The organism is Gottfriedia solisilvae (genome assembly GCF_002128405.1).
Classification (GTDB): Bacteria; Bacillota; Bacilli; order Bacillales; family Bacillaceae_G; genus Gottfriedia; species Gottfriedia solisilvae.
Genome location: NZ_NETJ01000003.1, coordinates 173,015 through 230,685, shown reverse-complemented (window position 1 = coordinate 230,685; position 57,671 = coordinate 173,015). Strand labels below are relative to the sequence as shown.

Sequence of the window (57,671 nt, the reverse complement as noted above, 5' to 3'; positions counted from 1 at the left end):
ATGCAACACACTTAATTCATGTATTCTGACATTTTTTTCTTTTTCTTCTATTTCAACTAATAAATTCTTAATTTCTAAAACCATCTTGTGAAAATGTTTTGATAAACTAAAGACTTCAATACTTCCATTTGTACTTTCAGTGAAATCTATATTAAAATCACCTTTTTCTACAACCTTCATCAAATGTTCAAGTCGATAAATTGGTTTAGTAATTCGATTGGCGAGTAATGTAGAGCTGATAATAATAATTAAAAGCATTAGAATTCCGACTAAAATTATCGTAATAATTAACTGGTTTCTAAATTTGGATAACTCATCTAAGAAACTTATTCCTATAATTAACCAATCAGCATTTTTTACCTTATAATGCTCAGTTAAAACGTTTTTGCTCCTTGTGTAGCCTTCTTTCATATCTTTTATTTTAACTAGGTATTCTCTTTTTTTTTTGTTCCCAAAATAAGTTGGATCTTTATGATAAACAACTTCTTCTTTTGAATTTAAGATAAATGCAAACCCTTTTTTACCTAAATATATTTCATTTAAATAATCTTCAATGACCTTGTATTCAATATCAATTAATAATACTCCTAAATGTTTATTATTTACCCCTTTTACTTCACGACTCATTGAAATTACCCAATTATTTTTTTTCATTGGAAATTTCTGCAAGCGTAGTGATGAATGGAATGGCGTATTATTACTCTTTATAGCCGAAACATACCAAGATTCTTCCATCATATTGGAATTCATATCCTTTGATAAATCCCGTTCATTTGAAAGGACTTTTCCATCTTTACTTACTATTAGAATCGATTTTATGTATGAATCGGAGGATTTAACAACATTTAGAAAACGCATAGCATTTATTTCACTTTTCTTATTTCCATTCTTAATAAAGTCTTTTACTTCATTGTTCTCAATGATTAAATCAGAAACATTCTTTAGTTTATCTAAGTACATTTCTATATATGTCCCACTTTTTTTAACCGATGATTTTGTAGATTGAATTGACTCTTTTAATATTAAATTTGAGACAAGATAATACAATAAACTACCAATAATCAATAATGTAAGTAGACTAATGATTATATAGGTATAAGCAATTTGTACTTTCAATCTTTTTCTTTTCATTGATCCTTTATTCTTTCTTTAAATTGATTTGGAGAAACTCCATATCTCTTTTTGAATGAAGTACTAAAATAATTTGGCTCATCAAATCCGACTTTTTCGCTAATTTCATATATTTTTAAATCAGAACTTAATAATAATATCTTTGCTTTTTCTAATCGATTTCTTATAACAAATTCTTTAAAAGAAATTCCAAATAATTCTTTAAATAAACTACTACAATACCCCGTACTTATATTTAATTCATTAGCTAAAAATGGTAATGAAAATGAAGGATTTGATTCATTTTCTTCTATTATTTTAATAATTTTATCTTTGTAATTATATTCTCCAGTTATCGTATTTTTTTCTATTATTCCTTCTACAAGTAGATTCACTTCTTCCTTTTTCAATCTTACTTTTAACTTGTTCACTAATTTAGATAAAAGTTCTTGAATATCATTTTTTGAAACAGGCTTTAAAATATAATCATCAATTCCAATTTTTAATGCAGTTACCGCATACTCATAGTAATCATAACCTGTAATAACTGCTATCAATACATTTTCATTGATACTTTTTATTTTTCTTGCAAACTCTAAGCCATTCAGTTTAGGCATATTAATATCCAGTAGCACTATATCAGGCGTATATTCATAAAATCTCTTTAATGCTTCATTTCCATTTGAAGCTTCATATACTTCCGTTATAGTTAACTCTTCAAAGTTAACAAACTTTCGAATACCTTGTCGTATGATTGGCTCATCGTCTACAATTAGCAATTTATACATGCTTTCCTCCTTTTTATGAAATAGGATTAATGCATTTAAAATCATTCAGATCATCATATGATCTAACTTTTATTAGTTTTTAACAAAATCTATTAAATATCCATAACCTTCTTCTTGTAATTTTGTAATTGTAAATACTGACATTTTAATTAGTTAGTAATTTTTTGTGGACAACTAAAAGAGGCTATGATTAAAATTCATAGCCTCTTTTTAACAATTGTTTATTCAAATACTACACAGCTTAGATTCTTCCATCATACCGATACTCCAAACTCTGCCAATAAGACTTATTTAGCCTATCGATTTGGGCAAGTTGTTCTCGTCATGCTAAAACGGTATACCCATGTTTGATTGAACGTGAACTACTATGCGTTTGGAGACGATACTAACACAGATACGCGCCGATCAAGCGGGGGGAATCGCACAAACGGATGTGCTCACTACTAATCGATCGTGACCGTTTGTTCTGTTACTAGTACGCCGCCAAACGATTAGTATCATATCGAGCAGCTATCTTGGTAGCTCTTTTAGCCTATTTCTACAATCCAAATTGTTTGTCGGGTATCGACGTTAGATCTCCAATAATGCAGTCAAGGGCGTTGGACTACGAGTTTCTTTAATGCATAATCCACTGACTCCGATTAGCGTAGTGACTTAAATGCCGTGCGAAGTTCAGAAGTGATGTACTCCGGCTGCTCCCATGCTGCGAAGTGTCCGCCCTTAGGAAGCTTGTTGAAGTGGATAAGATTAGGGTACGCTTTTTCTACCCAGCTCTTCGGTGCTTCATAAAGCTCATCTGGAAAGACGCTGACAGCAACCGGGAGTTTGACGCCTTTGACGGCGAAGAAGGAATGTCCAGCTTTGCTGTTCTCCCAGTATAGACGAGACGCGGAAACACCAGAATTCGTAAACCAGAAAAGCGAAATGTTGTCAAGAACGTCGTCTCTAGTTAGGCCCTCTTTCACTCCAGCAAAAGATCTCGAAATCAAGTCAAGACTCTTCCAGTCGTGGTCAAGCATAAAGGCTGCCAAACCGACAGGCGAATCCACCAGTCCAGTCAGCGTTTGCGGGCGCGTTCCCATCATGCCTGCGTAGGCGAATTTATTTTCGCCAACTTGCTCGCACGCTTTCTTCTCATCTTCTGAGAGACCGTGTGGCAGCGGGTTACCGGACCAGATCGCCGCATCAACTTCTGGCGGAATCACGCCTGCCATGTTAGTATGCAGGCCGATCAGACCTTCAGGTTCCTGAACGCCCATAAAGTCAACGACAATCGCACCCCAATCGCCACCCTGCGCCACATATTTCGTGTATCCTAGTCGATTCATTAACTCTCCATAAGCACGTGCGATACGAGTAGGATCCCAGCCTGTCGTAGTCGGCTTACCCGAGAATCCGTAGCCAGGCATCGATGGAATCACCACATGGAAAGCATCCGATGCATCTCCACCATGTTCCGTAGGATTAGTAAGTGGTTCGACAAGTTTCATCTGCTCAATGATAGAGCCTGGCCATCCGTGCGCAATAATGATTGGCATAGCATCTTCATGTTTTGAACGAACGTGGATAAAATGAATGTCTAAACCATCAATCTCGGTAATGAAATGAGGCAGGGCGTTTATCTTCGCCTCGATCTTACGCCAGTCATATTCATTCGCCCAATAACGAGCAAGTTCCTGAATCGTTGCTAGCTGCGTGCCTTGTGATTGATCCGATACCGTTTCCTTCTCAGGCCATCTAGTAGCGTTAATACGTCTGCGTAATTCTATCAGTTCTTCTTCCGGAACATTGACATGAAATGGACGAATAGCGTTTTTTTCTGTAGTTGTTGTCATGTTGTTAAACTCCTTTTGATTGTATTTTTAGGTTTGTCATTGATCTAGCTAACTAGTGCGGGACTTTGAAAGCCGTGCGGAGTTATGCAGCGAAAAGTTCTGTTGGTTTTCCATAATAAGTTCACGCATTACTATTCATTAAAGGTTCAATCCAGATGAATTTAAAATATCGTTCCAAGATCATGTTTTGCCAACGAATCATGGTATTTGCAAGGTAACTGACCTCAGGAAACATTCATCTCCGTTGAATGTCCATTTCAATCTACAATTGAAGGTCATCCTAAAGCAGTATGAGTATTAGACAAACGACGTTTAACTGATTGCTCGCAAATATTTCACTAAATCGTTGAATTACATGAAACTTTAACCAAAAGATATTCCCTTTAAACTAAAGTAAATTCTCGTGTTGTTTATCATGTAGTACCAACTGATTTCTTTCAGAAGTATAAGCTCGATGTTATTCTATTAGAAATAGTCAATATGAACCATTGAATTTTAATAGGTAAAACTATAATAAAATCATGTGTTTTGTAATGAATATCAAATGTATCCCAATGATCACACAGATAAATGTTTGGATTGTTCTGTTCTCGTGATAATAAATTATCAATCAATAGCCCTAGAATTAAGTAATGATAAGATTACGATTATTTTAAGATTATTTTTTTAGGGCATAGAAATAACCTCGCATATTTTTACTTCTTTATAAGTGTAAAAATTTTGGGACAACAAAGAAGAGGCTATGGATAGTTTCATAGCCTCTATTCATTAAGCTTGCATTTACAAATTAGCAAGAGAATTATTTTAGACATTATTTAGAATAACTTTTAAGTTGTAGATTTGATAATTAATTAAAGATTCTTCATCATCAAGTTATTAATTCATTTATCTCAAAAGCTACTCGAATACCAGATTCAATTGCACCTTGCATCCACCCAGGGGTTGATGATGTATGCTCTCCTGAAAAATGTACTCTGCCTTCTGGTGTAGCTAGATAAGGTCCTAGTTCCTTCAATTGATCTGGTTTTAACATTGAAACTGCCCCAGCTGCATATGGATCAAGTGTCCAACTATAAGTGAATCCTGAAATAAATTCTGTATATACTTGATTACCAAATAAGTATGATAAATTTTTTAAAGCTTGCTGTATCTGTTCATTTTCAGACAAACTGTCCCAGTATAAAGCATCATCTTCCCAGGTGTAGCTGGCTACAATGATTCCAGGCCCTTCGGAACCTAAACCACTACTAGGATAATAAGAAAATCTTATAGGGAGATCAGTAATTGACATCCCTCCATATATCCCTTCTTTTTCCCAAAATCTCGAATTAAATTGCAATCCAACCTTTGTAGAAGCCATATAGTGAATTGTTCTAATCGCCCTCCATTTGTTATATGAAAATGAATGATGAGGTAAGATTTCTACAAAGTTAAGTACTGAGAATGGTACAGTAATAATTGCATAATCTGATGAGGTTTGAAATGTTTCATTACTATTTTCGTTTATGGTATGAATGATGACTTGATTTTTTTCTTGCACTATTTTTGTCATCTTCTGCCTAAAAAAAATATGATTCTTTAATTGAGAAAGAAAAGACTTTGGTAGCTGATCATTTCCTCCTGTAATTTCATAAAAAGTAGGGTTGGAGAAAAAAATCATAAATTCTCTAAAAATCGCTGTAAATGCCAATTCCGGAAAACCTCTTGTTCCCACATTCGCTTTAATTGATTCAACTGCACCTTGTGACAATGAAACACCAATCGGGTTATATTTTAAAAATTGGTCCATAGAATATTGATCATAGTTATTTATAATATTTTCCCAGTTCACCTTAGGGTTTTGATTAATATAATCAATAATCGGGTTAATAACTAAATTTAAAAGTTGATCAGAATTTAAGCCTTTTTCAGAAGTTGATACCGGAAAACCTAAAATATCTGGGTTTTGATCATATTTCTCTTTTGTCGTTTTAACACCATTCACATAAAACAAATCATTAGCTGTAGTATTAATAAATTTATTTATCGGTAAATTAAATTTATTGATATATTCGATAACAAGTTGATGTGTTTCAGGGATACGCATTGCACCAAAATCCATGTATTGATCATGAGTAAATGCTTTACGCTCTGTATATACTCTCCCACCTACTCGATTATTTGCCTCTAATACGATTACTTGATGACCTGAATCCTTTAATAAAGAAGCCGCTACTAATCCAGACAATCCTGCACCAACAATTGAAATACGTTTTGGAGTAGTGGTTTTCGGTAATCCATTACGTATGATTGAAATCAACTGTTCATTGGATAGACTACTGATTGATCTCATAAGAACCCACTCTCTCTGTTAATTTGGTTTATTAAATTTTATTCGCTTCTAACCATATTTAGAATTTTAAGGGCCCTAGGTACTAATGCATGACTCCCATGGATTTGCCGAATCATCATTTCATATTTGATTAACAAAAAATTAACTTACATCCACTTATTTTTGAAAAGGTAAAGCTATATTAAAAACATGCGTTTTCTAGTCACTCCCCACGGAAAAGGACTATCCTGAAGTTGAAATCAGAACTGATTCACCCCCGCAAGCCTACAAGTCACAGCCTTCCCGATCCTCCCATTGGAGTCTCTCGCACCTTATAAATCATTCGTAATAAAGCAACACTAAAGGCTATTAATCGAAGAACTAGTGCTTTCTCCGTAATTTAGCAAGTACCTCAATCATACTTAGTTCAAAAATCACGGTTTTTTCTCTATCAATCTACGAATATCATTATCATTTAATTTATCAATAATATTAATTGAAAATTCTGTATTGTTAAAAATTCTGAACGCTAATAACATTAAGCCAAGTCTTGCAATATTTTAAAAGGAGGTATTAGCGTTTCGCAATTGTTTACACCATTTGGTATGTGGTGTAAAAAAAATATTGTATTTGAAAGGAGATTTTTTTTTGAGAAAAAATGTAAAAGTCAGTCAGTTAATTTTAAGCATCCTACTATCTATGATTCTCTTTTTCAACCTATTCCTTCCGAATTATGCACTTGCCCTAGATAGTAACGAATCAAGTAAACCCATTTTAACTAGCCAAGTTACTGCTGAAAGTAAAGTAGCTAAAAAATTATTTCAGCAATTTAAAGATAATGAAAAAGTTACCTTTTTACTAAAATTAAAGGATCAAGTAGATTCAAAAAAAGTAGCTTTCAATGCAGAAAATACTGCGAAAATGCAAAAGCAAACAGCAGCTAAAACAGAATTACTAGTCCGTTCAGCGATTGTTTCTAGCTTACGAAATACAGCATTAGAAACTCAGAGTGGATTATTAGAGTATTTAGAAAAAGCTAAACAAAATAAAGAGGTTACTAGCTTTCAATCTTTCTATATTGTCAATTCGATTGCAGTTACAGGATCGAAAAAAGTAATGGAGGAGCTTTCTACATATTCAGAAGTTGCTAAAATTCTTCCAAATGAGACTAGACAATTAATTACACCTCAAAAAACTATGAAAATTTCAACTAATAGAAATGTAAATTCTAATACAGTTGAATGGGGTGTGGAACGAGTTGGAGCACCTCAAGTTTGGAAAATGGGAATTGATGGAACTGGTATTGTGGTAGCAAGTATCGATACTGGTGTGCAATGGGATCATCCTGCATTAAAAGAGAAGTATCGTGGCTTTGATGCAAATTCACCAGAACAGGTGAATCATTCAACAAACTGGTTTGATGCTGTAAATGGAAAAGACGCTCCATATGATGATATAAAGCATGGTACTCACACTGTTGGCACAATGGTCGGATCAGAGCCTAATGGTAGCAACCAAATTGGTGTTGCTCCTGGTGCAAAATGGATTGCAGTTAAAGCCTTTGCTCCAAATGGTGGAACAGATGTTGATTTAATTGAAGCAGGTGAATGGGTGTTAGCACCAAAAGACAATGAAGGAAATCCCCATCCGGAACTTGCGCCAGACATTGTTAATAATTCTTGGGGCGGTGGAGCTGGACTAGATGAATGGTATCGTCCAATGGTACAAAGCTGGCGAGCTGCAGACATTTTCCCGGTATTTGCTGCAGGTAATAGTGGTTATTATGGTGAAGGTACCATTTCAGCTCCTGCAAATTACCCTGAATCATTCGCAGTCGGAGCAACTGATTTCGAAAACGCTTTAGCTCCTTTCTCTTCTCGTGGTCCGGGACCATATGAAGAGACAAAACCAAATGTGTCTGCACCAGGAGCGAATATTCGCTCTGCCGTTCCTACAGGTGATTATGAAGATGGTTGGAGTGGAACATCAATGGCTACACCTCATATATCTGGTGTAATTGCTTTAGTAAAGCAAGCTAATGCATCACTTTCAATTGAACAAATTGAAAATTTATTGATGGATACCGCTATACCATTATCAAATACAGAATATCCTAACACGCCTAACTCTGGATTCGGACACGGATTTGTCAACGTATATAACGCAATTAAGTCTTCTCATACTGGAAGCGGAATCATTAAGGGTGTAGTTCATGGTGAGGGAATCGATAAAACGACACCAACATTTGAACATACGTCACCTCAATTTATTTATGACAGAGAGAATACTGCTTTCAATGTAAATGTACAGGATAATATTAGTATCAATACGGTGACAATTTCCTATTTAACAGAAAATAACCAATGGAAATCAATTACTGCTACAAAGAGTTCTGGTGACCATAAAAATGCAACCTATGAAGCTATCATTCCTGGTTCTGATATTAAAAAAGGTCAACTAAGTTATTATTGGAAAATTACAGATTATAACCAAAATCAAACTACTTCTTCAACTTACAATGTCGAAGTTAAATCGGCTATTACGCTTGGTTATTTCAATAATCTTGAAAGTACTCCTGAGGGCTGGTATTCAGAAGGAAAAAATAATGATTGGGAATATGGTGTTTCTCTTTCCGAACCTGATAAAGCTTATTCGGGTGAAAAAGTTTTTGGGACGAATTTAGAAGGAGCGCATGCATTCGAGACATATTCTTATCTGTACATGCCTCCTATCGATCTTCCTGAAAATAAAAATGCATATTTACAGTTTAAGCATTGGTATGATTTTAATCCTTCAGGAATTGATGGACCTGATGATTATGGTGCAGTATTAATTTCAACAGATCGAAAAAATTGGGTATCCTTAAGTAAAACGGAACCAGTTAGAGATGAACATTTAAATGAAGATTATTCATCCCATGGGTGGATTGATCGAGAAGTAAATTTATCTGCCTACGCAGGAAAACGAATCTACATTTCATTTTATATGCAAGGATTGCAAACTGGATTTGATTATACAGATAAGTCCGGATGGTCAATTGATGATATTTCATTAAATGAAAGTCCACTTTTCTCAACACAAAAGCAAGCTCCATATAAAACAGAGATTCATATCAAAAAGAATGTTAATCATAATCAAGAGAATGTTTCCATCAATCAACACCAAACTAAACAATTAATACCATTAGGGGCACAAGTATCAGTTTTAGATTCAGGGTATTCTGTTTCAACGAACCCAGCCGATGGATCATATATCATGAATCATAATGCGGGTGAATTTACACTACGTGCCGAGGCATATGGTTTCCAGCCTAAAGATCAGCTTGTTTCTATACCGGAAGATGGAGTGATTGAATCCAATTTCACCCTTAACCCGTTGGGTAAAGGTGAAGTTCGAGGCGTTGTAAAGGATCAAGAAACAGGGAAACCAATTGCTAATGCAACCCTTTCACTAGTTGAAGATGCTGCTATTTTCCCTGTTAAAACAGACAGCAAAGGTCGTTTTACGATTTCAGCATTTGAAGGGAACTATACTTTGCACGTATTTAATTCCAATTATGTAATCGAGGATATAGTAATTACAATTAAACCTAATAAAGAAACGAATGAGAAAATCGAGCTTAGAAAGTATATTGGCTATACGGGTGAAATTGGATACGATGATGGAACTGAAGAAAATTCAATATTCTACCCTGGTGCAATAAATGATGCGTTTGCAGTAAAAATGTCATTAAATCCAGGTGTCAAAAAAGCATGGTTATCGGCGGGATTATTTAAAATAAATACTGAACGTCCTACACCAGGTGCAACAAAATTCCAAGTAACAGTCTATGATTCTAGCGGACCAAATGGTAGTCCAGGTAAGAAAATCACAGGACCAATTAACGCAAACGCTAGGACAGATGGAGAATGGACCTATGTTGATTTAGCAGATAAGAACATTATTGTTAATGGGGATTTCTATTTAACCTATATTCAATCCGAATTTCCTCCACCAGGTTTAGCGGTTGATAAAAGTAGTACTTTCCATGAACGTAATTGGTTCTTATATAGAGGTGTATGGACCCAAAATACAGATCCATATTTTGGGAATTTGATGATTAGAGCGATCACAAATAATTCAATTCCCTTCCCTGTAATTGACAAACCGTTAAATAATACTTTTACGAATCAATCTCAAACTGAAGTAAAAGGAACAGCAATACCATCTAGTCCTGTAATCATTCAAAATAATGGAAAAGACATAGCAACTGGAACTTCAAAAGCTGATGGTACTTTTTCTATCCCTATTAAGTTAAAAGATGGATCAAATAATATCACTGCTGTATCTGTAACAAAAGATGGTAAAACAGAACCTTCAGAATCTGTTAAAGTGACCCTAGATCAAAAGAATCCAACTATTTCTATTAAGGATATAGATTCTGTAAAGGGCTTTGATTATATTATACATGGATCAGCCAAAGACGATTATCTAGACAGTGTGTATGTGAACGGTCAGCAAATTGATGTCGATTCAAAAGGCATATTCAAACATACAATTACTTTAGTGAAAGGTAAAAATTCAGTTGATATTCAAGCTAAAGATAAGGCAGGAAACATTGAAAAAAAATCTATTGAAATAAAGGTAAATAAATTCAACTAAACTATAAAACTCTCCTGTATTTAATAGAGGCTTATAAGATATGTTCACCTTATAATTTGGTAAGGTGAACTGTCTTGTTTTATGAAGAGTATGATAAGTGTTGTTTTCTGTACAAGAGAAATTCATAAGCTTTATTTAATGAAGTAACTTTCCATTCTAAATAAATAGAAATAAAATAATTGGTGCGATATTACATTATTAATAATGTATGTATTCGACTTTAACTACACAATGAAACCACCTCTAAAAAGGTGGTTTTTAAAGTATTTATCCTTCTACCTCAACTTTCATCAAACTCTCTCTTTCTTTTTTCTTTAAAATTCCCATTGGTAAATAAGTTACATAAAGCGAGATTACTGCAACGATTTCAATATTAACATAATACATGATCCCATTTCCGAAATAGTTTAATAAGGTTTTGCTTTCTAGTGCCGGACTCATCAAGAAAAAGAAGTTTGTATCAATAACCATGTTCAACATATAAATTGGCACAGCAAGTATATTCAAAAAGATAAAGGTAGACCAAATGGCTTTTTTTGAAACTCTATACCCTTCAAAGAGGATAAAGTATAAGACCGATAAAGGAATTGCTGAATGTTGAAGATAATATCTAATAAATCGAAAATGAGGAAACTTGTATACCAAATCAGGTGTTAGCATACTTAGAATCGGAGGTAGTATGCCAATAAAAAATAAGATATTAAATATATTTTTATCTTTTTTCAAGAATAAGTACAATGCAAAGTACGCACTGAATGAACACAGTTGTAAAGGAAGATATTTCGGTTTCCAACCATCAATTAAAACAAGGTATATTTGAAAACCGATCAAGCATGAAAGTAAAGTAATAAAAAGGATCCACTTGATTGCTTTCTTATAAGGCTCAATTTTATTTCTGTAAATGATTCCAACAAAACATAAAGTAAAAAATACAATTAGTGTAACGATATGGGAAATAGAGAAAAGATCATAAAATCCCATCTCAGCAACATTTAGGATCATGTCACCCTCCTTACTATTCGTTCGTGTTCATACTTATTAGATAAATTAACTTAAGTATTAGTTCACACGAATCTAATGTTCTTCTTAGTTGTTTTGAAAGGAAGTTTTTTTCATTTTAAAGAGTTTATTAACCTTGTATATCATAAGACCCAAATAGATATAGCTAGAGAAAAACCACCTACTCTAAGGTGGTTTCAGTTTGTTTACAAAGTGCAAAAACTAAGAGATTCAGACAGTCTGGTTGGTTTAAATATATTTTCGATGAATATTCTTTCCATCGTAACTAAACAACACTGACTTCCCTTCGATATTTGTCTCTAAGTGTACACCTCTACCCCAAAGTTGATGAATATATGGCATAACTTTTTCTACATATTTAATGTCGAGTTCCATCGTTTCATAAGAATGTTTCAAGTAAAGCTCACCATTTTTTAAGTAATCTCCATCTTGAACCACTATATAAGGGAACCCGCCATTTACTCTGCTGACGACTAACTGATCTCGAACTGCTTCCCACGCTTTGTCGATGACTTTATATTCTTTTCCTTGGCGTTGGAATAAGTACATGTCTTCTCTCATCACAAGTTCTTTCGTTAAGTAGTTTCGTAGGAAAGAGCTATCAGATTCTAATTCTCTTACTTCAAACATTTTTTCTCGACCACTTCCTGGTTTTATCCCTAGTTCTCTCATTTCTCTTGTTGGGTTATTATAACGTTCTTCTATGTCTTCAAACATTCGAAGACCTAAGTAGTATGGATTGATGCTTGTTTTTGATGGTTGGACTACACCTGCGTTAAGTTTTGCATATTCAATAGCTTCATTTGAATCAAGATTCAACTCACGCATGATTCGAATGTGCCAGAAACTTGCCCAGCCTTCATTCATAATTTTCGTTTCCAGCTGGGGCCAGAAATAAAGCATTTCTTCACGGAGCATCGTCAAAATATCTCGTTGCCATTCTTCTAATTCTCTTGAATATTCTTCTATAAATAAGAGGATATCTTTTTCGGGTTGAGGTGGGAACTGTTTACGTTTAATTGGAATAAGATTTGAATCGTTTCTCTTTTCTTTACTTGCATCCATATTCCATAAATCATCATAAGGGGTAACTCGCTTTTTCTCTTTTAATGGAAAGTCAGTTTCTAAATCATAAGCTAATTTGGGACGTATTAGTGATGGGTCAATATGTTCTTGTATAGATAGAACCGCATCTAAGAACGTTTCGACTTCTTGTTTTCCATATAAATGTTCATATTGTTTGATCCGCTCAGCTGTTGCTGCCATACTTTCAACCATGTCTCTTTTCGTATTAGAGAATCGAACATTGTTTTTAAAGAAATCACAGTGGGCTAATACATGTGCAACAATAAGCTTATTTTGAACCAGGGAATTTGTATCTAAAAGGAATGCATAGCAAGGGTCTGAGTTAATGACCAATTCATAAATTTTACTTAATCCAAGGTCATAGTGAAGCTTCATTTTATAAAATTGCTTACCAAAGCTCCAGTGAGAGAATCGTGTTGGCATGCCATATGCGCCAAAAGTATAGATGATATCTGCAGGGCAAATTTCGTATCTCATTGGATAGTAATCGAGCCCAAATCCTTTCGCAATCTCCGTAATTTCATCAATCGCATATTCCAAGGCTTTATATTCGCTTGCTTTCATCACACTCTCCTCCTGTCTCTTCTATCATCATTCTATGAACAGAAATGTCATTTCATGAAACGAATAGTTAGTTCACTACTTAATACATATGCGTTTCACTAATAAAATTCGTCTTTTTTCGAAAACAAAAAACACATGAAGATCTCTCTTCATGCGTTATATGCAAGTTCCATCTTAATAATGTGTCCGACAAATTGGTCAAAATCCCCAACAAATTTACTGATTCCATCTATATGATAGAATGTTGTTGTTTTTTCTGGATTAAATGGTTCATTTGACGCTGAGTATATATAGATTCTTTTCCCACTTCCAATAGCCATTCCAAGTTCAGTATGACTGCCAAACCCACCAGGTAATACTAAAATGAAGAAATTTGCATCCATTACAGCTGCCTTCTCTGCTTCACCGATTGCTGCTAATTTTTCAAGCGTATTTACATTTTCGTTTTTAGTCCAATCATATGTATGTAAAAATCCTTTTTCTTCTAAACGAGACGCTAAATACCTAACCTGTTCTTTATTACTTAAACTCGAAGCGATATAAAATTTCATTTTTTCGCACCTATTTATGACAAGAAAAAAGCTAAACGGTTAGTCAATGTTAAAATATTGGCTGTTCGTAGTTACATTTATTATTCCTAATACATTTTTTTTCATTCGTAACTTTACCCTTTACCGTTTTTCTCCATTACTTTTGGCTTTTTCAGTCATTCCTTCCTTTCCTTCTCCCTAAACTTATATTCCTAACAATATTTATAAACGCCATTTAAATGAGATTTTATCGCATTGTTAAATTCTCTCAAGGCTATTTGAGACATTTCTTCATAAACTATTTGTACCCTCTAAGAAGGAGGTTCACAATGCAAGCACAATCCGATTATGATTTAGCATTGTATTACACATATTGCTGTCAATGGGACAAACTGATCGTCCTAATGGTGAATACAAAAGATGAGCTATTCTCAAAACGAATTGAACATTTCTTACACGCCTTTAAGTACGAGCGAGACCTTGCCGTCATTGACGAAAAATTAAAAGGTATGTTTCAACATATTGAACATGCAACTAAAGATGACAGTTATGAAGAAGAATCTTTTGTTTCATCTTTAGAGCATTAGCACATAAGCTTCAGACTTTATGGTCTCGAGTATCATTTCATTTTCTAAATACTAAGAGCGACTAAATTAGTCGCTCTTTTTTTAAACTAATATTTGAATTTTCTCCATAAAAGACTGTTCTAAACTGTTTAATTTTTGGATACTATCTTGATGATTTTCTCCTACAATACCAAAGTAAAATTTAATTTTTGGCTCTGTTCCAGATGGTCTTAGACATACCCATGAACCGTCTTCAAGATGATACTTTAATACATTAGACTTTGGTAAAAGAATTTCTTCTTTTTCACCTGTCTTAAGTATTGTTCTTTCTTGAAGTTTATAATCTTCAACTGATACTACTTGTAGACCATTAATTTGCTTAGGAGGATTTTGACGATAATTAGTTAAAATTTCTTGGATTTTCTCCGTACCCTCTATGCCTTTTAATGTTAATGATTTTAGCCCCTCTAAGTAAAATCCATACTTTTCGTATAAGCTATGTAATCCTTCAAACAATGTCATACCTTTTGATTTATAATAAGTTGCAATTTCAGCTGCAAGAATAGTCGCTTGAATAGCATCTTTGTCACGAACAAATGGTTTGATTAAGTAGCCATAACTTTCCTCATAACCAAATAAGAAAGAGTACTCGTTTGTTTGTTCGTATTCTTTAATCTTCTCACCAATAAATTTAAATCCTGTCAAAGTATCAATCGTTTTAGTACCAAATGATGAAGCAATGACTTGGCCAAATTCTGATGTAACTATTGTTTTAAGTAAAAGAGCATTTGAAGGAATATTTTCACTTTGACTTAGTAAGTAATGAAGCATTAAAGCTCCTGTTTGATTTCCAGTCAAAATTACATATTCTCCATTTTCGTCTTTCGTTGCAATGCCTAGTCGATCCGCATCAGGGTCAGTTGCAATTAATACGTCTGCATCAATTTCTTTACCATATCGAATTGCATATTCAAATGCAGCATGTTCTTCAGGATTAGGCGATTTAACTGTTGTGAAATTAGGGTCTGCTTTTGCTTGCTCCTCAACAATCGTGACATTTTCAAAGCCAACTGCTTTTAATGACATTGTTGCTGGTATTAAAGCTGTCCCGTGTAATGGCGTGAATACGATTTTTAAATCTTTACCTTCTTTTCGAACAAGTTCATTATTAACAATAACGGTTTTTAATTGTTCTACATATAATTTATCCATTTTTTCATCTAATGTATGTATCAAACCATTTTCGATTAATTCTTTTTCATCTTTCACTTCGATTTCAAGTTCATTTTCAAATGAATTAACAAGGTCGATTACTTGATCTGCGGCAGCAGGAGGTAATTGCCCACCATCATCCCCATAAACTTTAAAACCATTATATTCAGGTGGATTATGACTTGCCGTAATAACGATTCCACCAAAACAGTTTAATTCACGAACTGCAAATGATAATTCCGGTGTCGGACGTAATTCTTTAAATACATATGCTTTAATCCCAAAAGTAGCTAATGTTTTTGCTGCTTCCATTGCAAATTCAGGACTTTTAAAGCGTGAATCAAATGCAATCGCAACTCCACGATTTTTTGCATCTTCTCCAAAGCTTGCAATGTATTTAGCGAAACCAGCAGAAGCTTTGCGGATTGTATAAATGTTCATACGATTCGTTCCAGGACCAATCTCTCCACGCATACCACCAGTTCCAAATTCTAAGTTTCGGTAAAAACTTTCCTTAAGTATAAGGTGATTACTCTTTAGTTCATTTAATTGCTCTTTTAACTCTTTATCAAGTGATGGTGTTTGAATCCATTTTTCATATGTTGTTTCCCAATTCATTCTGCTTCTCCTCCTATACTTAATCAGAGTTATTCGTTATAAATAGTAATTCTCCTTCTACATTACAAAACCTTACAAAAGTTTACAATATGTTTTATTTACTATTCAGAAATTTTATATGAACTAAAATTAAAACCTCCTTAAAAGTACTAAATTTTAGCTTGAATGAGATTGTAAAGTATGAAGAAAATAACTTTAAAGGAGGGAGTTATTATGCCTGAAATTAGATGTAGCGTTGCAAACTGTTCGTATTGGGGACAAGGAAACTTTTGTCAAGCAAGCTCTATCATTGTACAAACCGAAGCTTATGAATATTCAAATGACTATGATCAAAAAATCGAAAACGCAGTATTAGATGGTGATTTAACAAGCTCTGCTGCTCATAGTGGTGAAACTTGTTGTCACACATTCCTGCCTAAGTATTAACAATCAAGAGCCATGTACAAGATGAATGTACATGGCTCTTTTAGATTATCCGTTTACAATAACCCCACCATTAACATGAATGATTTGCCCCGTAACATAAGAAGATTCATTACTAGCTAAATACAAATATGCAGGCGCAACCTCTACTGGTTGACCAGCACGCTTCAAAGGTGTATCTACTCCAAATTTTCCAACCTTTTGTTCATCAAAACTTGCAGGAATTAAAGGAGTCCAAATAGGGCCAGGTGCAACCCCGTTTACCCTAATTCCTTTTTGAGCAAGATTTGTTGAAAGTGACCGAGTAAATGTCACAATGGCTCCTTTCGTTGAAGAATAATCGAGTAATTGATCGTGACCTGCATATGCAGTAACTGAAGCAGTATTGATCACTGAGTCACCTTGCTTCATATGTGGTAAACATGCTTTTGTTAAGAAGAATAACGGATATATGTTGGTTTCAAATGTTCTTTTTAATTGTTCCTCAGTAATGTCTTCTAAGTTTTTTTGAGGAAATTGTACAGCTGCATTGTTCACTAAAATATTGACTTGTCCAAATGACTCAATCGTTTTTTGTACAATTTGTTTACATATAGCTTCTGTTCGAATGTCGCATTTTAAAATTTCACATTTGCCGCCTAAGCTTTCGATCTTTTGCTTGGTTTCATTCGCATCAGTATCTTCATCATAATAAGGAATAAAAACAGATGCCCCTTCCTTTGCGAATAATATTGCAACGGCCTTTCCTATTCCACTATCTCCACCTGTAATAATGGCAACCTTATCTTTTAATTTCCCACTTGGTTGATAATCTGGATCATCTGAAATAGGGATTGGAGTCATTTCCTTTTCTATGCCAGGTTGCTTATTTTGGTGTTGTGGCGAAAATTTCGTAGGATACTGTTTCTGATTCATTTTCCCTTCCTCCTTTTAAATAATTCGAGATTAGCATACCCAAATGGTACTTTTGGGAATACTCTTCTTAAGCCATTTATATATTTTCATAAAAAAAGTATTGCGTAACGACGAAAAAACGAATATTATTAATAACTGTTGAGTAAATCATTCGTTTTTATAAGGAGAACACTTATGTTTAAATTAAATGAAGCAAATACATCTGTTAAAACAGAAGTTGTAGCTGGTTTTACAACGTTTTTAACAATGGCTTACATTATCATCGTAAATCCAATTATCCTTTCTGATGCTGGTGTACCATTTCAACAAGCGTTCACAGCAACAATCATCGCAACATTAGTCGGGACATTATTCATGGCTTTGTTCGGAAATTATCCAATAGCAATTGCACCTGGTATGGGGATGAATGCATATTTCGCATATTCAGTTGTTTCTAAAGCTCATGGAATTTCATATCAATTAGCATTCTCTGCAGTTTTTATTACTGGATTACTGTTTGTCATTTTATCATTGACTAAATTTAGAACTCATTTAATAGATGCAATACCAAATACACTAAAGCATGCAATTAGTGTTGGTATTGGGTTATTTATCGCTTTTATCGGTTTACGTCTTTCTCACATTATCGTAGCTAACCCAAGTAATCTTGTTGGCTTAGGTGATCTACATTCTCAAGAAGTTGTTCTAACTTTAATTGGACTAGCCATTACAGTTATATTATTTGCCTTAAATGTAAATGGCGCATTATTCTTTGGAATGGTATCAACTGCCATTGTTGCAGCGTTTATGGGTCAGCTTCACTTAAAAGGAAGTATTTTTTCTTTACCAAAATTACCTGATGGGATTATTATCGCAAATCCGATCACTGCAGCTTCAGATGTAGTTCAATATGGATTATATTCAGTTGTATTCTCATTCTTATTAGTTACCATTTTCGATACAACTGGTACATTCCTTGGCGTAGCATCTCAAGCTGGTTTATTAAAAAATAAAGATGAGAAACGTACTGGTCGTGCAATGTTATCAGATTCATTTGGTACAACAATTGGTGCGATGTTTGGTACATCACCAACAACTGCTTACATTGAATCAACTGCCGGCGTTGCAGCTGGAGGTAGAACCGGTCTAACTGCTTTAGTCGTAGCTATACTTTTCGTTTTTGCAGCATTTTTCAGTCCGCTTGTTAACTCAATTTCAGAAGTTGCAGCAATTACATCTCCATCTCTAATCGTAGTAGGTTGTTTAATGATGGGAAATGTACGTCATATTGAATGGGATAATTTTGAAGAAGCCTTCCCTGCATTTCTTGTAGTGATTACAATGCCACTGACTTCAAGCATTGCAACAGGAATTGCACTTGGGTTTATCACATATCCACTATTAAAAGTCGTTAAAGGTAAAGCGAAAGAAATAAAACCTGTCATTTATTTATTCGCAGTATTATTTTTAATCCAATTAATTTTCTTCCCGCATTGATGAAGGAATGATGAAAGCACATGAATCGATTTTGATTCATGTGCTTTTTTATTAATTTATAGGTACTAGCCTTAACGAGTTAGGACAGTTTTGCATATTTTGTTTATGTAGATATGTCAAGGAGGTGTTCTACTGTGTGGAACAACCAAAGTAATCGCAACTCGAATTCTAATTGTAATAACTGGAATCGTCATTGCTGTTGTGATGACCATGATCGTTGCAGACGAAATAACTGTCAATGTGACTGTCACCGTAGCTGTAATTGTAATAGTTGCTGTCATCATGATTGCCATTGTAAATGTGTTTGTTGCTGTAATAAGAAACCTATTTGTGGCTGTATGAAACCATATTTAGATTTCGATTGGTCATATTTAGATTCAAGAGATGATAAAGACAAGGATAACGATAAGGACAATAATAAAGATTAATAAAATATCCCTACCCCCAAAAAAACGACCTGTTTATCAACAGGTCGTTTTTTCATATGATAAGAACTCAAGCACTTGCTCGCCAAGGCGTTTTGCATCTTCATAGCCTTCTTTGTAAAGCTCTAATAATCGATCTTTATTTCGTTCAACACGCCCAACCTTTAGTTTTTGTAATGGACGAATGACTAAAACATTACCTGCTTTTTCTTGCTCTTCTATATATTCTAGTTGTTTATTATAAATTTCATAACGCTTTAACACAGCTTGAATTAATCCCGGATAATCTCTATATTTTCTTTGCAAATACCAATTACCACGAGATGGTTTTTTTCGATATCCCGCATTTCGAGTTAATACAACGATATTTTTTTTGTTTCCATCTTCCTCAGATTTAAGTAATGGTATTGGATCTGCAATTCCACCATCCAATAATATATGGTTTTGATACTCAACAATTGGAGCCATCAATGGCAGTGAGCTCGAAGCTCGTATAATATTAAGCATATCTTTCGAATCTACAATTTCATCTTTTTCAAAATATGTAGGTTCACCAGTTATACAATTAGTCGTACCAACAACGAATTTTTGATTGGCACCATAAAATGAGTCAAAATCAAAAGGATCCAATTCATTTGGAATAATATCAAATAATAAGTCCATACCAAATAATTGCTTATTACGAATTAAATTTTTTATCGAAATATAATCTGGATGCTGTAAAAATTCTGTATTTACACGTTTATTTCGACCGTGTTGTTTTGAAATATATGAAGAACCCATGCATGCACCCGCTGAAACACCTATTACATAAGGAATTTCTATATTTTGTTCTAAAAAATAATCAAGTACACCAGCAGTGTAAATGCCTCTCATACCTCCACCTTCTAGAACTAATCCAATTCCATCCATTTCACAGCCCCCTTTTCTTTGAAATTTAGCAAACCTATTTTCATATTTTAGTACAACCTCATATTAATTACTAGTATAAGAGCTTGGGGTATGGATTAAGGTAAAAGTAACTTCATTAAAAAGCAGGGTACTTCATAATCGCAAAAAACTATACTTTAAAACATGTTTAATGCTGTAGTAATACAATCCCATTCATATACTAACAAGTTCAAATCAGTACCACCAATTTTTATCTTTTCTGTCTTTCGTAATTTTGCACCGTAATATTCATAAAAATAACGAGTATTATTGTCTTCTAAAACCTCTACAAAAACTCTATTAAAACCGAGTTTATTACATTGAATAAACAATTGGCGCATTAATTGCTTTCCAATTCCCTGACCTTGATATTCTTCTAATATATAAATAGATGTTATATCACCTGAACGGTCTATTTGATTACTTGATCTTTTTCCACAAACTGCAAAACCAACAATATCACTTTCAGTATTCACTGCAACAAATACATAGTTATTTGGATCAGATAAGTTCTGAATCCAAGAATTGGTTCTTTGTTCATAAGACAACTTCTGCAAAAATTCATTTGAGATGATGTTTTTATAAGTTGTTCTCCAACTATCAACATGTACTTTTGCAATCCCTGTTGCATCTGTTAGCTTTGCTGCTCTTATTTTCATCCCTTCACCTCACCAAAATAGATGGTAAAAAAGTATAATATTGGTCACGTTTATTCTAATTCAACATTTCTTCATTTGTAATGAAAAAAAATGACTTCGGTTATATTCCGAAGTCATTAACTTGTGGTTTTATAGAGCTCAGTAATTAATTACTGATGACAATATCATCGAAATTAATTCTCTGACCCGACGTACCTGACACGACAATTCTGAATCTAACAGGAGCTGTTTGAGTAAGAGTAAATGTTTTAGTTGCTAAAGTAGCTGTACTAGTATTTACACTTCCAACATTTGTCCATGTAGAACCACTATTTGTAGACATTTGAAGTTGCCAATTTGCTCCGCTGTCAGTACTGAAATTTGCATGTGTAACTTTCACGCTAGTTGCCCCATTTACATTGAAGTTCATAGTTAAAGCACCAGCAGAACGAACACGTGCAGACTTCGTACCATTTTTCTTATCCCCAGATAGATCTCCAATTAAGGCATTATCAAAGTACCATGAACCGCTTGAAAGTGTTACATTACCAGAAGTATAGGCTGTTTTTGTACCTGACTCAAAACTCTCATTTAATGTTGCGGGTTGAACTGGTCCGCCTGCGCCGTATCCGTATGAACCAGACTTAAATGTTGTTGAATCATACCATTTATAACCTGCAGCAGGTGCAGCCCATGGCTCTGCTTCTGGTTCAGTTGATGTTTGCGGAGTTTCGATCGCTAATAACGAAGTAGCCTGATCAAGTTGTAATCCGCTAACTTGAGATAATGCAGTAAAGCTTTCTTGCTTTGATAACCAATCAACGATGTTTACAAGCAAAGTACCATCATTTTGCTCTTTAAACCCATCATAAGTTGTTTTACTTGTTCCAGTTTCTTCACGTAAATATTTAGGTGTTGCATCTTCTACTGGTGAAGAATCCCCAATAAATGCCGCCTTTCCTAAACCAAGCTTTGAAACCGCTGCATAAGGACCTTCAGCTCTGCCTCCACCATTATAAACACCTTGGTCAACTGCATTTCCCCAAGCTGCTGATGTCGTTGGAAGATACACGATTCCTTTTGCCATGTTTGGATTTGTAATTGCTAATGTTGAACCAGCATGCATTGCAACTGTAGATACACCAGTCGTAATACCAAAAGCTTGGCTTGGTGCTACTATATCATTAGCTGTTACATCTCCAATCGCATTATAACGGAATCTAATCCCAAAGTTATCAGATAACCAATCCGAACCTGTAACTCCTTGCATCGCTGCAGAATTTGCTTCCTCTGTTCCCATTCCTTTAGTTGGATTTGAGTATGCTCCCCTACGGTAACCATTAAATACCTCAGAAGCGTCCCAACGGTTTTTATTACGATCTGCATTGTAATGATCGCCAATAAAAAAGATACTACCACCATTTTGAACATATTGAATCATGGCAGCTTGCTCAGAAGTTTTGTAAGGTATATTTGCTTCTCCAATGATAAACACATTGTAGCCTTGTAAATCTTCATATGTAATTGGGCTATTTTTTCTTAACTCTTTTGCATAGTAGCCTTTATTTGCTAAAGCGTTTGCAAAATCAGAGAAACCACCATCTAAAACCCAATCTGCTGCACCAGCTGTTTGGCCATGAGTATTGTCGAATAAAATCTTTTTACCATTTGCAGTTCCAACTGGCTGTAGCTGCGGAGCAGGATCACTTGAATTTTCAGCAGAAACAAGTGGCGTAACATAATAATAAACTGGAGATAAAATCAAAATCAGTAATGCTAAAACAGATAATTTTTTGCGAATCATTCATTTCACTCCCTTTTAGTGTGTGCTTATTTAAAATAACACACTAATGTTAATGGAATATTAAGAATATTGTCAATGAAATGTTAAATTATTCCATTAACATAACAGTATTTCAATCTTTATACCTATATTCAACTTTTTAATGAGTCTTCATATCTACACCCCCCACTTTTCCTAATGTAGGTAGATCCGTTGGGAGTTGTAATCATCTAATGCATTCTATAATGCATTCTTAACTAGCAACACAAAGAAAAAAGAATAAAGCAAAAGAGTATCTCCTCTTACCTTTATCCTTTTTTCTTCATTCTATTTTCCTGCTTGCAATATTTCTTTAATCCCTTTTACATTTTTGCTAACAGTTGTGTGATAGGTCCCATTCGCCCAGTCTTCCATTTGGTCGCTGTACCACTTGCTTCCGATATTGCCTGATTGACCTGGGCCAACAATATTAACTGATTTACTTAAATCTGAGAAATCTACAACAGTTCTCCAAGATGCACCATGATCGACAATTCCATCTTCGTCATATCCAGCAGCTTTGACTGTTGTTGAACTACCTCCAACCGGAATTGGATCTTTTGCATTAAAGAAATAACTCAGTACTTTAATACTAGATAAAGGGTGAGTAAAAGCTACTTTGTGGTGATCTCCCCAACTCCATTTTGCTACGTCATCGCCATCAGACTCGCTAATATTTTTAATCGTTTTCTGATACGTATCTAGTAATAATTGATCAATTCCACCTTTTTCATCAATCCAAATAACTTTCTTTCCGCTTAGACTATTACGTAATAATTGATCTACAATCACTTTACGGTCACCGAATAAATCCATCATATCTTTAGAAATTTGTTTATCAAAAAGTGCTTTATTAATTTCTGTCATCCATCTTTGAAATATAAGTGGCGATGGCTGATCTTTGTCATCTACAAAATTCCATTTCTCAAGTTCGGCTAAAGCTGATTTTTCAATTGATGTTAATTCTTTGTTTTGCTTGGTAATAGATTGGATAAATTTCGGCATATGTTCTTTTGCCTGTAAATTCATTTCATCCATTTGAAGATTTTGCATATCCTTTACCGTTAATTTATCACTTTGACTTAACACTTCTCTTATTCTTAATTGGCGGTATGGCTGTGCCCAAGAGTGAGAAATGTGATATGGATATGAATCATCGACAACTTTATTATTTGCTGTTGAAATAAACCCTTCTTCCGGATTAATTAAAGTCGGTAATTCCTCATAAGGTATAAAGCCTTTCCAGTCATAGTCACTTGTCCAACCTGGCACCGGCATTAAACCATCACCTTTTTTACGAATTGGAATATTTCCATTTGCTCGATAGGCAATAGTTCCATCATCAGAAGCAAATACAAAATTTTGGGCAGGTGCCTCAAATAAGGCTAAACCTTCTTTAAATGTATCCCAATCCTTCGCGACATTAAATTTAAGTACGCCTTCTAATTCTCTAGTAGGTTGTAGGGCTGTCCATTGTAAAGAGAATACCGTATCCTTTCCAGCTTCACTAGCAAACTCTGAAATAACTGGACCATGTCTTGTAATCATAACCGGTAATACTTTACTTTTTTTATCTTTAATTTTAATCGTCTCATTCACAACAGTTGCTTTTTCCCATTTACCATCATATAAAAATTCGTCAGGTTTATTTGGATTTCGTTTCTCAATATACAAATCCTGTACATCAGGACCTACATTCGTCACACCCCAGGCAACATGATCATTGTGACCAACAATAATACCAGGCACACCGGCAAATATTACTCCTTTGACATTCATATCCATTGATTTTAAATGTGTTTCATACCAAATTGCTGGTGTCGCTAATCCTAAATGGGGATCATCTGCTAAAAGTGGTTTACCAGATTTTGTTTTTGAACCACTGACAACCCAGTCATTACTTCCATTCCAAGTAGGTGGAATAATCGCACTAGCAAAGCTTTCCTCTACATCAATTTTAGAAGTGCCGCTAGGAATAATATATGGATCTAAGTCATTATCTGCTGGAAACAGCTCTAATGCTTTTTCTTTTGGAAATTTATTCATTGCATAGTAACGAAATGCTTGTTCATTCCAGTGACCACCTAAATCAAAAGCCATATACTTCCCAATTGCTAGTGAATCAATGGCTGACCATTCAGTCGGTTTATACTGCAAAATCTTAAACTCAACAGGTAATTTCCCTTCTTTTGTTGCGTATTTAATATATTCGTTGACACCCTCTGCATACCAATTAAGTACGTTTTGGGCTTCCTTCGAATATTTACTATATGAAGCTTCAGCCGCTCTGCGTAAGCCTAAAGTTCGGAAATATGAATCACGATCAACTGTTGCATCTCCTATTACTTCACTTAATTGACCCGAGGCCTGTCGTCTGCTTAAATCCATTTGAAACAAGCGGTCTTGAGCAGTTACAAAACCTTGAGCTACATACAAATCATGCAAATTTTTAGCTTCAATATGGGGAACGCCTTTTGTGTCACGAGTGACAGACACGTTATGTTCTAACAATCCAACTTCTAAATTCCCTTTAATTTCAGGCAAAGCCTTTTTAGTTAAATAAAAACCGGATCCGGTTATTAGTAAAATCAATACGATGATGATTGTTGAGGTAATTTTTAGCCATTTCGGAAAGCGCTTTCGTTTTTGATTCACTTCAATCGACGTGCTCATCATGAACCTCCTATTAAACTGTATTTAAATGATATACATTATAATAATTCTGCAAGTCTTAAAACATTCCTTCTTTGAACGAATGAGTTATAATACTATATATCAATGGAAAAGGAGAATGCATATATGTCATTAAATTCATGGTTTGATAAAGGTATGACGTTTGGAGAATATGTTGATTCAATGAGTGTAAATAAGGAACAGCTTCAATATATTTATAATGAAGTTTCTATTCCGGAAGATACAGCACAAAAACTTTCTTCTCTTAAAGAGAAAAACTGGAAAGTGGTTGCACTCACAGCAGATTGGTGTGGAGATGCACTTTTAAATGTACCAGTCATTCAAAAAATGGCGGAAATTGCAAACATAGATACTCGCTTCTTAATTCGTGATGAAAACCTAGAACTAATGGATCAATACTTAACAAACGGTAAATCGCGTTCTATTCCAATTTTCATATTTATGGATACAGAAGGAAAGGAAGTAAAAGTATGGGGACCTCGATCTGAGCAAGTTGAAGGGCTTGTTTCTGAAATGAAAAAAGATTTCCCTGCTAAAGATGATCCTAATTTCCAAGAAAAACAAACGGCAGTTTTAAAAACAATCCGTGAAACCTTCGTAGAAAACAAAGCACTATGGAGTTCAGTTATTGAAAGTGTTGAACAAAAATTTTTATCATAACATAAGTAAAGGGCTATCCTACGGATAGCCCTTCAGACTGCCCGCCAAACGCTCGCTTTCATCGTTGTTTCACCTGCTCGAGGTTGCTCATTACCGGCAGGGTAACTCCCGCTCCTCATCAGGCTTCACGCCTCAAAAGTCAAGCGTTTCCAATCAGTCTGATATCTAATTTTTGTACTTTGTCTACATACTGAAGGGTTCTCCTACGGATACTCATTGCAATCTTGAATCTCCAATGGAGTTGTTCGCTTTTGATTTGTTAATCGAATTGAAAACTAGGTAGGCTCTTCTTAACCTAAAATTGATAAATACACGCGTATAAGTTCATTTCCATAAAAGTAACTTACCAATCCACCGAATCCAATAAATGGACCAAAGGGGATCGGATTACGTTTTTGTACTCTACCGGCTTTCATTAAAATCAAACCAAAGATAGTACCCGTAAAACAGGCAATCATAAAAGTAATCAAAATCAATTTCCATCCTAATACGAAACCAAGTACTCCAAATAGTTTAATATCTCCCCCACCCATTCCACCATTGCTAACGAGCGCAATTAAAAATAGCACTGTAAATGCCCCTACTGCTCCTATCATACTGTTCCACCATGATTCTAATGGAATAAAAAAACGTTCAATAATAAATATTGATAGAAAGAACAATAAGATTCGGTCAGGAATTAACATATACGCTAGATCCGAAACAATAATAATTACAAGCAAAGATATAAACGTCAGTGCGATCAGTAACTCCATTTCAAATCCAATTTGGTACAGAGCAATTACAAATAAACATCCCGTCAACAATTCAATTAAAGGATATAAAATTGAAATATGCGCTCCGCAATTACGACATTTGCCTTTTTGTAAAACATAAGAAAAAATAGGAACTAACTCAAGTGAAAGTAAAGTATGTCCGCAATTAGAACAAGCTGAACGAGGCCAAAAAATTGATTTCTTTAAAGGTACTCGTAACCCAACTACATTAAAAAATGAGCCGAACACAAGACCTAAAATGAAAAAACAGAAGTAAATGAGGTTCATCGTTACCAAACCCTTCTACGTCAAACTAAGTATCTTTATAGAATTAAAGAATGTAAATGGGGATATATAAATACCGAGTATGTATTGTACTAGATGGATGTACTAGTAACTTGAATGTGTGATTTTTAGGAGATTTTTGTTTCTTACAATACTTTTTAAACAGAAACATATTAGTAGTTTAATTTAAAATCATAAAAAAATCTATCTTTCAGTTAGAAAGATAGATTACTTTTTTATGATTTTATTAATTGATTACGCTGCCAGATCCTGCAAATTTGCCTTTCCAATATGAATTCGAAAGACTAACTACTGCAACTCCCTTACTTGAAGTTGCTGAGATAAAGTTATTATCTCCCATGAATATTCCAACGTGGCTAATACCTTTTTTATATGTATTTTTAAAGAATACTAAGTCTCCAGGAACTGGTTTTTTTACAATCGAACTAGCAGTATACATAGAAGCCGCTGTACGAGGTAATTCTGTTCCTACTTTATTATAAACATAACCAACATATCCAGAGCAGTCAAAACCTTTAGTAGTTGTTCCACCAAATTTATACGGTACACCCGTGTATTGTTTTGCGATCGTCGTTACTTGTTCTTTCTTAGAATACGGGTCATATGATGCTGTTGTAGTTTTACTGTTTGGGTATTGTTTGATGAATGCTGCAACACTCTTACCAAATAACATCATTGAAGTTTGGTCATTTAACACGCCCGTAACCTTTAACTTCTTAGTAGTTTGATATTTTTTAAGTGCTGTTTCAACATCACTTCCGAAGTATTCCGTAGGGTTACCAGTGTAATAGCGTTGTTCCTTTAGTTTGATTTGTAATTGCATAACTGCTTTTCCAGTCATCCCTTTTTTTAACTCATTCGTAGCTGCTGCCTGAGATTCCTTTGTAAAGAAGATCATGCTAATTATACATACTAAAGCGATTACAAGTTGCCTATTCATTGGTGTCTCCCCTTCCCTTTAATAATGTAAGTCTATCAAAATACTTTTTAGAAAACCATTACAAGAATGTTACAAATTGTCGAAAATCTTGTAAAAATAATGTAATCTGTAAAATTTTGCCAGATTATCTCAAAAAAAAAGAAAACCTACCCATAAAGGACAGGTTTTCTAAAACTTTATGATAATCGGTATACTCTTGCTTCAAATGGACTAAATTCCATCTTCTCACTTAAAGTATCTTCAATTAAATGACCATTTGATAAACATAATTCAGCATTCATTTTGAACAATTCAGCAGGGATTTCAAAAGCTTGCTTCTCAGTTGAAAGGTTACTAATAATTAAGAACGTTTCATTTTCATTCTTACGCGTGTATGCATATACTGGCTCACTTGCAACATCTAACAATTCATAAGGTGCATATACTAAAGCTTTATGTTGTTTACGTAAGTTAATCATCTTTTTGTAATATGATAGGATTGAGTTTTCATCATTTTCTTGTGCAGCTACATTAAGTGTTTTGTAGTTTTCATTTGTTTTAATCCATGGTTTACCATTTGTAAAACCTGCATGTTCTTCCGCATTCCAATGCATTGGTGTTCGAGCATTGTCTCTACCATTTTTCCAAAGAATGTTTAAAATTTCTTGATCAGTCGAACCATTTTCTTTCATTAACTGATACATATTTTTCGCATTCACATCATTATATTCATCAATTGATTGGAAGTGGACATTTGTCATTCCGATTTCTTGTCCCTGATAAATAAATGGCGTACCCTTCATAAAGAAATACATTGTCCCAATTGCTTTAGCAGATTTTTCCCAATGTGCTTCTTCATCATTTCCTAAAGTACTTACAGCTCTTGGAATATCATGATTTTCAATAAATAAAGCATTCCAACCGTGTCCTTCTAATCCATTTTGCCATTTTGTTAATACTTCCTTTAAATCAGGAATAGATGTAGCCGAATCATCTGTTTTTCTCCATAGGTCCATACTTTCGAATTGGAAAATCATATTGAATTTTCCATTTTCCTCTCCAACCCATAAATCAGCTTCTTCAATTTTTACGCCATTTGCTTCGCCAACAGTCATGATGTCATATTTAGCAAATGTCTCCTGTTTTAACTCTTCTAAATACTCATGAATTCCTTCTTGATTCATATGCATATCAAAGCAAGATACATACTTTTCATTTTCTGGATTTGGCATATTTGGGAACCCAGCTCTTTTTTTAATATGACTAATCGCATCAACACGGAATCCATCGATCCCTTTATCTAACCACCAATTAATCATATCGTATACTTTTTGACGAACTTCTTTGTTTTCCCAATTTAAGTCAGGCTGTCTCTTTGAAAAAAGATGTAAAAAGTATTCCTTCGTTGCTTCATCATACTCCCATGCTGAACCACCAAAAATACTCTCCCAATTATTTGGTTCTTCTCCTTCTTCTGTTCCCTCTCTCCAAATATAGAAATCGCGGTAAGGATTATCCTTTGACTTTTTCGATTCTAGGAACCAAGGATGTTCGTCACTTGTATGATTTACGACTAAGTCTAAAATTAATTTCATTCCTCTTTCATGTACAGCTGACAAAAGATCATCGAAATCTGCCATTGTGCCAAACTCTTCCATGATATCTTGATAATCTGAAATATCATAACCATTATCATCATTAGGTGATTTGTAAAATGGACAAATCCAAATAACATCAATCCCTAACTCTTTTATATAATCTAACTTGGAAATGACTCCTCTTAGATCACCAATTCCGTCACCATTTGAGTCCATGAAGCTACGTGGATAGATTTGATATGCTACAGCTTCCTTCCACCAATTCTGTTTCGTCATATTTATTTCTCCTCCCATTTTAAAAGCGTTTACATTTTTGTCTATTTCAAATGTTGAATGGAAAATTTCGCATTAATTATTGCAATCGTTTGCATTATTCCTTAATCTTAACACTCTAGATAAGATTCTTCAACATATGTAATTTAAAAAGCATCTTTTTCTTATATGATTGATATCAAGTATATCCACTACTAAACTTATAAAATGATTTTGTGCAAAGAACTATGCTTTCGTTTGCTTGAAAGATTTATAATTGTAACTAATTTGCATCAGATAACATGTATAAGGAAATCTAAAAAAAGAGCAACTTATAAAAAGGATTCCTACCTTCCAACAAGTTGCTTTGTTTTTTGATCATTCGTATTACTGTTCAATTTTTTTAACTTCCTTCACTTTAGCAGAAGGATGAATTTGCACATCTTCAGTATATTCAACAAGATCAATTTTACATTTTGGTCCGATTGTTACTGCATCTCCTCTTACCACACTTGAAGTAGTATAATCAATTTTGATTGCGCTACCTTCAATTACATCTGAACGAAAATTAGTACGCGCATTAAATACTCTCGTAAATACACGCGTAAAGATGTTGCTATCATCAAAACGACTAATTTCAATCGTTTCGCCACCGATTTCTGGAACATAACTATATCCATAACTAAATCCACTATGAGTGATTTTCACATTTTCTGCATTCAGTAATCCGTTCATAGAGATATGTCCTTTTGCTGTAAATGCTTCACATTCTGCCCCTTTTTCTGCCGAAAGAGATCCTTTAACTGAAATAACTTCAGCTTTTACCATTCCGATTGTTCTCATAGAACCAGAGACATTAACACTATCTACATTTAAATCATTTTTTGTCTTAAAGCTACCACTTACATGTACGTCCCCACCAGTAACTTTTCCATCTATCGATAATGATCCGCTCACATTTAATTTTTGCACTTCAACATCACTTAAACATTTTGCGCTGCCACTACAGTTCAAAAATTCGCTCTCTATTTTCCCATTAAATTTAGCAGAACCGCTAACTTTTACTTTAACACATTGAATGTCACCTAAGATGCGTCCACTACCACTGACTCTCACATCGTCATATTTACCAGCCGAAATTGTACCCGAACCACTTACATATGCATCTTGTCTTGGTTGTACGTTAACCATTCATTCTCCTCCTATCATAGTTATTAATTAAAGTTATTTAGATAATGAACAAGCTCAACATGAATTAATATCGCATCTTTTTGATCGACAAAAGTTTCATTTTGTTTTCCGATTACCCATGTCCCTACACCAAATTTTCGAATATATATAACAACCGTATCTTCCAATTTTATTTGTGTTTTATGAGTCTCAACTAGAAGTAAAAATTGTCGTACTTCTTCAATTGTGACACTCCCTTTTAATAACCAGTCATTCACAAATAATAATGAACATAATTGAACTGTATTTAAATGCTCTAATTTTGAATTAGGGAATAATGATTGATAAATTTGTAAAACTTGTTTAGGAATTTTATCTAAAGATAGTGCAACATTTTGAAAGTCCCCTATTTTTTCTTTACTAATAGAGAAGACTCTAGCAATATCATCCAATGATTGATCATCTTTTAATTCCATAATTCTTTCAATCCGCTCTAGTATCTTTCCTTTTGGAAAAAAAGTTTCTTGCCCTGTAAAACTTGATTTTTTCATAAACCAATCTTCAGGAATAATATTTTTTCTTTTCCAACGATAAAGCTGTCCGTACGATATGCCTGTAAGTTGTAGTAAATCTTTCTTTGAAATTAATTCTTCACTCATATGACACTCCTCCTACGACGAGTATAACAAAACAATGTTCTGTTTGTAAAGTTATACTATTGACTATCTATATATTAATGAAGGATGAACAATTCATCTTACGTAACAATGTTTCAAAATATGTGTAAATGAACTAAAAAAACTCAAAATCCAATAAGGTATTTTGAGTTTAAATTAAATCGACATCAGCTTTTTCTAAGACTGGAATCGGTTCATATTGAAACATGTTAAGATCAATTTTACGGTCCCTAATAAATGTGATTCCTTCTTCTTCTAATGCATTTTTTTGTTGTAAAAATCCCTCTTCATCTTGAATTCCTATTTCCCCTTTAGAATTAACGACTCGATGCCATGGAAGATTATATTTCTGACTCATTGAGTGTAAGATTCTTACCACTTGCCTTGCACCTCTCGGACTACCAGAATGTTTCGCAATCTGACCATATGTCATAACTTTGCCTTTTGGAATTCTACGTATTACCTCAATTACATTACTTGTAAAAGTGTTCATCTGCTTTTAAATCAATCCTTTTTTTCATATTTCTTCAATAGTACCATATTGAATGAAAAAGATATTCTCTTAAACATGTCATAACTTTTTCTACCTAATCACATTTCTGTATAGTTTTTCACATTCATACTATAATACTTTTATAAAGGTTAGAAAGGTCGGATTACATAATATGAAAATAACAATTAGCAATGATGCGGTCCAATGGTTCCAAAATGAGATGGAAGTAGTCGCAGGCGATACAATTCGTTTTTTTGCACGATATGGTGGAAATAGTACAATTCATACCGGATACTCATTAGGTGTTACGAAAGAAAAGCCTGTAGATATCGGTGAATCAGTAACGATTAATGATGTAGTCTATTTCATTAATGAAACAGATCTTTGGTATTTTAAGGATTATGATTTAAACGTAATTGTAAATGATCGCAATGAATTACACTTTAATTATGATCCTAATAAATAAGAGAACACAGTTTGGAAAATCCAATCAAAAAGTGCCCCACTTAATTAGTGGGGCCTCTTTTTTATTCTTCTATTTTTTTCTTCTTTCTAGTCACTAATTGATAAATAACTGGGATGATAATTAGTGTTAGGAATGTAGATGTTGTTAAACCACCAATTACAGTTATTGCTAGACCTTTTGAAATTAATCCAGAAGTTGAGTTAGATACAGCCATAGGTACTAAAGCAAGAATAGTAGCTAATGCTGTCATTAGGATTGGACGTAGTCTCGTTTTTGATGCTTCGATTAATGCATCAATAACTTCTAACCCCTCACGACGATTATGTTCAACTCGATCTAATAATACTACTGCATTTGTTACAACTATACCAATTAACATCAGTAATCCAATCATTGCACTCATAGATAATGTTTGATTAGCGATGAATAATGCTAGGAACGCACCCATTGGTACAAATATTAATGATGATAAAATAACTAATGGTGTTCTTAATCCACCAAATGTCATACTCATGATTAAGAATACTAATCCAACTGCGACAATCATTGCTAGACCTAAATCACTGAAACCATCAGTAATCATATCTAACCCGCCACCAATTTTCATTTCAACACTATTTGGTATATCAATTTTATTTAATTGATCTGTTACGTCTTTTGTGACAGCTGCTGTGTCTTTTCCTTTCACAGTAGCACTGATAGATGCATACATTTTTCCATCTTCATGGTTGATTGAAACAGGTGCATCTTTCTGAGAAATCTTCACATAGTCCTTAATTTCTTTAGGACCCGTAGCAGTCATAATTTTAATGTTTTCTAAATCTGCCCTTGAACTAGCTTTCTCTTCATAACCAACAGACAGTTTATTTGTTTCTCCGTTTAAGTCATATTCACCGATTTCAACATCATTAATATTTTCATTAATTGCTCCCATTATTTGAAGCATTGAGATGTTTTCATCTAAAGCTTTATCACTTAATGTAATTTCCCATTTAGGTTGGACATCTTTTAAATTATTTGAAACGTTTTTCAAACGATCATCATCGTTTAATTCTTTTTCAATTTTTGAAGCAGCTTCTTTTAATTCATCAAAATTTGAAGAATATAAACTTACATCAATATTGTTTCCAGTTGGTGGACCATCTTGCGTGAATTCTTTTGCGTTAATTGTTGTACCATCAACTTTTGAATCAACAATTGCTGGAACTTCTTTATTAATTTTCGTGATGACCTTATCCATATCATTACCATTTTTCAGGTTGACTTGGAATACGGCCTTATTTTTGCCACCATCCATGTTCATAATAAAGTCACGTTTACCACCGACAGTTGCCTGAACAGTATCAATTAAATCTGAATCTGCAAAATAATTCTCTAATTCTTTCGCTACTTCATCAGATTGTTCAACAGTACTATTAGATGGAAGTGTAGCCGTTACTTGAAGTGTTTTATTTACACTACCTGGTAAGAATGAAAAGCCAAGAAATGGAATCATTGATAACGAACCAAGCAGTAATAAGATTGATAATGATAATACGATCCATTTACGTTTTAATGCAGTACGTAATAATTTTTCATAGTTTCTCATAAAACGAGTATCTGTTTTGTGCTCTTTTAATGGCTTTGTTAGGAATTTTGCTCCTAATGTAGGAATTAAAATAATCGCAACTAGTAATGATGTTAAAATTGATACAACTACTGAAATTGCAAATGGTCTAAAGAATTCTCCGATAATGCCACTTACAAATGCTAATGGTAAAAATACAACGATCGTAGCAAATGTTGAAGAAGCAACTGCACCAATAACTTCTTTTGTTGCATATAAAGCTAATTCTTTTTTCTTAAATTGATTATTTTTTTCTTGTCTCCATCTGTAAATATTTTCAATAACAACGATACTATCATCAACAATTCGGCCAATCGCAACAACAAGACCACCTAATGTCATGATGTTTAATGTATAACCCATTGAATTTAATACAGCAATCGTAGCAAATATTGAAATTGGTAGAGATAAAATTGAGATTAATGTCGCTCTAATATTACGTAAGAACAATAGAATTACGACAACTGTAAACAACGCACCTAGAAGCCCTTCCTTAATTAAAGAACTTACAGATTTCTCAATCTCTTTTCCGTTATCAAGAATTATATGTGTTTCTACCTTATGATCTTTCTTAAATTCTTTTACTTCTTTTTTAACTTCTGTAGCTACTTCAGCAGTATTTGAATCTTGTGTTTGAGATACTGATAAAATATAGCTCTCTTTTCCGTTAAAGCGTGAAATTTGATCTTGAATTGAAACTACCTTTACATCAGCGATATCGGCAACCGTAACATTTTTCGGAGTCGATGCTTGTACTTGTTGAGCCTGCTGGCCTTGTCCATTTGCCTGTACGCCCATTTGAGCTGATGCACCATTTGATAATACAGTTTTTTCAATTTGTTTTACTGACTGTAGATTTCCCTTCATTCGAACGGAAACTGTTTTCCCATCATTCTCTACTGAACCTAATGGAATTGCATAATCTTGACCTTGAATTGCATTTTTAATTGTATCTAATGAAATTCCATATTGCGCTGCTTTTTTATTATCTACAACAATTTGGATTTCTTCTTCTTTTGTACCTTGTAAACTTACTTCACTAACTCCATTTACTTTTTTAATTTGTGGAAGTAGATCTTTTTCAATTGATTGTTGTAAGTCCTTCACATCACCATTATTTACAATTGCAACTTGGTAAATTGGTGTTGAATCAATTGCAATTCGTTGAACCGTTGCTTCTGCTTTTTCTGGTAAATCTGTTTTATTTATAACACTATCAACATCTTTTTCAATCTTATCCATATCAGTACCAAATGGATAAATTAAGAAGATCGATGCCATATTTTCGCTTGAAGAACTTGTTAACTGATCATAGTTTTCTAACTTCATTAGCCCTTCTTCAATTGGCTTTGTAATTTTTTCTTCTATATCTTCAGATGAAGCACCTGGGTAGACAACTTGAACTGCTACTGCTGGAAATGAAACATCCGGGAATGTTTCAATTTGGATTTTTTGAGCAGAAAAAATTCCACCTATTAATACTAGAACACTTAATATAATTACAGCGATTGTGTTCTTTAAACTCAGTTTCGTTAAACTCGAAAACATCTATTTTTCCCCTTTCAATAACTATTTCTTAATCATGTGAATAGTTTATCAAACATTTATGAACAGAATATGAACATTCTAATCTTTTCTAATACATTCTTAACTTTTTGGTAGGATCACTGTAAAGCTTGTCCCTTCACCAATCATGCTATTTACCATTATTTTTGCTTCATGCATTTCAATAATTTTTTGTACAATTGATAACCCCAATCCTGTTCCATGCTTATGTCTAGACTGATCAGCTTGGAAAAACCGCTCAAATATTCGTTCAATGTTTTCTTTGCTGATACCAATCCCGTTGTCTTTAATAATGACACTACATTCATGTGGTTGATCAATAATATCTACTGAAATAATTCCACCATTATTTGAATATTTAAATGCATTTTGTAAAAGATTAATCCAAACTTGCTCTAGTAATAACCTGTCTGCAACTATTTTTGTTTGTGGTAAATTCAATATTAACTGAAGCTTTTTTCTTTCCCAATGAGGTTCCAACGTAACTATGACTTTTCTAATTTGTTCATCTAAATGGTACATAGTAGGTTCAAATGGATGCTGGTCAGAATCGAGTGATGCCAATTTTAACAATCTCTCACTCAATATTGATAAGCGTTCAGTTTCCTCTTCAATAATAGATATATAGTGCTCTCTTTTTCCATTTACTAATTCTCTATTCTTCAACACTTTTGCAAACCCCTTAATTGAGGTTAAAGGTGATTGTATTTCATGTGATACGTTTGAAACAAACTCACTTCTCATTTCTTCTAACTTACCTAATTTCTCAGTCATAACATTAAAATGTGTCGATAAGAATCCTATTTCATCTTTCCGATTTACAGCAACCCTAACATCATAATTTCCTTTAGCTATTTCATTTGTTGCTTCTGTTAAGGCCTTTATTGGTTTTACTAATAATTTTGCGACAAACAAGAATGTAATTGAGCCAATAATTAATGTAGTAAGAAGACTGGAAAAGAGAATTCGATGCATTTTAAAGAAACCACGTTCAAAATTTGGTTGTACAAATAATGCATAGTTTTCGCCATTTCTCTCAAATGGAATACCAACAATATAAGGATGTTTATCCGAAGATTTACTTATTGGGAAATGGTGTCCCGATAAAACTGATTCTATATTTTTTTTCTTAACAGCAAATTTTTTGGGGGCATTATTTTTAATGATCACTTTATAAGAACCGTCATAAATTGTCAGACTGTAATTTTTACTAAGCATATTTAACGTAGTTTCTACTTGATTATTTCCATCATTTATCTGATAAATTGAAATGAAATTTTCACCGACTTCGTTCAAATCCTCTTGTACTTCAGCAATAATATTTTTAATAAAATACTTCGATGCAATAAAAAATGTAAAAACTAAACTCAAGATGATGACTGAAATAAAAATAAAGACTAACTTCGTATAAATGCTTTTCATGAACGTATTTCCTCTAATTTATATCCAAGTCCTCTTACAGTAACAATCTCCACTGTGGCGTTGATTTCTCTTAATCGTTCGCGTACTCGTTTAATATGAACATCCACTGTTCGCTCATCACCTTCATAATCAAGTCCCCATATTTGTTCAATTAAATCATTTCGTGTAAAAATTCTTCCACCTTGACTAGCAAGTTTAAATAAAAGTTCAAACTCCTTTAACGGAAGCATAATAGTATGCTGATCAACAGCTATTTCATATTTGATTTGATTGATGACTAGATTGCCAACATGAAGATTTTTATCGACTAATAATTGATATCTTCTAAGTAGCACTTTTACTCTAGCAACCAACTCTAATGGATCAAAAGGCTTTACTACATAATCGTCAACGCCTAGATCGAATCCTTTTAATTTATCTTGAGATTCTCCCTTTGCTGTCACCATTAGCACTGGAATATCATAAAATCGCTTTAGTTCTTTCGTGAATTCATAACCATCTACCTCTGGCATCATCACATCTACCACCGCGATTTGAATTTGATTAGACTCAAGCAATGACAAAGCTTTTTCACCGTTTTCTGCTTCTATCACTGAGTAACCTTCTCCACTCAAAAAAATAGAAATTAACTCTCTAATATGATCATCATCATCAACAACTAATACATTAACAGTATTCATGTTTCTCACCTACTTAATTCCATTGTATATATTTGATGAATATATTATATAAGTACATTATGAACTTAATATGAATAAAGAAATCAGTCTTAGGACGTATCCAGGATAAATTCATTGAACACTAAAAAAAGAATGGCTTCATACCATTCTCATAATAGACCGGACAATCCAATAAATTGTTAAAAAAATTAATCAATATTATGTAACAAAACCTACGTTTGAAAATTAAATTATCCTTAAAAAACGTTTAAGATTTAGATTCTCCTTGTTATAGTGTGGAAGAATATGGAATACTATGATTAGATGAATTTATTAACTAGTTTTGATTACAACTTCAGGAGTGTCTTATGAATAAGATTCAGTTAAGTAAAGTAGGTTTATTTAAGCTATTATTTATTTCTATATTACTAGTTGCATTTATTTTTGTTGGAAAAAATGTACTTTTAAACTTTGATTTTAAGATGTTTTTTAATTACATGGATTCACTTACATTATTTGAATACATTATGATCTTTGCATTAGGAATCATAGCTGTTTCTCCAATGTTTTTATATGATTTTGTGCTTGTAAGACTTCTAAATTTAGATTTTAGTTTCCGTAAAATAATGGTTGTTGCTTGGCTAGCAAATACAACTTCAAATTTAATTGGGCTTGGAGGGATTGCTGGGACGACAATTCGAACAATGTTTTATCGAAAAGATCGTTCAGCACCTGAAATTATTAAAGCAGTAAGCAGTGTCACGATTTTCTTACTTTCAGGCTTATCAATATTAAGTCTTTTATTATTCACAGGCATGTTTGACTTATCTTTTTTAAATGAATATAAATCAATGTATATTGCCATTATTATTGCAATCGTGTACTTTCCAATAATGTTCATCGTTGTTTACTTGAAACGAAATTTTTTCTCAGAAGATTTTTCAGCGAAATTTATGTTTAGTCTAGTGATTATTTCACTTGCAGAATGGACATTTATTCTTCTATTTATTTATTTTATTTGCTTATTCTTACATGTAGATATTTCTTTAATAGAAGTACTTCCTGTATTTTTAGTCGCATCTGTTGCTGCTTTAATTAGTATGATTCCTGGTGGACTTGGATCTTTTGACTTTCTTTTCCTGCTAGGATTTACTTACTTTGGAATCGATAAAGAAACAACTTTACTTGTATTACTAATCTATCGTTTCAGTTATTTCTTCTTTCCTTTCGCTTGTGGATTGGTTATTGTTTTAAAATTATTATGGAATCGTTTAAATGATTCATTTAATGAATTACCGAATCAAATTTCTACATATTTGGGACACAAGGCTATTACAATTTTAGTCTTTCTATCTGGTGTGATCCTTTTAATGTCAGCCGCCGTACCTAGTATGTTGTTACGTATTAGTATTTTACAAATCATTCTATCTTCAACGATCATTAATATCTCCCATTTACTTTCTGTCACAGTAGGCTTTACTCTACTTGGGCTATCTCGTGGTATTGATTATAAGGTGAAACGAGCGTGGTATATTACATTATTTATGCTCGTGATTGGTGCTGTTACAACCTATTCAAAAGGACTCGATTATGAAGAAGCATTATTTGTTCTAGCCGTAGCATTTATCTTGTTTATTTCCAGAAAGCAATTTTATCGAGAAAGCTTTGTATTAACCTGGGGTAAACTAATCGTTGATAATTTCATTTTATTTTTCTTTTTAGGAAGTTATTTGCTAATAGCATATCTTAATCTTCCTCAATCGAGTGTAAAAATTCCAGCTAAATATCTCCCTTATGTACTTGTAAATTCTCAAGATATTGTAGTCAGTGCTGTGCTTGGATTTACAGCTGCTCTATTTTTATTTTATATAGCATTCTTTAAAGGGAAAATTAAGCAATTTCAATTTATCAGTACAAAAAAAGAAGAAGGCAAAATAAGAGAACATCTGAATAAGTACGGTGGAAATGAATTATCTCATTTAGTATTTTTACACGATAAGTATGTATATTGGGCTCAAGAAGATACTGTATTATTTGTTTTCCAACCATATGCAGATAAGCTAGTTATTTTAGGTGATCCAATTGGAGAATCGTCCCGCGTATATCCAGCTATTGAAGAATTATTAAATTGTGCTGACCGTTTTGGATATACACTTGTCTTCTACCAAGTCAATTCAAACTCATTACCTTACTTACATGAAAATGGATTTGATTTCTTCAAACTAGGAGAAGAAGGTTTTACTGAAACAACTACATTCAATCTTTCTGGTAAACGTAACAAAGGACTAAGAGCACTCTATAATAAATTTGAGCGTGAACAATATAGTTTTGAGCTGGTAGAACCACCTTTTTCTGATGAATTACTAATGCAATTAAGGCAACTATCTACTGAATGGCTTAATGGACGTAAGGAAAAAGGATTCTCTCTTGGCTATTTTTATGAAGATTATATTCAATTAGCACCAGTTGCATTGATTAAGAACAGTGAAAATAAGCTAGTTGCTTTTGCTTCAATAATGCCAAGTTATACAGATCAAACCATTTCGATTGACTTAATGCGACATACAAAAGATGCTCCAAAAGGCATAATGGATTATATGTTTGTGAACTTAATTGAGTGGTCTAAAAATAAAGATTTTACTTATTTTAATGTCGGTATGACTCCACTAGCAAATGTGGGACTATCCAAATATTCATTTACGAGTGAGAAAATAGCATCACAAATTTATCAATACGGGCAGTTTTTATATCATTTTCAAGGTTTAAGAAGTTTTAAAGAAAAATACGTTCATAAATGGACACCTAAGTTTCTTGCATATCATAAAAAAACTTCTTTACCAATTACAATGCTACAAATTACATCACTTATATCTAGATCAAGAAAAAATTAAAGAAACAAGCTAGTTAATGATTACTACATTAGCTAGCTTGTTTTTTTACTTTATTACGAAATTGATTCAAAAGAAAGGTGTTCCACATTTGTTATTTATAATGCTTTTGTCGTTTTTTTCTAAAAAGCCTTTGTATTAAAGATTATTGTTTAAGTCAGAATTAGAATATTACGCTTTATAAGAAGTTGATTGTAACGGAAGGTGTTCGACTCCTGTGGGAGCGGGACAGGTGAGACCCCACAGAAAGCGAGCACTAGGAGTGAAATTCGTAAATCTAAATTGAATCAAAGTTGAGTGTATATTATTGATATTTTCTAAAAAGCCTTTGAATTAAAGATTATTATTTTAGTCAGAATTAGAATATTACTCTTTTTTAAGAAGTTGATTGGAACAGAAGGTTGCTCGACTCCTGTGTGAGTAGCGGGAAAGTTGAGACCCCGCAGGCGCATTGTGCCGAGGAGGCTCAACTCACGCCCCACGTAAAGCGAGCACTAGGAGTGAAATTCGCAAATCTAAATTGATTCAAAGTTGAGTGTATATTGTTGATATTTTCTAAAAAGCCTTTGAATTAAAGATTATTTTTTAGTCAGGAATAGAATATTACTCTTTATTAAGAAGTTGATTGTAACGGAAGGTTGCTCGACTCCTGTGGGAGTAGCGGGAAAGTTGAGACCCCGCAGGCGCATTGTGCCGAGGAGGCTCAACTCACGCCCCACGGAAAGCGAGCATCCTGGAGTGGAAATCAACACACTTCTTTCCCAGACAAAAAATACAAATAAAGAATAAAACTTACTACTTGCAAAAAGAAATAATATGAATTATGATTGTGTCATATTAAATTGTGCACAATTAATATAAAGGATGTTGGGAAAATGAAAAAAGAAGAGATGTTATTACTTGAAAATCAGCTTTGTTTTTCTATTTATGCTTGTTCACGAGAAATTACAAAGCTTTATCGTCCAATGCTTGATGAAATTGGGATTACTTATCCACAATACTTAGTTATGTTGTCATTATGGGAAAATGACAAGCAAACTGTTAAAGATTTAGGTGATTCCCTATTTTTAGATTCCGGTACGCTAACGCCAATGCTAAAGCGAATGGAACAGGCAGGATTGATCATGAGACAACGTGATTCAATCGATGAAAGAAAAGTTTTTATCTCATTAACTGAAGATGGAAAAAAATTAAAAGAAGAAGCATATTGCATTCCCGAACAATTTTTTAAAGAAAGCAATGCCACTCAAGAAGAATTTTTATCACTGCTTAATCAAACAAAATCACTATTACAGAAAATCCATTCTGTAAATGAACATAAATAATAAATAGAATAACAAGGGAGAGATCATGATGGAACATTTATATACTGCAACAGCTACAGCTACTGGAGGAAGAGATGGTAGAGTTATATCATCTGACGAATTTGTTAACTTAGCACTTAAGCCACCAGTTGAATTAGGTGGACCTGGTGGTGCAACAAATCCTGAACAGCTTTTCGCTGCTGGCTATTCAGCTTGCTTTGACAGTGCTTTAAACCTAGTGGCACGTCAACAAAAAGTGAAATTAGAATCTACATCTGTAACTGCAAATGTAACAATTGGTAAAGATCCAGTAGATGGTGGTTTCAAATTAGCAACACAACTTGATGTAAAAGTGAAAGGTGTACCAACTGAAGTAGCAGTTGAATTAGTCAAAGCAGCACATGGCGTTTGCCCATATTCAAAAGCAACTAAAGGAAATATGGAAGTACAACTAAGAGTAATAGGTTAATATAGGTAAAAGGCAAAAAGAGCAGGATAAACTAGGCCTTTCCCAGTTTCCACCTGCTCTTTTCTTTTATAGTTGTATGTCCAAGGCATCATCAGTCGTGAAAAATTTCCTGTATGATAATAGAGTTGAACAAAATACACTGATTGCAATTGAACCAATTAAAATACATTCAATTAATAATTGATATTTAATGGCATATAGCGGGCTAATCCCTGCAAAAATCATACCCGTCATTGAACCTGGTAATGTGACAATTCCAACCGTCTTAGCTCGATCAATTGAAGGAATGAGCGCAGCTTTAATTGAACTTTTAATAACGGAGTTTGAAGCTTGTTTTGTAGTTGCTCCTAAGCATAGTGCAGCTTCAATTTGATGTCTATTTGATATTATTTCAGCTCTAAGCCTCGTTAATGCTAAGCTATTAGCATTCATCGAAGTACTAATAATCATACTTGAAATCGGAATAACGTATTGGGCCTTTAATGCAATACTATTTGCCACTAAAACGACTCCTAGGGAAATAGTGACCCCTAATAATATACTGATAAACGAAATGAAAAATACTCCTTCTATTTGAAAGGACCTTTTACTAGATGTATAAGCTCCAAATAGCGTCATGCAAAATAAAATCAAAATAACGACTAAAAAATGCTCTATACTCAGTACATATTCAAGGACATATCCCATAATCATTAACTGAATAACAGTCCGTACCGATGAAATGCCCAACTCTTTTTCGACACCTAGCTTTTGATAATATGATAGTCCTATGGCAATGACTATTAATAAAAAGGTCAGTGATACACCCGTAATTTGCAAATTGCCTTCCATAACATACTCCCTTTTTAAGCGATAGTTGAGAGAAAGTTTTTGCCAAATTCAGTACTTGGATTATCAAAGAATGCTTTTGTCGTACTTACTTCAACTAATCTTCCTTCAATTAACAACCCTACTCTATCTGCAATTTGTTGAACTAAATCCATATTATGTGTAACTAAAATAACCGTTTTTTTCTCTTCTCTTTTTAAAGCTAATAAAAGTTGTTGAATATGTATTGTTGATTGTGGATCTAATGCCGATGTAATTTCATCGCATAATAATATGTTTGATTTCATCGCTAATGTTCTAGCAATTGAAACCCTTTGTTGCTGACCAATTGATAGTGATAAAGCATTTCGTTCCAACAGATTTGACTCAAGACCTACTTTATCTAACAGATTAGATGCTAAAACAAAGCCATCTTTTTTATGAATTTCACCACTAAATTGTAAACCTAATAAAATATTATCCTGAACAGTGCCTTCAAATAATGAAGGGCTTTGTAAGATCATCATTGCATTTTTTCGTAATTTTTGTGGTGAGACCGAGTAGATCGACTGTCCATTTAATAAAATCTCACCTTCTTTGATTTTTTGTAGTCGATTTAAAGTGCGAAGCAGCGTTGATTTTCCTGATCCAGAAGTGCCAATCACACAAAATATTTCTCCTTCATTTATTTGAAAGGAAATATTTTTTAGTATTTGATTTCCATGAATATCAACACTTATGTTTTTAATATCATATACCACTTAAATCCCCCTTACATTAAACAAAAGGTGCCCTATTCAATGAAGGACACCTTTTGTTTCACTTTTTAAAGTATTTTTCGACCTCGGCCATGTGGAATACAAAGTGGTGTTCCAAACAATGGATCTTTAACGATATCACAGTTCATACAAAAAACATCACAAATTAATTCCTGATTTATGATCTTTTCAGGGTCACCCTCGGCATATACTTTACCATTTGAGATCGCAACTACGTTATGAGCATATCTGCATGCTAAATTAATATCATGTAGAACCATAACAATTGTGCGTTTTTCTTTTTCATTTAATTCATATAATAAATCTAGTATTTCAATCTGATGCGTTAGGTCAAGATAAGTAGTAGGCTCATCTAGTAAAATCGTGTCTGTATCTTGCGCTAAAGTCATAGCAATCCAAGCACGTTGACGTTGTCCACCAGAAAGTGAATCTACAAACTGATCTTTTAAATCAAACATATTCGTCATTTTTAAAGCATGGTTTACTTTTTCTTCATCTTCTTTAGACCATTGCTTTAACCAAGTTTGATATGGATATCTTCCTTGTTTTACTAATTGGAAGACAGTTAATCCTTCAGGTGCTACAGGACTTTGAGGTAATATAGACAAATTACGTGCAACTTCTTTTGTAGGACGTTTACTGATTTCTTTTCCATCCAGTAAAATTGTTCCACTTTTTGGTTGAAGTAATCTAGCAAGAGATCGAAGTAATGTAGATTTCCCACATCCGTTCGCACCTATTAGTACTGTTATCTTCCCTTTTGGTACTTCAAAGTTTAATTCATTTATAATCGTTTTATCATCATACGATAAGGTTAATTTATCAGTTACAATCGCATTAGTCATGCTATCACCTTTTTCCTGTTTTAAATAATAAATATATAAAATATGGTGCACCAATTACCGCTGTAAATACTCCCGCAGGAATCTGAATTGGTAGAAATACGGTTCTTCCAATTGTATCTGCAACTAATACCATTACTGCGCCGATCATGCCAGATAAAGGAATTAAGACGCCATAAGATGCACCTACAATTTTACGGGCAATATGAGGTGCAATGAGTCCGACAAAACCAATTGCTCCTGCAAATGAAACAGCTCCTGCTACTAAAGCTGTACTAATAAATAATAGAATTAGTCTATTTTTCTCGACTTGCACCCCTAAACTAGTAGAAACTTCATCACCTAATTGTTGTGTATTTAAATTTCTAATAAATAATAATGCTAATAGAATAAATGCAATTGTCCAGAGAAGTAAAATCTTTACTTGTTCCCAATTTGCACCGTAAACGCTACCTGTTAACCACATATTTGCTTCAGATGCTCTAAAAATTGGGCCAACAATCATAAAGAATGAAGTAATAGCCTGTGCAAGCGAAGAAAACCCTACACCTACCAATACTAAACGTAATGGTCTTAATTCCCCATTTTTATAAGCTAATCCATAAACAAAAATCAAACTAACAATAGCTCCAATAAAAGCTGCAAGTGGTAACCACTTAATACTAACAGTTAATTGATTTGTACGATCATCACTAAATATTGCTAAAAACAATACAACAGCTGCACCTGCTCCACCTGTAATTCCTAAAATATCTGGTGAAGCTAAAGGATTTCTTACTAATCCTTGAAGTATCGCTCCAGCAATTGCTAATGAAAGGCCTGCTAACATTGCAATGACAATTCTAGGCATACGAAAAGCTTGAATAAATAATTCATCTATTTTTTTCCCTTCTCCAAGGAGAACGGAAACAACTTTAGGAATGGAAATATATCGATCACCAAGCGTCAAACTAATTAAAAATGTACTCAATAATAGAATAAAAGTAATTAACAAAACGATTAATGAACGTTTATTTAGTAGATATGAAAAAAATCTATTACGTACTTTAATCATGTTCATTTAATCGTACCGCCTTTTCTTGCTAAATAGATAAAGAATGGAGCTCCTATAACAGCTGTTGTAATACCCACTGGCGTTTCTTCTGGCATTAATAAATAACGAGAAGCAATATCTGCTAATAATAATAAAATTGCCCCAACCACACCAGTAAAAGGAATCATCCATCGATAATCATTTTTGACAAACATTCTAACAATTTGCGGAACAATAATACCTACTAGACCAATTGGACCAGCGACACTTACAGCTCCACCAGCAAGGACGATTACTAAAACTACTAAAGTAATTTTCAACATCGCTGTATTCTGACCTAATGCTTTAGATAAGTCCTCACCTAGCATAAAAGTATTAATTTTACTACCAAGTGCAAGTGAAATAACCCAAGCTACTACAATATATGGTAGAACCAATACTAATGAATCTAGTGAACGCCCTTGTACCGAACCAGCTAACCAAAATAACACTTGATCTAAAGCTACCTCATTTGTTACAAGTAACCCTTGAGTAATTGAACTAAACATGGCAGCAATTGATACACCTGCTAATGTAATTTTTAAAGGCGTTGCTCCATCTTTTCCAAGAGAGCTTAATCCAAATACAAATAATGAAGATAATGCTGCACCAATAAAAGACAACCAGATTGTAGCTGTCACTGATTGCAAATTAAAAAAAGTAATACTTAACACGATTAACATAGATGCACCAGCATTAATTCCAAGAACACTTGGAGATGCTAATGGATTTTTTGTTAAGACCTGCATGAATAAACCGGCAATCGCAAGACTCGCACCAACTACTGATGCAATGATTGCTCTCGGTATTCTAACATTTTGTATAATCAAGTGTTCATTCGAACCATTAAAATTGGTAAACGTATGAATTAAGTTTGTAAAACTAGTATCTGTATACCCTAGTAATATACTAGAAAAAAAGCAAACGACGAATAATAAAATACAAGCAATTAAAACGATCATTCTTGATCTAAAATGAATAAGCATACGCTATCTCCTACTATATCTATTCTCTTTCCTTAGTCTAAATGATATAAATTATCAAGTCAATGAGAACCGTTTTCATTTTTCTTATTGACTCCACTAAAATAGTAATCTATAATACGATTTGTCAATAAATGAAAATGGTTATCAACTAGAAGGAGAGTATAAACACATGAAAAAATTCAAATTTTCTTCAATTATTGCACTATTAATTGCAGCTGTAATGGTATTAGGTGCATGTGGTTCAAAGAAAGATGAGAAAACATCTTCAAATGAAAGCAAAGCAAAAACAGTAACGATTGAACATGCAATGGGAACTACAAAAATTCCAGCAGATCCTAAAAAAGTAGTTATTTTAACAAACGAAGGAACTGAAGCTTTATTAGCATTAGGCGTTAAACCTGTAGGTGCTGTTCAATCTTGGACAGGTAAACCTTGGTATGATCATATTTCTAAAGATATGGATGGCGTAGAAGTAGTTGGTTTAGAAAGCGAAGTAAGCCTTGAAACAATCGCAGGCTTAGAGCCAGACTTAATTATTGGTAACAAAATGCGTCAAGAAAAAGTGTATGAGCAATTAAATGCTATTGCTCCAACTGTAATGGCTGAAACTCTTCGTGGAGATTGGCAAGAAAACTTTAAATTCTATGCAAAAGTATTAAATAAAGAAGCTGAAGGCAAAAAAATCTTAGATGATTATGCTAAACGCGTTGAAGAAGTTAAAACTAATTTAGGCGATAAAGTAAACAATGAAATTTCTATGGTTCGTTTCATGGGTGCAGATGTACGTATTTATCACTTAGATACTTTCTCTGGTGTTGTTCTTAATCAGTTAGGCTTTAAACGTCCAGAGTCTCAAAATGTAAATGACTTTGCTGAAAAAGGTGTAACTAAAGAAAGAATTCCAGCAATGGATGGAGATTATATTTTCTACTTTACTTATGAAACTGATACTGAATCTGGTGCTAAATTCGAAAAAGAATTTACAGAAGATCCTTTATTCAAAAAATTAAATGCTTCTAAAAATGGTCATGTATACAAAGTTAACGATGTAATTTGGAACACTGCTGGTGGTATCAAAGCTGCTTACTTAATGTTAGATGATATCGAGAAGACTTTTTCAAAATAAATTCATTCATTAAAAATTTAAACAAAGTACCATAAATTAAGTTTTTTAATAGTTTGAAAGGGTTAGCCTAAATGGCTAACCCTTTCTTATATAATAAAAAAATGGGGGCGATATTAGTTTGTAATCTTTGCTAAAAACTCTTTCTTTAATTCGATTGCTTTAATTAAATTCGCCTTAATTGTTTGAAGCGTATTAACAGATATATCATAATCTCTTTCTTTTAATTTCCCCTTAAATGTTTCCCAATTGCTTTTTCGATCTTCCCAAAGTTTTTTTACTTCAGTAGAATACGCTTTATGTTCATTTTTAAGAGTAGTTAATTTAGATTTAATATCGTTTAACGCAACCTTCTTTTCTGCTTTTGTTTTATCTTTTGCAGATTGAATTAATTTTGCTTCTTTTTTAAGAGATTCTATTTTTAAGTGATATGCAGATTTTATTTGAGTATTTAATTGTGCTTTTTGTTCTCTTAAAGCTTTAATTTCTGCTTGTAGATCTTTCAATTGTTGAGGCTTTTGTACTTTTGTTTGTTTTTGTTTTGCTTCTACTGATACATTTGTAGATGGTTTCACTTCATCAGCATGAACTGCTGAAACACCTAATGACATTGCAAACATAAATGGAACGATGACTCTTTTCTTCATATTAAACCTCCAAATTGTTTTTACTATTATTCTTTCAAATGCGAGAGACTCATACTATGGTGCATGTTTTATCCAAACTTTTGTGTTTTTGCTTTCTTGTTGATGAATCAATTGGCAATTCTTGAAGTAATGATATAGGATAACTTGATGGATAAGAATCCCTCATTTGAAAGATAAATAAGAAAAAATAGCGATCTTAAAGTTTGTCTTGTTGTTTATGTGTAGTTTATTCTTTTGATGTATGCTACTAATTTCTTATTCTAAAAGTAATATACCGTACGATTGTCACAACTAAGTAACAACAATCTGAAGTTCTTGTTAACAATTCCAATAATATAAAAAAAAGACTCTTCTGGAAGAGCCTTTTGATCTGGTAAAAAGAAGTATGTTGATTTCCGCTTCAGGTTGCTCGCTTTCCGTGGGGCGAGAGCTGAGCCTCCTCGGCTTACGCCTGTGGGGTCTCAGCCTTCCCGCTACTCCCACAGGAGTCGAGCATCCTTCCGCTTCAATCAACTTCTTAAAGTACTTTCTTCTTAAAGTACTTTCTTCATTCAACATTAAATCAACTTTTAAAGTATAGGCTTCTTTTCTTTACTAATAAGCTAACAATCACTTTGACATCTCTTTAAAATTTCTTGGGACAATATCTCTGTTGCTTTTTTTATATTGGATACATTGAAAAATACAATATCGTTTTCTCCTAGGTACATTGATTTGACTTGTACTTTACACCATAGGCTGCCGTAAAGTTGGTTAAATACGCCTGGAACTCCTGGTGGAATATTTAATAGAGCAATGATTGTTTCTTCTTTAAATGATACATTATGTGAATCGAGTGTTTTTCTTACTACATTGAAGTCTCTATTAGTCTCAGTTTCAGTGGTGCCTGCTACGATTCTAACAAAGTTTTTTTTATCGCGATTTTTTGTTGTCGTTAGAGCCAAAAGGTTAACAGAGTGTTTGGCAATATCATTCAAGATATTCGAAAGGGTTTGATCGCTTGCAGTAAAAGTAAATTGCGTTCTGTATTCAATTTCATAATTTAATTGTTGTGAATTACGATTATAAGAACGATTCATTTCGTACACATCCTTATGTTTTGGTTTTATATTAAGATATGTGACAAATGAGTTATGGTATGGGTAAAAGATAACCTTCTATACTATTAATATAAACGAATACCTATAAAACAAAATTATGGATTTTTACTGTCCAGTTGTAATGGAGATGGGATTTCAGTAAGTAAACAAAAAAAGAGCTTTCTTCAAATGAAGTAGCTCTTTTACAATAATTATTCTGATTGAGAATTTTTCAGTTAATTTTTCTATTAATATCTCCATTCACACTTCATACATAATTCGTTTTCTATTAACTCAGCAGTAATGCTTCCATTCATTTTTTCCATTAGGCTTTTTGCAATCGGCAAGCCCAGTCCTGTACCTTTTCCGGTTCTTGTTTGGTCTGCTTTATAAAATCGATCAAACATATGATTTAAATCATGCTGACTTAATTGATTAACAGAATTGCGAATTGAAAATTGAACAGAATGGTCGAGCTTTTCTAGTTGAATAGTCACATTACCGCTTGAGTGTCTTATGGCATTCAACAATAGGTTTTCAACAACGCGCTTGATGGCAGATGGGTCTGCCATCATATGTATTTCATTTTCTGGAATGATGATGACAGGCTCTATTTTCTTTTTATTAAACTCCTCGTAAAAAGCTAATAAAACTTCAGAAATTACATTATTTAATTTAAGTTTCTCAATTTTTATTGGATATTCTATTTGCTCAATAATTGAGAGTTCAAAAAAATCTTCAAGTAAAACTTTTAATCTTAGCGCACTATGTTTAACGATATTCGTATATTCTTTTCTCTTTTCTGCTGATAAATCATCTGACTCTAGAAACTGAATATAACCTAATATTGAAGTCATAGGTGTTCGTATATCATGTGAAATGTATGATATTGCTTGTTTTAATTCATTTTCAGATAAACGCTTCTCAGCACGTGCTCTTTTCGTTAAATCAATTTGATGATTTATTTCCACAGCAAGCTTTTCAATTTCATTTTCAAAATAGGTTAGGTCTATTTTTTTTTCAACTTTACTTTTGTTGATTTCATTTAATTGTTTCCTTGTTCGTTTAATTTCCTTTTTTAATAGAAAATAACGGGTGAGAACAATCAGTAATACAATCATAACGAAAATTGTTACAAAAATCATTCGGCCACCCGCTTCCTTTCTTACTTGATTTCTTTCTTCCTAAAAATGAAACTACCCAAAATACCTAAAACAATAAAAGTCAAAATAGGTATGAGAATTAGTGTCGTGAATTCAGTATGATCTAATTGATCGAGCTTATATATTTTCGGATATAACATAAAAACTGTATGATCAATAATCGTTTTTAAGCTAGTTATTTTAGAACTAATAAAATCTAAAATAGAATTTACTAAGGCAAAAAACATAATAAGCAATCCGATTGTTTTTCCACTGTCCGTAAAAATCGTTGCGATAATTGCCATAATAGAAGCAAATGCAGCTGCATAGAGTGTAACTACAACGAATGCTTTTAGTATGAATATCCAGTCCGTTGCTCCATTAAAATCGAAAAAGAGATTGACTGACGTAGTCATAAAGATTGGTAAAATTAACATAATAAGGATGCTACCAATTGAAAACATGATTAATTTTGCAAAATAGATTCGTAATCTACTATTTCCTGATGAAGCGATACTTTTCATCGTACCATTTGAATATTCACTTGTAATGAAGAATCCAGCAAAAATACATGGAATAAGCTTAACGATATCACTATTAATACTTAAAACTTGATATAAAAAGAATTCACTTAAACTTAATTTAGAAACCCCTTCGTTTGATTGCATAGTAAATGGATACAATACCGAGAAAATAATCAAAATTAATGCTAATGTTCGAAATGAGCGATCCTTTTTTAATTTGTACCATTCAGTTTTCATAAGATTACCCACGATTTACACCCCCAATTCGAGTTGTAAAATAAGCTTCCAAATCTTCACCCATCAGCATAAATTCTTCAATAATTAAGCCTTCTCCTGTTAGAGCTTTGGAAACCTCTCGTGCTTGATCTACATAATCAAATAACCTAATTGAACCATCTGGTAATACTTCATAATTTCGTGAAGACAAGATCCCCTCAATAACTGTTGCGGCTTTATTTGGATTATCAACCTTAATATACAAAAAGTGTTTACATTTTTCATTCAGTTCACTAGTGGATAACTCTTCTAATAGTTCGCCCTCATGAATAATGCCATAATGAGTTGCTAATAAATGCAGTTCACTTAAAATATGACTCGAAATTAAAATGGTAATTCCATACTCTTGATTTAACTTTTTTAATAACTCACGAATTTCTACTACACCCATTGGGTCTAGTCCATTAATAGGCTCGTCTAATATTAAAAATTCAGGATCTCCTAGTAATGCGATTGCAAGACCCAGTCGTTGTTTCATTCCTAATGAGAAATTTTTCGCTTTCTTTTTACCTGTATCTTGTAAACCAACTAAGTTCAGTGTTTTTTCGATACATTCTTTACCAGGAATTCCTTTCAGTAGTCTATGAGCTTCTAAATTCTCAGATGCACTTAAGTGAGGATATAAAGCTGGGCCTTCGATGATTGTTCCGACTCTTTTTCTTGCTTCAGTTAGCCCACTCTCATTACTTTCTCCAAATAATTCAAATGACCCTGAAGTTGGATATGCAAGGCCAGTGATGATTCGAATTAAGGTTGACTTTCCAGCACCATTTTGCCCGATAAATCCATAAATTGATCCCTTTTTAATTGATAAATTAACTTTATTAAGTGCCATTTTATTCTGGTACTTTTTAGATAAATGATTGGTTTTTAGTACATACTCATTCAAAGTATTTCCTCCTTTGATTACTTCTTACATTGTCTAAATAGAATGAAGATTTATTGATTCATTTAATTTAATCTTGATTATTTATAACTATAAGAAGGAAACCATAAGAAAGTATTAAGTTAAATCTTAAGAAAACCTTAAGTTTTCAGTTTGTACCCCATTCCCCAAATCGTTTCGATATACTCTTCATTCGGATTTGCTTTTGAAAGCTTACTTCTTATGTTACTCATATGAACATTAATCGTATTATCATCCCCATAGAATTCCTCATGCCAAACACTTTCAAACAAATTTGCTTTCGTAAAGACTTTCTTTGGAGAAGACATCAGTAGAAATAGAATCTCATATTCAAGAGCAGTTAATTTTAATTCGTAACCATTAATAGTCACTTCTTTTGAATCAATATTCATCACGAGATTCTTATGACTGATCTGATTGCTTACTGGAACATCCGACTTGCGTCTAAATCTTCTTAAGCAAGCATCAATTCTTGCAGAAACCTCTTCTATATCAAAGGGTTTCGTAATATAGTCATCCGCGCCCGCCCTTAGAGCATCTATTTTAGTTTGTGTCTCAATCTTTGCAGAAATAATGATGACGGGGATTTCATTTTCTTTCCTTACCTTTTTAAGTAATTCCTCACCAGACAAACCAGGAAGCATTAAATCAAGTAGTATCAGATCCCACTTTTGATTTTCTAAATAAATTTGCGCCTCAGTCCCAGAGTATGCTGACTTAGGATGATAACCGTTTCTGCTAATAATATTACAAAGTAATTGATTAATATCTTCATCATCTTCAATTATTAAAATATTTATCACATCATTCATCTTTTTCATCCTCACAATTATGATTCATTGTAATATGGGCATTGTCTATGTTTTGAATAGATGCAGATTGTTTACAAATACCTTTTTTTCTATATCTTCCTTATTTACATTCAAGTACAATCTCATTCACAAGCTTAACATTTTTCATGATCCCGTTAGTTCAACAATAACTAAATTAGCTAATAATTGTCCAACTAAATTAATAACTTGATAAATTACTGCATACACAAAACCCCTAAAGCAATTTGCATTAGAGGTTAACAAAAAGAACATTTAATTCTTAAGATATGACGATGAAAAATTCAATACATTACAAATTGTCAGCTGTTAAACTTTTAAGAAATTCTTTATTATTCAAAATGGTATTTTCTAAGTTTTGGCGTATTAGCTTTAAAGTTTGATATGCAGATTTAATATTTTCATTTTCCATCTGTTTCTTATAATTCTCCCATAACTTTTTCCGTTCGCTTTTCAACTGTTTATTGATAGAAATTGCTTCTTTATAAATACCAATTTTACTTTGAATTTTGTTTAATTTATCTTGATTGATTTTTGAGTAATTGCTCTTCTCTAGTTCTTTTAATTGCTTAACTAATAACTGTTTTTTCTTTGGGTACAACTCTTTAATCTTTTGATTTAAAAGATCTTTTTCTTCATTTAGCTTTTTTACTTCTTGCTGTAAATTTTTAAGTTTGTTAGAGATGTTTCTACTAATCTCTTTACCATCGCTTAGTTCCTTATTGCCTGTAGCTGCTTCACTTGGAGTAGAAAAAAACATTATACTCCCAATTGAGATCATAACAAGTAAAAAATACTGCAATTTCCGCATAATTCACCTCTAGTATTATTTTAAATCGTTTGGAAATCCATCATCTTCTTGTTCAAATTCTAAATTATCAATTTCTTCAAGCATCTCACCCAGTTGTTCTTCAAAGGTCGTTTCTTCTGAAGCTTTTTCTTCGGTAGTGTTTTTTTCTTCAGTGAATGTTCGTTTTGAAGGTTTAGAATTATTTTTCTCATTATAATTGTTATCAATAAATGAACAACCAATTAATATAAAGAGCAATATCAACGGAATAATATACTTTTTCATTTTATCCTCCGTAATTCCTTACCCAAATTTTTACGGCCTTTTCTAGAAATCATTAGTTGATGTTTGTCATTTTAGGTAATTCAATCCAAAATGACACACCACCCTCTTCATTTTCAACCCCAACATTTGCTTGGATCATGATTGCTAGCTCTTTTACAATACTTAGACCTAAGCCTACATTTCCATTTGTTCGGTTTCTTGCTAAATCTGCTCGATAAAAACTTTCCCAAATGCTTTCTATTTCACTTTCAGGTATCATTTCACCACTATTAAAAACCGATATACGATATGTATTTTCTCTTTCTTTTACTGAAATTGTAATTTGTTTCTTTTCATTCACATGAGTTAATGCATTATTTATGTAATTACTCATGATTTGTACTAATTTTATACGATCTGTCATAATTGGTTTTATATCGGTTTGTTCGTGCTGGAATACAATATGATTTTCATTAAATTGTGGAGAATATAATTTCATCATCTCATTTACTAACTGATTTAAATCCACTTCCTCGTAATGAACTTCCATCTTACTATTTTGTAATGTTGAAAGATTTAATAAATCGTAAACCATTTTCTCCATTTTGTTTGCTTCATCCATAATAATGTCGAGGTATTCTTGTTGTTCCTCCTCGGTTTGATTTACACCAACTTGTAATCCTTCAGTGTAACTTTGAATGATTGTAATAGGTGTTTTCAATTCATGGGAAACATTTGATATAAAGGTACGACGCTTTTTTTCAAACTTTACTTTTTCTTCTAGTTCATTCATTAATGTTTTATTTTTGATATTCAACTTTTCAATGAAATCTGAAATGATGTTACTTAATTCATTCATCGAATATCCAAGTTGCCCCAATTCATCCTTCCTATTGTGATTCCATTTTCTTGAAAAGGACAAACTAGTCATTTCTTTTGCCATACTACTAATTTCTAAAATTGGTTTTGTAAATGATTTAGCCATTATCAATCCAATGACTGTACCAACACATAAAAGTGCTAGACCGATATAAATTAAAAAATAATTGTATATCTCTACACTTTCATTAATAGCTGTAATTGGTGTACGTATGATTAAAATTTTATTTCGATCGAGCTTACTACCTACTAAAAGAAACTCTAAATCTATACTTTTTAAGTTCGTTTTTGTGACATAATAAGTATTTTTCTTTAATTCATTTTTTAACCGATTCATACCATTTTCAGATACGTTCGGTTTATTTTGTAAATCCTCAAATTCATCTATTGTACGGAGCTTTTCCTTACTATCTCCCTTTAAAGTACTATATAAAGTGCTACCACTTAAAGAAAGAACTTCAATTGAAAAACCGTGAGATTTCTCTAAAGTATCAACAAATGAAATGAGCTGATCTTTATTTTTTTGTCCGTATAATACTTTTAATTCCTGGCTACTATTTTTAATTTTGATTGTCTTTTGATGAATATAAAATGTTTCTAAAAAGAACAGATTAATTAATAGGCCGATTCCGACTAAACTAATTATTAATAAAATAAATGTAAGCAATAGTTTTGAACGAATTGATTTCATTTATGAAACCTCAAAACGATAACCAACTCCGCGAACAGTGTGAATGTAGGATGAACAAGCTCCTAGTTTTATACGAAGTCTATTAATATGTGTGTCTAATGTTCGATCCTCACCATAGTATTCATAGCCCCAAACAGCAGATAAAATTTGTTCTCGCTCCAATGCTAATTTTTGATTTTTAATAAAATAATAGAGTAAATCAAATTCCTTCTGCGTCAGGATAACTTGTTGATCTTGTATGAATAATTTCCTTGCACTAAAGTCGATTTCTATATCTTTCGCTCGGAATATACTATGTTCATATTTACTAGATTCCGCTACTACTCTTTTTAGTAGAGCCTTCATTCTAGCAATTAGGATTAATGGTTTTACCGGCTTTGTAATATATTCATCCGCTCCAACCTGGAAGCCATACAATTCGTCATATTCCTCGCTTTTTGCAGTGATCATAATAATCGGTATGCTAGAGTGCTTTCGAATTTCTTTACATACTTCCCATCCATCTATTTTAGGCATCATCACATCTAATAGAATTAATTTCAGCTCATCTTGATTTGTTTTGAATAAGTTAATTGCCTCTTCACCATTTGCTGCTTCTATAACTTCAAACGACTCTCGCTTTAAAAAGTCTACAAGTACTCTTCGGATACGCTGTTCATCATCACAAAGTAATATTTTCACCACAGTGTTTCCCCCAATAAAGCTTTCTATTATCTATTTATATTATAAATTGCTAGATTATTAAATGAAAGAAAATTCAATCATTTCAGTATTAATAAGTGAACTTTGAAAGAAAAAAGACAGATAGCTATCTATCTGCCTTTTTAAAAGGAAGTATTTTTCATTCTAATTTTCATTTTAGATTTTAATTGTTTCACTTCATTAACTCGTTAATCTCACTTTTTGTTCTCTTAAATTGAGCATCATGTGTTCTTGATCCCAATATTCATCATTTAGTTTTAAGCTGTCCGGTGTTACAGCAAATGTTTCGAAGCCAAATGTTTTATATAGTTTTTTAGCTGATGTATTACCTTCCACAACATTTAACATAATTTGTTCTAGCTCTAAGCTTTTAGCTAGATGAATGACTTCTTCGATCAGTCTATGACCAGCACCCAACCTACGTGCTCTAGTTGATACATAAACTGACTCAATTTTCCCTTTATGTTCTGATTTCGTTTTTTCGAATGTTTTCAAAGTAGCGATTCCAATTAATTCA

General features: G+C 33.1%; 49 protein-coding genes (2 of these 49 running past the window's edge). 10 read left to right on the top strand and 39 right to left on the bottom strand.

Annotation, left to right across the window (positions count from 1 at the left end; all coding sequences use genetic code 11):
• The 4 genes from CAB05_RS10355 to CAB05_RS10340 all read right to left on the bottom strand — a co-directional run.
• On the bottom strand, positions 1-1,131 hold the 5' portion of the coding sequence (locus tag CAB05_RS10355; RefSeq protein WP_087999764.1) for a sensor histidine kinase. Its footprint begins 597 nt before the window's first position; the window shows 1,131 of its 1,728 coding nt (coding positions 1-1,131); it begins with the start codon at positions 1,129-1,131; the stop codon falls past the left edge of the window.
• Positions 1,128-1,898, bottom strand: coding sequence for a response regulator transcription factor (locus tag CAB05_RS10350; RefSeq protein WP_087999763.1), 771 nt, complete (start codon positions 1,896-1,898; stop codon positions 1,128-1,130). The genes CAB05_RS10355 and CAB05_RS10350 overlap by 4 nt, the downstream gene beginning before the upstream one ends.
• Before the next feature lie 641 nt (positions 1,899-2,539).
• Complete coding sequence (locus CAB05_RS10345; protein ID WP_087999762.1) at positions 2,540-3,733, bottom strand: epoxide hydrolase family protein; 1,194 nt, start codon at positions 3,731-3,733, stop codon at positions 2,540-2,542.
• Between the two features lie 868 nt (positions 3,734-4,601).
• Positions 4,602-6,065 (bottom strand): flavin monoamine oxidase family protein, encoded by a 1,464-nt coding sequence (locus CAB05_RS10340; RefSeq protein ID WP_087999761.1) that lies wholly within the window; start codon positions 6,063-6,065, stop codon positions 4,602-4,604.
• Positions 6,066-6,692: 627 nt separating this feature from the next.
• Between CAB05_RS10340 and CAB05_RS10335 the strand changes: the two genes are divergently transcribed.
• Positions 6,693-10,685, top strand: coding sequence for a S8 family serine peptidase (locus CAB05_RS10335; RefSeq protein WP_087999760.1), 3,993 nt, complete (start codon positions 6,693-6,695; stop codon positions 10,683-10,685).
• 267 nt (positions 10,686-10,952) lie between these two features.
• Here CAB05_RS10335 and CAB05_RS10330 read toward each other — a convergent pair whose 3' ends face one another.
• From CAB05_RS10330 to CAB05_RS10320, 3 genes are all read right to left on the bottom strand, one after another.
• Positions 10,953-11,687 (bottom strand): YwaF family protein, encoded by a 735-nt coding sequence (locus CAB05_RS10330; RefSeq protein ID WP_235821427.1) that lies wholly within the window; start codon positions 11,685-11,687, stop codon positions 10,953-10,955.
• A 246-nt stretch (positions 11,688-11,933) separates the two neighbouring features.
• The gene (locus CAB05_RS10325) at positions 11,934-13,355 is read right to left on the bottom strand and encodes a SpoVR family protein (RefSeq protein WP_087999759.1); all 1,422 of its coding nucleotides are present in this window, start codon (positions 13,353-13,355) and stop codon (positions 11,934-11,936) included.
• A gap of 149 nt (positions 13,356-13,504) precedes the next feature.
• Positions 13,505-13,906 carry a group-specific protein gene (locus tag CAB05_RS10320; RefSeq protein ID WP_087999758.1) on the bottom strand — a complete coding sequence of 134 codons (402 nt, stop codon included), beginning with the start codon at positions 13,904-13,906 and terminating at the stop codon, positions 13,505-13,507.
• A gap of 308 nt (positions 13,907-14,214) precedes the next feature.
• On the opposite strand from CAB05_RS10320, the gene CAB05_RS10315 reads away from it, so the two are divergent.
• A complete protein-coding gene (locus tag CAB05_RS10315) occupies positions 14,215-14,472 on the top strand; it encodes a YhdB family protein (protein ID WP_087999757.1) in 258 nt (85 codons plus the stop codon).
• An 81-nt stretch (positions 14,473-14,553) separates the two neighbouring features.
• On the opposite strand, the gene CAB05_RS10310 is transcribed toward CAB05_RS10315, so the two are convergent.
• Positions 14,554-16,281 (bottom strand): phospho-sugar mutase, encoded by a 1,728-nt coding sequence (locus tag CAB05_RS10310; RefSeq protein WP_087999756.1) that lies wholly within the window; start codon positions 16,279-16,281, stop codon positions 14,554-14,556.
• A gap of 213 nt (positions 16,282-16,494) precedes the next feature.
• Here CAB05_RS10310 and CAB05_RS10305 point away from each other — a divergent pair, with 213 nt between their 5' ends.
• Positions 16,495-16,707, top strand: coding sequence for a DUF1540 domain-containing protein (locus tag CAB05_RS10305; protein WP_087999755.1), 213 nt, complete (start codon positions 16,495-16,497; stop codon positions 16,705-16,707).
• Positions 16,708-16,752: 45 nt separating this feature from the next.
• Here CAB05_RS10305 and CAB05_RS10300 read toward each other — a convergent pair whose 3' ends face one another.
• Entirely contained in the window at positions 16,753-17,619 is an 867-nt protein-coding gene (locus CAB05_RS10300) for an SDR family oxidoreductase (protein WP_087999754.1), read from the bottom strand.
• A gap of 174 nt (positions 17,620-17,793) precedes the next feature.
• Between CAB05_RS10300 and CAB05_RS10295 the strand changes: the two genes are divergently transcribed.
• Positions 17,794-19,095, top strand: a complete 1,302-nt coding sequence (locus tag CAB05_RS10295; RefSeq protein WP_087999753.1) for an NCS2 family permease — start codon at positions 17,794-17,796, stop codon at positions 19,093-19,095.
• Between the two features lie 116 nt (positions 19,096-19,211).
• On the opposite strand, the gene CAB05_RS22150 is transcribed toward CAB05_RS10295, so the two are convergent.
• The 5 genes from CAB05_RS22150 to CAB05_RS10275 all read right to left on the bottom strand — a co-directional run bounded on the left by CAB05_RS22150 (position 19,212) and on the right by CAB05_RS10275 (position 25,583).
• Positions 19,212-19,388, bottom strand: a complete 177-nt coding sequence (locus CAB05_RS22150) for a hypothetical protein (RefSeq protein WP_158093240.1) — start codon at positions 19,386-19,388, stop codon at positions 19,212-19,214.
• A 171-nt stretch (positions 19,389-19,559) separates the two neighbouring features.
• Positions 19,560-20,432, bottom strand: coding sequence for a patatin-like phospholipase family protein (locus CAB05_RS10290; protein ID WP_087999752.1), 873 nt, complete (start codon positions 20,430-20,432; stop codon positions 19,560-19,562).
• Positions 20,433-20,587: 155 nt separating this feature from the next.
• Positions 20,588-21,109, bottom strand: coding sequence for a GNAT family N-acetyltransferase (locus CAB05_RS10285; RefSeq protein ID WP_087999751.1), 522 nt, complete (start codon positions 21,107-21,109; stop codon positions 20,588-20,590).
• A gap of 145 nt (positions 21,110-21,254) precedes the next feature.
• Positions 21,255-22,892, bottom strand: a complete 1,638-nt coding sequence (locus CAB05_RS10280; RefSeq protein ID WP_087999750.1) for an Ig domain protein group 2 domain protein — start codon at positions 22,890-22,892, stop codon at positions 21,255-21,257.
• A 306-nt stretch (positions 22,893-23,198) separates the two neighbouring features.
• Positions 23,199-25,583 (bottom strand): penicillin acylase family protein, encoded by a 2,385-nt coding sequence (locus CAB05_RS10275; RefSeq protein WP_087999749.1) that lies wholly within the window; start codon positions 25,581-25,583, stop codon positions 23,199-23,201.
• Positions 25,584-25,709: 126 nt separating this feature from the next.
• On the opposite strand from CAB05_RS10275, the gene CAB05_RS10270 reads away from it, so the two are divergent.
• Complete coding sequence (locus tag CAB05_RS10270; protein WP_087999748.1) at positions 25,710-26,264, top strand: thioredoxin family protein; 555 nt, start codon at positions 25,710-25,712, stop codon at positions 26,262-26,264.
• Between the two features lie 290 nt (positions 26,265-26,554).
• Here CAB05_RS10270 and CAB05_RS10265 read toward each other — a convergent pair whose 3' ends face one another.
• The 6 genes from CAB05_RS10265 to CAB05_RS10240 all read right to left on the bottom strand — a co-directional run bounded on the left by CAB05_RS10265 (position 26,555) and on the right by CAB05_RS10240 (position 32,434).
• A complete protein-coding gene (locus CAB05_RS10265; protein ID WP_087999747.1) occupies positions 26,555-27,307 on the bottom strand; it encodes a prepilin peptidase in 753 nt (250 codons plus the stop codon).
• Between the two features lie 244 nt (positions 27,308-27,551).
• Entirely contained in the window at positions 27,552-28,265 is a 714-nt protein-coding gene (locus tag CAB05_RS10260) for a C40 family peptidase (RefSeq protein WP_087999746.1), read from the bottom strand.
• 176 nt (positions 28,266-28,441) lie between these two features.
• Positions 28,442-30,118: a glycoside hydrolase family 13 protein gene (locus CAB05_RS10255; RefSeq protein WP_087999745.1), complete on the bottom strand. Its 1,677-nt coding sequence runs from the start codon at positions 30,116-30,118 to the stop codon at positions 28,442-28,444.
• 363 nt (positions 30,119-30,481) lie between these two features.
• Positions 30,482-31,285, bottom strand: a complete 804-nt coding sequence (locus CAB05_RS10250) for a polymer-forming cytoskeletal protein (protein WP_087999744.1) — start codon at positions 31,283-31,285, stop codon at positions 30,482-30,484.
• 23 nt (positions 31,286-31,308) lie between these two features.
• Positions 31,309-31,923, bottom strand: a complete 615-nt coding sequence (locus CAB05_RS10245; protein ID WP_087999743.1) for a DUF4004 family protein — start codon at positions 31,921-31,923, stop codon at positions 31,309-31,311.
• Between the two features lie 169 nt (positions 31,924-32,092).
• Entirely contained in the window at positions 32,093-32,434 is a 342-nt protein-coding gene (locus CAB05_RS10240) for an MGMT family protein (RefSeq protein ID WP_087999742.1), read from the bottom strand.
• Positions 32,435-32,606: 172 nt separating this feature from the next.
• Here CAB05_RS10240 and CAB05_RS10235 point away from each other — a divergent pair, with 172 nt between their 5' ends.
• On the top strand, positions 32,607-32,900 hold the full coding sequence (locus tag CAB05_RS10235; RefSeq protein ID WP_087999741.1) for a HesB/YadR/YfhF family protein: 294 nt from the start codon (positions 32,607-32,609) through the stop codon (positions 32,898-32,900).
• A 61-nt stretch (positions 32,901-32,961) separates the two neighbouring features.
• Here CAB05_RS10235 and CAB05_RS10230 read toward each other — a convergent pair whose 3' ends face one another.
• From CAB05_RS10230 to CAB05_RS10220, 3 genes are all read right to left on the bottom strand, one after another.
• On the bottom strand, positions 32,962-36,054 hold the full coding sequence (locus CAB05_RS10230; RefSeq protein WP_087999740.1) for an efflux RND transporter permease subunit: 3,093 nt from the start codon (positions 36,052-36,054) through the stop codon (positions 32,962-32,964).
• A gap of 99 nt (positions 36,055-36,153) precedes the next feature.
• Complete coding sequence (locus tag CAB05_RS10225; RefSeq protein WP_087999739.1) at positions 36,154-37,494, bottom strand: sensor histidine kinase; 1,341 nt, start codon at positions 37,492-37,494, stop codon at positions 36,154-36,156.
• Entirely contained in the window at positions 37,491-38,174 is a 684-nt protein-coding gene (locus tag CAB05_RS10220; RefSeq protein WP_087999738.1) for a response regulator transcription factor, read from the bottom strand. The genes CAB05_RS10225 and CAB05_RS10220 overlap by 4 nt, the downstream gene beginning before the upstream one ends.
• A 347-nt stretch (positions 38,175-38,521) precedes the next feature.
• Here CAB05_RS10220 and mprF point away from each other — a divergent pair, with 347 nt between their 5' ends.
• The 3 genes from mprF to CAB05_RS10205 all read left to right on the top strand — a co-directional run bounded on the left by mprF (position 38,522) and on the right by CAB05_RS10205 (position 42,814).
• Positions 38,522-41,044: a bifunctional lysylphosphatidylglycerol flippase/synthetase MprF gene (gene mprF / locus CAB05_RS10215; RefSeq protein WP_087999737.1), complete on the top strand. Its 2,523-nt coding sequence runs from the start codon at positions 38,522-38,524 to the stop codon at positions 41,042-41,044.
• Positions 41,045-41,916: 872 nt separating this feature from the next.
• Positions 41,917-42,366: a MarR family winged helix-turn-helix transcriptional regulator gene (locus CAB05_RS10210; RefSeq protein WP_087999736.1), complete on the top strand. Its 450-nt coding sequence runs from the start codon at positions 41,917-41,919 to the stop codon at positions 42,364-42,366.
• A 28-nt stretch (positions 42,367-42,394) separates the two neighbouring features.
• Positions 42,395-42,814 (top strand): organic hydroperoxide resistance protein, encoded by a 420-nt coding sequence (locus CAB05_RS10205; RefSeq protein ID WP_087999735.1) that lies wholly within the window; start codon positions 42,395-42,397, stop codon positions 42,812-42,814.
• Positions 42,815-42,880: 66 nt separating this feature from the next.
• On the opposite strand, the gene CAB05_RS10200 is transcribed toward CAB05_RS10205, so the two are convergent.
• The 5 genes from CAB05_RS10200 to CAB05_RS10180 form a co-directional block, all read right to left on the bottom strand.
• Complete coding sequence (locus CAB05_RS10200; protein ID WP_087999734.1) at positions 42,881-43,645, bottom strand: ABC transporter permease; 765 nt, start codon at positions 43,643-43,645, stop codon at positions 42,881-42,883.
• A 14-nt stretch (positions 43,646-43,659) separates the two neighbouring features.
• Entirely contained in the window at positions 43,660-44,382 is a 723-nt protein-coding gene (locus tag CAB05_RS10195; RefSeq protein WP_087999733.1) for a phosphate ABC transporter ATP-binding protein, read from the bottom strand.
• A 65-nt stretch (positions 44,383-44,447) separates the two neighbouring features.
• Positions 44,448-45,245: an ABC transporter ATP-binding protein gene (locus tag CAB05_RS10190; RefSeq protein WP_088000390.1), complete on the bottom strand. Its 798-nt coding sequence runs from the start codon at positions 45,243-45,245 to the stop codon at positions 44,448-44,450.
• Between the two features lie 4 nt (positions 45,246-45,249).
• Complete coding sequence (locus tag CAB05_RS10185) at positions 45,250-46,302, bottom strand: FecCD family ABC transporter permease (protein WP_087999732.1); 1,053 nt, start codon at positions 46,300-46,302, stop codon at positions 45,250-45,252.
• A complete protein-coding gene (locus tag CAB05_RS10180) occupies positions 46,299-47,300 on the bottom strand; it encodes a FecCD family ABC transporter permease (protein WP_087999731.1) in 1,002 nt (333 codons plus the stop codon). Before CAB05_RS10180 ends, CAB05_RS10185 begins: the two co-directional genes overlap by 4 nt.
• A 169-nt stretch (positions 47,301-47,469) precedes the next feature.
• On the opposite strand from CAB05_RS10180, the gene CAB05_RS10175 reads away from it, so the two are divergent.
• The gene (locus tag CAB05_RS10175; RefSeq protein ID WP_087999730.1) at positions 47,470-48,426 is read left to right on the top strand and encodes an ABC transporter substrate-binding protein; all 957 of its coding nucleotides are present in this window, start codon (positions 47,470-47,472) and stop codon (positions 48,424-48,426) included.
• A gap of 113 nt (positions 48,427-48,539) precedes the next feature.
• Here CAB05_RS10175 and CAB05_RS10170 read toward each other — a convergent pair whose 3' ends face one another.
• From CAB05_RS10170 to CAB05_RS10120, 11 genes are all read right to left on the bottom strand, one after another.
• Entirely contained in the window at positions 48,540-49,070 is a 531-nt protein-coding gene (locus CAB05_RS10170) for a hypothetical protein (RefSeq protein WP_087999729.1), read from the bottom strand.
• A 602-nt stretch (positions 49,071-49,672) separates the two neighbouring features.
• Entirely contained in the window at positions 49,673-50,149 is a 477-nt protein-coding gene (locus CAB05_RS10165) for a hypothetical protein (RefSeq protein WP_087999728.1), read from the bottom strand.
• Between the two features lie 248 nt (positions 50,150-50,397).
• Entirely contained in the window at positions 50,398-51,294 is an 897-nt protein-coding gene (locus tag CAB05_RS10160; RefSeq protein ID WP_087999727.1) for a sensor histidine kinase, read from the bottom strand.
• Between the two features lie 20 nt (positions 51,295-51,314).
• Positions 51,315-52,064, bottom strand: a complete 750-nt coding sequence (locus CAB05_RS10155; protein ID WP_087999726.1) for an ABC transporter permease — start codon at positions 52,062-52,064, stop codon at positions 51,315-51,317.
• Positions 52,057-52,980 carry an ABC transporter ATP-binding protein gene (locus tag CAB05_RS10150; RefSeq protein WP_087999725.1) on the bottom strand — a complete coding sequence of 308 codons (924 nt, stop codon included), beginning with the start codon at positions 52,978-52,980 and terminating at the stop codon, positions 52,057-52,059. Before CAB05_RS10150 ends, CAB05_RS10155 begins: the two co-directional genes overlap by 8 nt.
• Positions 52,981-53,117: 137 nt before the next feature.
• Positions 53,118-53,810: a response regulator transcription factor gene (locus CAB05_RS10145; protein ID WP_087999724.1), complete on the bottom strand. Its 693-nt coding sequence runs from the start codon at positions 53,808-53,810 to the stop codon at positions 53,118-53,120.
• Between the two features lie 310 nt (positions 53,811-54,120).
• Positions 54,121-54,609 carry an LMBR1 domain-containing protein gene (locus tag CAB05_RS10140; RefSeq protein WP_142283080.1) on the bottom strand — a complete coding sequence of 163 codons (489 nt, stop codon included), beginning with the start codon at positions 54,607-54,609 and terminating at the stop codon, positions 54,121-54,123.
• 45 nt (positions 54,610-54,654) lie between these two features.
• Entirely contained in the window at positions 54,655-54,903 is a 249-nt protein-coding gene (locus CAB05_RS10135; protein WP_087999722.1) for a hypothetical protein, read from the bottom strand.
• 52 nt (positions 54,904-54,955) lie between these two features.
• A complete protein-coding gene (locus CAB05_RS10130) occupies positions 54,956-56,452 on the bottom strand; it encodes a HAMP domain-containing sensor histidine kinase (RefSeq protein ID WP_087999721.1) in 1,497 nt (498 codons plus the stop codon).
• Positions 56,453-57,136 (bottom strand): response regulator transcription factor, encoded by a 684-nt coding sequence (locus CAB05_RS10125; RefSeq protein WP_087999720.1) that lies wholly within the window; start codon positions 57,134-57,136, stop codon positions 56,453-56,455.
• 198 nt (positions 57,137-57,334) lie between these two features.
• Positions 57,335-57,671: the 3' portion of a GNAT family N-acetyltransferase gene (locus CAB05_RS10120; RefSeq protein ID WP_087999719.1), read on the bottom strand. Its footprint extends 194 nt past the window's final position; the window shows 337 of its 531 coding nt (coding positions 195-531); its start codon lies beyond the right edge, outside the window — the gene reads right to left on this strand; it ends in the stop codon at positions 57,335-57,337.

What these genes read in the sequence shown, in the direction of transcription:
- CAB05_RS10350 (WP_087999763.1), bottom strand. Translation starts at nt 1,898, where the DNA reads ATGTATAAATTGCTAATTGTAGACGATGAGCCAATCATACGACAAGGT.
- CAB05_RS10345 (WP_087999762.1), bottom strand. Translation starts at nt 3,733, where the DNA reads ATGACAACAACTACAGAAAAAAACGCTATTCGTCCATTTCATGTCAAT.
- CAB05_RS10340 (WP_087999761.1), bottom strand. Translation starts at nt 6,065, where the DNA reads ATGAGATCAATCAGTAGTCTATCCAATGAACAGTTGATTTCAATCATA.
- CAB05_RS10330 (WP_235821427.1), bottom strand. Translation starts at nt 11,687, where the DNA reads ATGATCCTAAATGTTGCTGAGATGGGATTTTATGATCTTTTCTCTATT.
- CAB05_RS10325 (WP_087999759.1), bottom strand. Translation starts at nt 13,355, where the DNA reads ATGAAAGCAAGCGAATATAAAGCCTTGGAATATGCGATTGATGAAATT.
- CAB05_RS10320 (WP_087999758.1), bottom strand. Translation starts at nt 13,906, where the DNA reads ATGAAATTTTATATCGCTTCGAGTTTAAGTAATAAAGAACAGGTTAGG.
- CAB05_RS10315 (WP_087999757.1), top strand. Translation starts at nt 14,215, where the DNA reads ATGCAAGCACAATCCGATTATGATTTAGCATTGTATTACACATATTGC.
- CAB05_RS10310 (WP_087999756.1), bottom strand. Translation starts at nt 16,281, where the DNA reads ATGAATTGGGAAACAACATATGAAAAATGGATTCAAACACCATCACTT.
- CAB05_RS10305 (WP_087999755.1), top strand. Translation starts at nt 16,495, where the DNA reads ATGCCTGAAATTAGATGTAGCGTTGCAAACTGTTCGTATTGGGGACAA.
- CAB05_RS10300 (WP_087999754.1), bottom strand. Translation starts at nt 17,619, where the DNA reads ATGAATCAGAAACAGTATCCTACGAAATTTTCGCCACAACACCAAAAT.
- CAB05_RS10295 (WP_087999753.1), top strand. Translation starts at nt 17,794, where the DNA reads ATGTTTAAATTAAATGAAGCAAATACATCTGTTAAAACAGAAGTTGTA.
- CAB05_RS22150 (WP_158093240.1), bottom strand. Translation starts at nt 19,388, where the DNA reads ATGGCAATCATGATGACAGCAACTATTACAATTACAGCTACGGTGACA.
- CAB05_RS10290 (WP_087999752.1), bottom strand. Translation starts at nt 20,432, where the DNA reads ATGGATGGAATTGGATTAGTTCTAGAAGGTGGAGGTATGAGAGGCATT.
- CAB05_RS10285 (WP_087999751.1), bottom strand. Translation starts at nt 21,109, where the DNA reads ATGAAAATAAGAGCAGCAAAGCTAACAGATGCAACAGGGATTGCAAAA.
- CAB05_RS10280 (WP_087999750.1), bottom strand. Translation starts at nt 22,892, where the DNA reads ATGATTCGCAAAAAATTATCTGTTTTAGCATTACTGATTTTGATTTTA.
- CAB05_RS10275 (WP_087999749.1), bottom strand. Translation starts at nt 25,583, where the DNA reads ATGAGCACGTCGATTGAAGTGAATCAAAAACGAAAGCGCTTTCCGAAA.
- CAB05_RS10270 (WP_087999748.1), top strand. Translation starts at nt 25,710, where the DNA reads ATGTCATTAAATTCATGGTTTGATAAAGGTATGACGTTTGGAGAATAT.
- CAB05_RS10265 (WP_087999747.1), bottom strand. Translation starts at nt 27,307, where the DNA reads ATGAACCTCATTTACTTCTGTTTTTTCATTTTAGGTCTTGTGTTCGGC.
- CAB05_RS10260 (WP_087999746.1), bottom strand. Translation starts at nt 28,265, where the DNA reads ATGAATAGGCAACTTGTAATCGCTTTAGTATGTATAATTAGCATGATC.
- CAB05_RS10255 (WP_087999745.1), bottom strand. Translation starts at nt 30,118, where the DNA reads ATGACGAAACAGAATTGGTGGAAGGAAGCTGTAGCATATCAAATCTAT.
- CAB05_RS10250 (WP_087999744.1), bottom strand. Translation starts at nt 31,285, where the DNA reads ATGGTTAACGTACAACCAAGACAAGATGCATATGTAAGTGGTTCGGGT.
- CAB05_RS10245 (WP_087999743.1), bottom strand. Translation starts at nt 31,923, where the DNA reads ATGAGTGAAGAATTAATTTCAAAGAAAGATTTACTACAACTTACAGGC.
- CAB05_RS10240 (WP_087999742.1), bottom strand. Translation starts at nt 32,434, where the DNA reads ATGAACACTTTTACAAGTAATGTAATTGAGGTAATACGTAGAATTCCA.
- CAB05_RS10235 (WP_087999741.1), top strand. Translation starts at nt 32,607, where the DNA reads ATGAAAATAACAATTAGCAATGATGCGGTCCAATGGTTCCAAAATGAG.
- CAB05_RS10230 (WP_087999740.1), bottom strand. Translation starts at nt 36,054, where the DNA reads ATGTTTTCGAGTTTAACGAAACTGAGTTTAAAGAACACAATCGCTGTA.
- CAB05_RS10225 (WP_087999739.1), bottom strand. Translation starts at nt 37,494, where the DNA reads ATGAAAAGCATTTATACGAAGTTAGTCTTTATTTTTATTTCAGTCATC.
- CAB05_RS10220 (WP_087999738.1), bottom strand. Translation starts at nt 38,174, where the DNA reads ATGAATACTGTTAATGTATTAGTTGTTGATGATGATGATCATATTAGA.
- mprF (WP_087999737.1), top strand. Translation starts at nt 38,522, where the DNA reads ATGAATAAGATTCAGTTAAGTAAAGTAGGTTTATTTAAGCTATTATTT.
- CAB05_RS10210 (WP_087999736.1), top strand. Translation starts at nt 41,917, where the DNA reads ATGAAAAAAGAAGAGATGTTATTACTTGAAAATCAGCTTTGTTTTTCT.
- CAB05_RS10205 (WP_087999735.1), top strand. Translation starts at nt 42,395, where the DNA reads ATGGAACATTTATATACTGCAACAGCTACAGCTACTGGAGGAAGAGAT.
- CAB05_RS10200 (WP_087999734.1), bottom strand. Translation starts at nt 43,645, where the DNA reads ATGGAAGGCAATTTGCAAATTACGGGTGTATCACTGACCTTTTTATTA.
- CAB05_RS10190 (WP_088000390.1), bottom strand. Translation starts at nt 45,245, where the DNA reads ATGACTAATGCGATTGTAACTGATAAATTAACCTTATCGTATGATGAT.
- CAB05_RS10185 (WP_087999732.1), bottom strand. Translation starts at nt 46,302, where the DNA reads ATGAACATGATTAAAGTACGTAATAGATTTTTTTCATATCTACTAAAT.
- CAB05_RS10180 (WP_087999731.1), bottom strand. Translation starts at nt 47,300, where the DNA reads ATGCTTATTCATTTTAGATCAAGAATGATCGTTTTAATTGCTTGTATT.
- CAB05_RS10175 (WP_087999730.1), top strand. Translation starts at nt 47,470, where the DNA reads ATGAAAAAATTCAAATTTTCTTCAATTATTGCACTATTAATTGCAGCT.
- CAB05_RS10170 (WP_087999729.1), bottom strand. Translation starts at nt 49,070, where the DNA reads ATGAAGAAAAGAGTCATCGTTCCATTTATGTTTGCAATGTCATTAGGT.
- CAB05_RS10165 (WP_087999728.1), bottom strand. Translation starts at nt 50,149, where the DNA reads ATGAATCGTTCTTATAATCGTAATTCACAACAATTAAATTATGAAATT.
- CAB05_RS10160 (WP_087999727.1), bottom strand. Translation starts at nt 51,294, where the DNA reads ATGATTTTTGTAACAATTTTCGTTATGATTGTATTACTGATTGTTCTC.
- CAB05_RS10145 (WP_087999724.1), bottom strand. Translation starts at nt 53,810, where the DNA reads ATGAATGATGTGATAAATATTTTAATAATTGAAGATGATGAAGATATT.
- CAB05_RS10140 (WP_142283080.1), bottom strand. Translation starts at nt 54,609, where the DNA reads ATGATCTCAATTGGGAGTATAATGTTTTTTTCTACTCCAAGTGAAGCA.
- CAB05_RS10135 (WP_087999722.1), bottom strand. Translation starts at nt 54,903, where the DNA reads ATGAAAAAGTATATTATTCCGTTGATATTGCTCTTTATATTAATTGGT.
- CAB05_RS10130 (WP_087999721.1), bottom strand. Translation starts at nt 56,452, where the DNA reads ATGAAATCAATTCGTTCAAAACTATTGCTTACATTTATTTTATTAATA.